Source organism: Mesorhizobium sp. M0854 (assembly GCF_040319815.1).
Taxonomy (GTDB): domain Bacteria; phylum Pseudomonadota; class Alphaproteobacteria; order Rhizobiales; family Rhizobiaceae; genus Mesorhizobium.
The window spans coordinates 1-56406 of sequence record NZ_JAMYOL010000009.1 but is presented as its reverse complement, the minus strand read 5'-3'; the positions used below and the strand labels follow the sequence as shown (position 1 = coordinate 56406).

Annotated in this window: 52 protein-coding genes, 1 tRNA gene, 2 pseudogenes and 1 riboswitch; of the genes and pseudogenes, 22 read left to right on the top strand and 33 right to left on the bottom strand. The window is 62.2% G+C overall.

Features of this window, described 5'->3' with window-relative positions; translation table 11 throughout:
• Positions 1 to 110: 110 nt before the first annotated feature.
• From NKH99_RS16185 to NKH99_RS16175, 3 genes are all read left to right on the top strand, one after another.
• Positions 111 to 464, top strand: coding sequence for a c-type cytochrome (locus NKH99_RS16185; protein ID WP_502893720.1), 354 nt, complete (start codon positions 111 to 113; stop codon positions 462 to 464).
• 147 nt (positions 465 to 611) lie between these two features.
• Complete coding sequence (locus NKH99_RS16180; protein WP_352470441.1) at positions 612 to 1544, top strand: heme o synthase; 933 nt, start codon at positions 612 to 614, stop codon at positions 1542 to 1544.
• 316 nt (positions 1545 to 1860) lie between these two features.
• Positions 1861 to 2673 carry a DUF2189 domain-containing protein gene (locus NKH99_RS16175; protein ID WP_353014700.1) on the top strand — a complete coding sequence of 271 codons (813 nt, stop codon included), beginning with the start codon at positions 1861 to 1863 and terminating at the stop codon, positions 2671 to 2673.
• 64 nt (positions 2674 to 2737) lie between these two features.
• Here the strand turns inward: NKH99_RS16175 and NKH99_RS16170 are convergent, their stop codons facing one another.
• The 10 genes from NKH99_RS16170 to NKH99_RS16125 all read right to left on the bottom strand — a co-directional run bounded on the left by NKH99_RS16170 (position 2738) and on the right by NKH99_RS16125 (position 10509).
• Positions 2738 to 3211 carry an aminoacyl-tRNA deacylase gene (locus NKH99_RS16170; RefSeq protein WP_352470443.1) on the bottom strand — a complete coding sequence of 158 codons (474 nt, stop codon included), beginning with the start codon at positions 3209 to 3211 and terminating at the stop codon, positions 2738 to 2740.
• A gap of 144 nt (positions 3212 to 3355) precedes the next feature.
• The gene (locus tag NKH99_RS16165; RefSeq protein ID WP_352470444.1) at positions 3356 to 3760 is read right to left on the bottom strand and encodes a cytochrome C oxidase subunit IV family protein; all 405 of its coding nucleotides are present in this window, start codon (positions 3758 to 3760) and stop codon (positions 3356 to 3358) included.
• A gap of 10 nt (positions 3761 to 3770) precedes the next feature.
• Positions 3771 to 4493: a heme-copper oxidase subunit III family protein gene (locus NKH99_RS16160; protein WP_023678903.1), complete on the bottom strand. Its 723-nt coding sequence runs from the start codon at positions 4491 to 4493 to the stop codon at positions 3771 to 3773.
• Between the two features lie 13 nt (positions 4494 to 4506).
• Complete coding sequence (locus tag NKH99_RS16155; RefSeq protein WP_352539753.1) at positions 4507 to 5211, bottom strand: cytochrome c oxidase subunit 3; 705 nt, start codon at positions 5209 to 5211, stop codon at positions 4507 to 4509.
• Positions 5208 to 6977 carry a cytochrome c oxidase subunit I gene (gene ctaD / locus NKH99_RS16150; RefSeq protein ID WP_352470447.1) on the bottom strand — a complete coding sequence of 590 codons (1770 nt, stop codon included), beginning with the start codon at positions 6975 to 6977 and terminating at the stop codon, positions 5208 to 5210. Before ctaD ends, NKH99_RS16155 begins: the two co-directional genes overlap by 4 nt.
• A 91-nt stretch (positions 6978 to 7068) precedes the next feature.
• Positions 7069 to 7884 (bottom strand): cytochrome c oxidase subunit II, encoded by an 816-nt coding sequence (gene coxB, locus NKH99_RS16145; protein ID WP_352500857.1) that lies wholly within the window; start codon positions 7882 to 7884, stop codon positions 7069 to 7071.
• Between the two features lie 59 nt (positions 7885 to 7943).
• Entirely contained in the window at positions 7944 to 8132 is a 189-nt protein-coding gene (locus NKH99_RS16140; RefSeq protein ID WP_352567649.1) for a hypothetical protein, read from the bottom strand.
• Positions 8133 to 8225: 93 nt separating this feature from the next.
• Positions 8226 to 9572, bottom strand: coding sequence for a PQQ-dependent sugar dehydrogenase (locus NKH99_RS16135; protein WP_352500855.1), 1347 nt, complete (start codon positions 9570 to 9572; stop codon positions 8226 to 8228).
• On the bottom strand, positions 9572 to 10021 hold the full coding sequence (locus tag NKH99_RS16130) for a DUF2231 domain-containing protein (RefSeq protein WP_353014698.1): 450 nt from the start codon (positions 10019 to 10021) through the stop codon (positions 9572 to 9574). Before NKH99_RS16130 ends, NKH99_RS16135 begins: the two co-directional genes overlap by 1 nt.
• Before the next feature lie 131 nt (positions 10022 to 10152).
• Positions 10153 to 10509 carry an SPW repeat protein gene (locus NKH99_RS16125; protein ID WP_352451366.1) on the bottom strand — a complete coding sequence of 119 codons (357 nt, stop codon included), beginning with the start codon at positions 10507 to 10509 and terminating at the stop codon, positions 10153 to 10155.
• Between the two features lie 493 nt (positions 10510 to 11002).
• Between NKH99_RS16125 and NKH99_RS16120 the strand changes: the two genes are divergently transcribed.
• The 3 genes from NKH99_RS16120 to NKH99_RS16110 all read left to right on the top strand — a co-directional run bounded on the left by NKH99_RS16120 (position 11003) and on the right by NKH99_RS16110 (position 16228).
• Positions 11003 to 12097, top strand: coding sequence for a glycosyltransferase family 4 protein (locus NKH99_RS16120; protein ID WP_352614039.1), 1095 nt, complete (start codon positions 11003 to 11005; stop codon positions 12095 to 12097).
• Between the two features lie 237 nt (positions 12098 to 12334).
• Entirely contained in the window at positions 12335 to 13201 is an 867-nt protein-coding gene (locus NKH99_RS16115; RefSeq protein ID WP_352540670.1) for a class I SAM-dependent methyltransferase, read from the top strand.
• Between the two features lie 447 nt (positions 13202 to 13648).
• Complete coding sequence (locus NKH99_RS16110) at positions 13649 to 16228, top strand: bifunctional diguanylate cyclase/phosphodiesterase (RefSeq protein WP_352473926.1); 2580 nt, start codon at positions 13649 to 13651, stop codon at positions 16226 to 16228.
• An 88-nt stretch (positions 16229 to 16316) separates the two neighbouring features.
• On the opposite strand, the gene radC is transcribed toward NKH99_RS16110, so the two are convergent.
• Together radC and map are read right to left on the bottom strand one after the other, a co-directional pair.
• Complete coding sequence (radC, locus tag NKH99_RS16105; protein WP_353014697.1) at positions 16317 to 17063, bottom strand: RadC family protein; 747 nt, start codon at positions 17061 to 17063, stop codon at positions 16317 to 16319.
• 52 nt (positions 17064 to 17115) lie between these two features.
• On the bottom strand, positions 17116 to 17943 hold the full coding sequence (gene map / locus NKH99_RS16100; protein ID WP_352451363.1) for a type I methionyl aminopeptidase: 828 nt from the start codon (positions 17941 to 17943) through the stop codon (positions 17116 to 17118).
• A gap of 296 nt (positions 17944 to 18239) precedes the next feature.
• Between map and NKH99_RS16095 the strand changes: the two genes are divergently transcribed.
• The gene (locus NKH99_RS16095) at positions 18240 to 18536 is read left to right on the top strand and encodes a DUF982 domain-containing protein (RefSeq protein ID WP_023678889.1); all 297 of its coding nucleotides are present in this window, start codon (positions 18240 to 18242) and stop codon (positions 18534 to 18536) included.
• A 124-nt stretch (positions 18537 to 18660) separates the two neighbouring features.
• Here NKH99_RS16095 and NKH99_RS16090 read toward each other — a convergent pair.
• The 3 genes from NKH99_RS16090 to phaC form a co-directional block, all read right to left on the bottom strand.
• Positions 18661 to 18735: transfer RNA gene (locus tag NKH99_RS16090), tRNA-Glu, on the bottom strand.
• A 173-nt stretch (positions 18736 to 18908) separates the two neighbouring features.
• On the bottom strand, positions 18909 to 20084 hold the full coding sequence (locus NKH99_RS16085; RefSeq protein ID WP_353014695.1) for a YcbK family protein: 1176 nt from the start codon (positions 20082 to 20084) through the stop codon (positions 18909 to 18911).
• 270 nt (positions 20085 to 20354) lie between these two features.
• Positions 20355 to 22190 (bottom strand): class I poly(R)-hydroxyalkanoic acid synthase, encoded by a 1836-nt coding sequence (phaC, locus tag NKH99_RS16080; RefSeq protein ID WP_353014694.1) that lies wholly within the window; start codon positions 22188 to 22190, stop codon positions 20355 to 20357.
• A gap of 151 nt (positions 22191 to 22341) precedes the next feature.
• Between phaC and NKH99_RS16075 the strand changes: the two genes are divergently transcribed.
• From NKH99_RS16075 to recJ, 5 genes are all read left to right on the top strand, one after another.
• A complete protein-coding gene (locus tag NKH99_RS16075) occupies positions 22342 to 22674 on the top strand; it encodes a hypothetical protein (RefSeq protein WP_353014692.1) in 333 nt (110 codons plus the stop codon).
• Positions 22675 to 22714: 40 nt separating this feature from the next.
• A complete protein-coding gene (locus NKH99_RS16070) occupies positions 22715 to 23932 on the top strand; it encodes an LL-diaminopimelate aminotransferase (RefSeq protein WP_023678886.1) in 1218 nt (405 codons plus the stop codon).
• Between the two features lie 40 nt (positions 23933 to 23972).
• Entirely contained in the window at positions 23973 to 25286 is a 1314-nt protein-coding gene (locus NKH99_RS16065) for a homoserine dehydrogenase (protein WP_352500850.1), read from the top strand.
• Between the two features lie 144 nt (positions 25287 to 25430).
• Positions 25431 to 26414: a class II fructose-bisphosphatase gene (gene glpX / locus NKH99_RS16060; RefSeq protein WP_353014691.1), complete on the top strand. Its 984-nt coding sequence runs from the start codon at positions 25431 to 25433 to the stop codon at positions 26412 to 26414.
• Between the two features lie 60 nt (positions 26415 to 26474).
• Positions 26475 to 28259 carry a single-stranded-DNA-specific exonuclease RecJ gene (gene recJ, locus NKH99_RS16055; RefSeq protein WP_352451358.1) on the top strand — a complete coding sequence of 595 codons (1785 nt, stop codon included), beginning with the start codon at positions 26475 to 26477 and terminating at the stop codon, positions 28257 to 28259.
• Positions 28260 to 28278: 19 nt separating this feature from the next.
• Here the strand turns inward: recJ and NKH99_RS16050 are convergent, their stop codons facing one another.
• From NKH99_RS16050 to folE, 3 genes are all read right to left on the bottom strand, one after another.
• On the bottom strand, positions 28279 to 29250 hold the full coding sequence (locus NKH99_RS16050) for a patatin family protein (RefSeq protein WP_023678882.1): 972 nt from the start codon (positions 29248 to 29250) through the stop codon (positions 28279 to 28281).
• 84 nt (positions 29251 to 29334) lie between these two features.
• Positions 29335 to 29805: a phosphoribosyl-AMP cyclohydrolase gene (hisI, locus tag NKH99_RS16045; RefSeq protein ID WP_352923026.1), complete on the bottom strand. Its 471-nt coding sequence runs from the start codon at positions 29803 to 29805 to the stop codon at positions 29335 to 29337.
• A 35-nt stretch (positions 29806 to 29840) separates the two neighbouring features.
• On the bottom strand, positions 29841 to 30476 hold the full coding sequence (folE, locus tag NKH99_RS16040; RefSeq protein WP_352466975.1) for a GTP cyclohydrolase I FolE: 636 nt from the start codon (positions 30474 to 30476) through the stop codon (positions 29841 to 29843).
• Between the two features lie 240 nt (positions 30477 to 30716).
• Between folE and NKH99_RS16035 the strand changes: the two genes are divergently transcribed.
• Positions 30717 to 31163: an iron-sulfur cluster assembly scaffold protein gene (locus tag NKH99_RS16035; protein WP_023678879.1), complete on the top strand. Its 447-nt coding sequence runs from the start codon at positions 30717 to 30719 to the stop codon at positions 31161 to 31163.
• On the opposite strand, the gene NKH99_RS16030 is transcribed toward NKH99_RS16035, so the two are convergent.
• A complete protein-coding gene (locus tag NKH99_RS16030) occupies positions 31160 to 32074 on the bottom strand; it encodes a LysR substrate-binding domain-containing protein (protein ID WP_352500847.1) in 915 nt (304 codons plus the stop codon). The genes NKH99_RS16035 and NKH99_RS16030 overlap by 4 nt on opposite strands.
• Positions 32075 to 32165: 91 nt before the next feature.
• On the opposite strand from NKH99_RS16030, the gene NKH99_RS16025 reads away from it, so the two are divergent.
• The 4 genes and pseudogenes from NKH99_RS16025 (at position 32166) to thrS (ending at position 35805) form a co-directional block, all read left to right on the top strand.
• Positions 32166 to 32333, top strand: a complete 168-nt coding sequence (locus NKH99_RS16025) for a hypothetical protein (protein WP_352473909.1) — start codon at positions 32166 to 32168, stop codon at positions 32331 to 32333.
• A gap of 79 nt (positions 32334 to 32412) precedes the next feature.
• Positions 32413 to 32787 carry a membrane protein insertion efficiency factor YidD gene (gene yidD, locus NKH99_RS16020; RefSeq protein WP_352451412.1) on the top strand — a complete coding sequence of 125 codons (375 nt, stop codon included), beginning with the start codon at positions 32413 to 32415 and terminating at the stop codon, positions 32785 to 32787.
• A gap of 146 nt (positions 32788 to 32933) precedes the next feature.
• Positions 32934 to 33664: pseudogene (locus NKH99_RS16015) on the top strand (penicillin-binding transpeptidase domain-containing protein).
• A 167-nt stretch (positions 33665 to 33831) separates the two neighbouring features.
• Positions 33832 to 35805, top strand: coding sequence for a threonine--tRNA ligase (thrS, locus tag NKH99_RS16010; RefSeq protein ID WP_353014690.1), 1974 nt, complete (start codon positions 33832 to 33834; stop codon positions 35803 to 35805).
• Positions 35806 to 35962: 157 nt separating this feature from the next.
• On the opposite strand, the gene NKH99_RS16005 is transcribed toward thrS, so the two are convergent.
• Positions 35963 to 36928, bottom strand: a complete 966-nt coding sequence (locus tag NKH99_RS16005; protein WP_352540660.1) for an RgsD C-terminal domain-containing protein — start codon at positions 36926 to 36928, stop codon at positions 35963 to 35965.
• A 156-nt stretch (positions 36929 to 37084) separates the two neighbouring features.
• Here NKH99_RS16005 and NKH99_RS16000 point away from each other — a divergent pair, with 156 nt between their 5' ends.
• Positions 37085 to 37669 carry a nitroreductase family protein gene (locus tag NKH99_RS16000; protein WP_352500844.1) on the top strand — a complete coding sequence of 195 codons (585 nt, stop codon included), beginning with the start codon at positions 37085 to 37087 and terminating at the stop codon, positions 37667 to 37669.
• Positions 37670 to 37689: 20 nt separating this feature from the next.
• On the opposite strand, the gene NKH99_RS15995 is transcribed toward NKH99_RS16000, so the two are convergent.
• Positions 37690 to 38571, bottom strand: a complete 882-nt coding sequence (locus tag NKH99_RS15995) for an HpcH/HpaI aldolase/citrate lyase family protein (protein ID WP_353014689.1) — start codon at positions 38569 to 38571, stop codon at positions 37690 to 37692.
• A 3-nt stretch (positions 38572 to 38574) separates the two neighbouring features.
• Positions 38575 to 39066 (bottom strand): MaoC family dehydratase, encoded by a 492-nt coding sequence (locus NKH99_RS15990; RefSeq protein ID WP_502900065.1) that lies wholly within the window; start codon positions 39064 to 39066, stop codon positions 38575 to 38577.
• A 110-nt stretch (positions 39067 to 39176) separates the two neighbouring features.
• Between NKH99_RS15990 and NKH99_RS15985 the strand changes: the two genes are divergently transcribed.
• A complete protein-coding gene (locus NKH99_RS15985; protein WP_353014686.1) occupies positions 39177 to 40298 on the top strand; it encodes a DUF2336 domain-containing protein in 1122 nt (373 codons plus the stop codon).
• Here the strand turns inward: NKH99_RS15985 and NKH99_RS15980 are convergent.
• Complete coding sequence (locus NKH99_RS15980; protein WP_353014685.1) at positions 40295 to 42361, bottom strand: FUSC family protein; 2067 nt, start codon at positions 42359 to 42361, stop codon at positions 40295 to 40297. The genes NKH99_RS15985 and NKH99_RS15980 overlap by 4 nt on opposite strands.
• Positions 42362 to 42403: 42 nt before the next feature.
• The gene (gene parE, locus NKH99_RS15975; protein ID WP_352647821.1) at positions 42404 to 44455 is read right to left on the bottom strand and encodes a DNA topoisomerase IV subunit B; all 2052 of its coding nucleotides are present in this window, start codon (positions 44453 to 44455) and stop codon (positions 42404 to 42406) included.
• Between the two features lie 273 nt (positions 44456 to 44728).
• Here parE and NKH99_RS15970 point away from each other — a divergent pair, with 273 nt between their 5' ends.
• Positions 44729 to 45898: a GGDEF domain-containing protein gene (locus tag NKH99_RS15970; RefSeq protein ID WP_353014684.1), complete on the top strand. Its 1170-nt coding sequence runs from the start codon at positions 44729 to 44731 to the stop codon at positions 45896 to 45898.
• A gap of 72 nt (positions 45899 to 45970) precedes the next feature.
• On the opposite strand, the gene gcvP is transcribed toward NKH99_RS15970, so the two are convergent.
• From gcvP to gcvT, 3 genes are read right to left on the bottom strand one after another with little or no spacing between them, the layout of a single operon-like run.
• Positions 45971 to 48781 (bottom strand): aminomethyl-transferring glycine dehydrogenase, encoded by a 2811-nt coding sequence (gcvP, locus tag NKH99_RS15965; RefSeq protein ID WP_353014683.1) that lies wholly within the window; start codon positions 48779 to 48781, stop codon positions 45971 to 45973.
• 16 nt (positions 48782 to 48797) lie between these two features.
• Positions 48798 to 49166, bottom strand: coding sequence for a glycine cleavage system protein GcvH (gcvH, locus tag NKH99_RS15960; RefSeq protein ID WP_352451343.1), 369 nt, complete (start codon positions 49164 to 49166; stop codon positions 48798 to 48800).
• Between the two features lie 5 nt (positions 49167 to 49171).
• Positions 49172 to 50290, bottom strand: coding sequence for a glycine cleavage system aminomethyltransferase GcvT (gene gcvT / locus NKH99_RS15955; RefSeq protein WP_353014682.1), 1119 nt, complete (start codon positions 50288 to 50290; stop codon positions 49172 to 49174).
• A 148-nt stretch (positions 50291 to 50438) separates the two neighbouring features.
• Positions 50439 to 50525, bottom strand: a riboswitch (glycine riboswitch).
• Positions 50526 to 50728: 203 nt separating this feature from the next.
• On the opposite strand from gcvT, the gene NKH99_RS15950 reads away from it, so the two are divergent.
• Positions 50729 to 51727, top strand: coding sequence for a hypothetical protein (locus NKH99_RS15950; protein ID WP_353014680.1), 999 nt, complete (start codon positions 50729 to 50731; stop codon positions 51725 to 51727).
• 14 nt (positions 51728 to 51741) lie between these two features.
• Here NKH99_RS15950 and NKH99_RS15945 read toward each other — a convergent pair whose 3' ends face one another.
• Positions 51742 to 52572, bottom strand: coding sequence for a transporter substrate-binding domain-containing protein (locus NKH99_RS15945; protein WP_353014678.1), 831 nt, complete (start codon positions 52570 to 52572; stop codon positions 51742 to 51744).
• A gap of 86 nt (positions 52573 to 52658) precedes the next feature.
• Here NKH99_RS15945 and NKH99_RS15940 point away from each other — a divergent pair, with 86 nt between their 5' ends.
• Positions 52659 to 53261 carry a DUF3011 domain-containing protein gene (locus NKH99_RS15940; protein ID WP_352816753.1) on the top strand — a complete coding sequence of 201 codons (603 nt, stop codon included), beginning with the start codon at positions 52659 to 52661 and terminating at the stop codon, positions 53259 to 53261.
• Positions 53262 to 53284: 23 nt separating this feature from the next.
• On the opposite strand, the gene NKH99_RS15935 is transcribed toward NKH99_RS15940, so the two are convergent.
• From NKH99_RS15935 to NKH99_RS15915, 5 genes and pseudogenes are all read right to left on the bottom strand, one after another.
• A complete protein-coding gene (locus NKH99_RS15935; RefSeq protein ID WP_352614056.1) occupies positions 53285 to 54094 on the bottom strand; it encodes a molybdopterin-binding protein in 810 nt (269 codons plus the stop codon).
• Position 54095: 1 nt separating this feature from the next.
• Positions 54096 to 54977, bottom strand: coding sequence for a cytochrome b/b6 domain-containing protein (locus NKH99_RS15930; RefSeq protein WP_353014677.1), 882 nt, complete (start codon positions 54975 to 54977; stop codon positions 54096 to 54098).
• A gap of 103 nt (positions 54978 to 55080) precedes the next feature.
• Positions 55081 to 55758 (bottom strand): DUF1345 domain-containing protein, encoded by a 678-nt coding sequence (locus NKH99_RS15925; RefSeq protein WP_352473888.1) that lies wholly within the window; start codon positions 55756 to 55758, stop codon positions 55081 to 55083.
• Between the two features lie 5 nt (positions 55759 to 55763).
• A complete protein-coding gene (locus NKH99_RS15920) occupies positions 55764 to 56231 on the bottom strand; it encodes a YaiI/YqxD family protein (RefSeq protein ID WP_353014676.1) in 468 nt (155 codons plus the stop codon).
• Positions 56232 to 56297: 66 nt separating this feature from the next.
• A pseudogene (locus NKH99_RS15915) lies at positions 56298 to 56406 on the bottom strand (S-(hydroxymethyl)glutathione synthase); the annotation flags it as partial.

Below are 56406 nucleotides of genomic sequence, written 5' to 3'. Positions count from 1 at the left end.
CCATTCAAGAGCGCATGCCAGCGGACTAAATGTCGGCCTGTGCAGGTCAGCCAGGGCAAATTGGCGATCAGGGAGGAAATGCCATGCGTGCCTTTGTGTTTTTTGTCATCATGTCCGTCGCCACCGTCATTGCCGGCCCCTCGCGGGCACAGGATGCCGCGGCGGGTGAGAAGGTCTTCGCCAAATGCAAGGTCTGCCATATCGCGGACAAGGATCAGAACAAGGTCGGCCCGTCCTTGAACGGCGTCATCGGCCGAACGGCCGGCACGCATCCAGGGTTCAGCTATTCCAAGGCCATGACCGAGGCCGGCAAGTCCGGCGTCAAATGGGATGAGGCCACGCTGACGACCTACCTTCACGATCCCAAGGCGATGGTCAAAGGAACCAAGATGGCATTCCCCGGCCTCAAGAAGGACGAGGACGTCGCCAATGTCATTGCTTATCTAAAGCAATTCTCCAAATAGCCCGGCTCTTCCGCCGGATCTTGGTATAGCAAACAGGTCGAGGCATAGCCTCGGCCGCAATCTGCCGGCAGTGTCGGTGGGGAGGGCGACTCGTTGCAAAAAAGACATTGGCCGGCTAGGCTGCCATTCCCATCGGTGGTCGTCTGAATGTCGACTGAAGAAAGCCGTCTCAAGGATACCGGCATCCGCCTCTCGGAGGCGACGGCGGGTGATTTCTTTGCGCTTTTGAAACCACGCGTCATGGCACTTGCCGTGTTTACGGCCTTCGTCGGCCTGATGATGGCGCCCGGCGTGATGAATCCAGTTATCGCCTTAATTGCCATCGGCGCAATCGCGGTTGGAGCGGGAGCCGCCGGCGCGCTCAATATGTGGTACGACGCAGACATAGACGCCTTGATGTCTCGCACGTCCAAGCGACCAATTCCGTCCGGTCGCGTCACGCCTGGCGAAGCTCTCAGCTTCGGTCTGGTGCTTTCCGCACTGTCGGTCATGACGCTCGGCGTGCTGGTGGGGTGGCTCGCTGCATCGTTGTTGGCGTTCACCATCTTTTTCTATGTCGTTATCTACACGATGTGGCTGAAGCGCTCGACGCCACAGAATATCGTCATAGGCGGCGCGGCAGGCGCCCTTCCTCCGGTGATCGGGTGGGTTGCTGCAACCGGCGCAATCGGCATTGAAAGTCTCATCCTGTTTCTGATCATTTTCCTCTGGACGCCGCCTCATTTCTGGGCGCTGGCCCTTTTCAAGGTCGGTGACTATGCCGCGGCTGGGGTCCCGATGATGCCGAATGTGGCCGGCCAGCACTCGACCAGAAAACAAATCTTCGCCTATTCACTGCTCTTGGCGCCAATCGGCGTGCTCCCTTGGGGTTTCGGCTTCGCGAGCGGATATTACGGCACTGCTTCAGCCGCGTTGGGTGCAGGTTTCATTTGGCAGGCCTGGAAGGTTCTCGTCGCCGACAAGGAGATGAAGCCGGCAAAGGCGCTGTTTGCGTATTCGATTGTCTATCTTTTCGCAATATTTGCAGCGTTGCTTGCCGACACCATTGTAATGCGAGTGATCGCTTCAGCCGACTATTGACCCCGGCTCAAAACATCACATTGGCAGAGCACAAAATCCCAGCAACAGCAGAATAACGACGCCAAGGCCGAGTATGAGAACTGTCCTTCCGTTCATGACCTTCACCTTCGACTAGAAGAGCATATCGGAGAACGGCGTCCGTAGCTAGTCAGGCTACCCGGGACCTCTTACTCCCGGGCCTTCCTACAAAGCGCGACAAGTCCCCCGCATGAGAGTATATTGATCATGGTGCAGGTCGCGGTTTGCGTGGGCCAATCATGCGGAACGGCAGCACCGTAAAACGCGACCTTACCGGACCTGGTCTGGAGGAATGGTCATGGCAAGCTTTCACGTAATAGCAGGCGCCAGCGAGACGCTGGAACACACCAGAATTCGAAAAATCGGTGTCTCCGATCTTTTTGATGCGCTCAGGCGTGGCGTCGATGATTTCATGGTCAAGCCGTCGCACATCGTTTTTCTCTGCCTGATCTATCCGATTGCGGGTGTCGTGCTTGCTGTCTGGACATCAGGTAACAACACGCTGCCATTGCTGTTTCCGCTTGTGTCCGGCTTTGCACTGATTGGTCCGTTCGCGGCGATCGGCCTCTATGAGATCAGCCGGCGACGGGAAGCCGGGCTCGACGCCTCGTGGAGGCACGCCTTTGAGGTCAGGAGTTCTCCAGCACTGCCGGCTATTGCAGCGGTCGGCGTCATGCTGCTTGCGATCTTCATCGCCTGGCTTTTGACGGCCCAGATATTCTACCAGACCCTGTTCGGCCCGGCGCCGCCGCAATCGCTGTCCAGTTTCATCAGTGAAATATTTGCCACGGGACGCGGCTGGACGCTCATCATCCTGGGTCACGCCATCGGCTTCGTGTTCGCCGCGGTTGTGTTGTGCACCACGGTCGTCGCATTCCCGTTGTTGCTCGACCGCGATGTCGGCGCCTACGAAGCCATCCACACCTCGGTGCGCGTTGTCCTGGCCAACCCGATCGTGATGGCCGTGTGGGGCCTTATCGTCGCCGTCGCCCTGATCGTCGGCTCGCTGCCAGTGTTCGCCGGGTTGGCAGTCGTGCTGCCGATCCTTGGTCATGCGACCTGGCATGTCTATCGGAAAGTTGTGGAATCGCCGCCGGCCTCCAGACCGTGAGCTGAAAAAACCAGCCCTGCGCGCACCGGTGAAAGTGCCGGTGCGGGCAGGTGGGGCAGAGCTTTCAATAGGCCGGGTGGCTGAAACGGGCCTGGCGCGCGTCCTTTGTCAGGTCGCGAAAATCTCTGCCGCTCACATGCACCAGCGTCCTATGATCACCGCCCTCGAAATAGATTTCGGGAGCGTCGCCGAGGCTTTCATCGAGGACCACTGGCACATCATAGGCAGCGCCGATCGGTGGCACAGCGCCGACATCGCAATCGCCGAACAACGAGACCACCTCGTCTTCGGAGGCAAGTCCAAGAGGCTTCTCCATGACATCCTGCAATGTCGCGAGTTCTATCCTGTGCGTGCTTGGAACCACGGCGAGCGCGTAGCCACGGTCGTGGTGAACGACCACCGATTTGGCCATTATGCTGCCAGGCACATGTGCCGCAATGGCGGATTGTCTGCTTGTCGCCGTGCGGTGATGCTCGACGGTGTCGTAGGAAATTCCCTTCCTATCGATGAAGTCTTTCAGTCTGGTTGCGATGGTCATCTTGGGCGCCCCTTGCTGGTGTTCGCGACGCATGTGGAAACGCCGGCATCGCCTGTCGTTTCCGATACCAACAGAAATGGACCAGTCGTGGATTGTTTCAAGGCGAAGGCTCCAGGACCGGACGGCCCGGATCCGGATTGCATGTCAGGGCCCAGCCCCGAAAAACGCCATTCGGGTGAGAAGCGTGTAGTCCGCTTCGAAGACCATCATCGTCACGAACACCAGAACCAGCACCGGCGGCAGGATAATTGCATATGCCAGTGCCAGCCGTTCCCAGGCCATGTGCATGAAGATGGCGACGATCAGTCCTGCCTTGAGGATCATGAAGATCAGGATCAGCGACCATCTGAGATAGCCGTGGAGACCGAAATAGTCGACCAGATAGGAGCAGGTGCTGAGGATGAACAACCACGCCCAGACCACCAGATAGAGCTTGATCGGGTGCTCCTGATGAACCTCCGCCGGGGTAACGCCGGTCGTCGTCGCATCATGGGTACGGGCGCTGTCCAGTGCGTGTTGTCCCAGGCCGTTTGCGGTTGCTTCAGCCATGTCCTGCCTCTCACCAAAGATAGAAAAATGCGAAAATGAACACCCAGACCAGGTCGACGAAATGCCAGTAAAGCCCCATGATTTCGACGTTCTCGTAGCGGCCCCTTCGGCTGGTGAAGAAGCCGGGCCGTCCGACATCGTAATCCCCGCGCCAGACCTTTCGCGCCACGATGATCAGGAAGATCACCCCGATCGTCACGTGCGTGCCGTGGAAGCCGGTGATCATGAAAAAGGATGCGCCGAACTGGGCAGCGCCCCAGGGATTGCCCCAAGGCCGCACGCCCTCGGTGATCAGCTTGGTCCATTCGAAGGCCTGCATGCCGACAAAGGTCGCGCCGAGTGCTGCGGTCAAGAGCATCAGCACTGCCGTTTTGCGGCGGTCGCGGCGGTAGCCGAAATTGACCGCCATGGCCATCGTTCCGCTGCTCGAGATCAGCACGAAGGTCATGATGGCGATAAGGATCAGTGGAATGTCGGAGCCACCGATGCGCAGGGCGAAGACCTCGCTCGGATTGGGCCACGGCACACGTGTTGAGATACGCGCGGTCATGTAGGAGAGCAGGAAGCAGCCGAAGATGAACGTGTCGCTGAGCAGGAAGATCCACATCATGGCCTTGCCCCAGGACACGTTTTTGAACGCCCGCTGATCCGAGGACCAGTCGGCGGCGATGCCTTGCCAGCCTGCGGGCCGCGGCTCTGTTCGGCCGATGTGGGCCAGTGTCGTCTCTGCCATCCGCCCGTTCCTCCTAGGTCAGCAACCCTCGGCAAATGTCGATTAAAGTCGAAGCCCAGCCGGCCAGAAGCGCAAAGATGGCGAGCCAGACGAAAAGCAGGAAATGCCAGTACATGGCGCACAGCTCGACACTGAGGCGAAGCCGCTGCGGCTGCGCTCCGTTCCAGGCGCCGACGCTCGTTCTGCCCAGCCCGACCAGTCCTCCCAGTATATGCAGGCCATGCATTCCCGTTAGCAGGTAGAAGAAGCTGTTGGCCGGATTGGATGCCAGAAAATAGCCATCCGCACTCAGTTCCCGCCATGCCACAAGCTGTCCAATCAGGAAGACGAGTGCCGTGAGTCCAGCGGTGGCGAGGCCGAGCCTGACCATGTCCACTTGACCCTTGCGCGCCGCGAGCGAAGCGCACTGTATCGCGATGCTGCTCAAGACCAGTACGCCGGTGTTAAGCCAGAGCAGGGGCGGGATGGGCAGCGGCCGCCAATCCGACAGCGCCATGCGCATGAAGTAAGCACTGGTGAACAGCGCGAACAGGCAGCCGACGACGGCAAGGAAGACGCCGAGACCGATCTTTGCGGTCGGCAGCGCCGATCGGTCCAGAGCGACAAAATCCCCGGTCATACCTTGCTCGAGCCACGGCTTCGTCATTAGCCGCTGATGGGAAAGCCACCACCCGGCAATACCGGCGATCACGAGCAGGAAGACCAGGATTACGCTCATGCCGGCTCCCTGGAGGGCGCGAAGGAGCCCGGAACGTTTTGCGGTATGAAGTCCTCCTTGGCTCCCGGTACGCTGTAGTCATAGGCCCAGCGATAGACGATCGGCAGATCCTTGCCGAAATTGCCGTGGGCGGGCGGTGTTTCGGGCGTCTGCCACTCGAGCGTCGTTGCCCGCCACGGATTGCCGCCAGCCTCACGGCCATGGCGGATGCTCCAGATGAGATTGAACAGAAACACAATCTGAGCAAAACCGACTATAAAAGCCATGATGCTGATAAACGAGTTCAGGTGGTGGGCCGATTCCGTCATGATCGTCATGTCGGTCAATTCGTTGTACCGCCGCGGCACGCCCATCAAGCCGAGATAGTGCATGGGAAAGAAGATCAGATAGGCGCCGAGGAAGGTGACCCAGAAATGGAACCGGCCCAGTGTCTCGTTCAGCATCCGGCCGGTGACCTTCGGATACCAGTGATAGATCGCGCCGAAGATTACGATGATCGGGGCAACCCCCATGACCATATGGAAATGGGCGACGACGAACATCGTGTCCGACAGCGGAACGTCGACGACGACATTGCCAAGAAATAGCCCAGTCAACCCGCCATTGACGAAGGTGACGATGAAGGCCAAGGCAAAAAGCATCGGTATGGTGAGGTGGATGTCGCCGCGCCACAACGTCAGCACCCAATTGTAGACCTTGATGGCTGTTGGGACAGCGATGATCAATGTCGTTGTGGCGAAGAAAAAGCCGAAATAGGGATGCATGCCACTGACATACATGTGGTGCGCCCAGACCACGAAGCTCAGCGCGCCGATGCCGACGATGGCCCAGACCATCATGCGGTAGCCGAAGATGTTCTTGCGCGCATGGGTGCTGATCAGGTCGGATACGATGCCGAAGGCCGGAAGCGCCACGATGTAGACTTCCGGATGGCCGAAGAACCAGAACAGATGCTGGAACAGGATCGGGCTGCCGCCGCCGTGCTGCAACTGTTCGCCCATCTCGACAATCGCCGGCATGAAGAAGCTGGTGCCGAGCGCCCGGTCGAGCAGCATCATCACGCAAGCAACGAACAGCGCCGGGAAGGCGAGCAGCGCCATGACGGTGGCGGTGAAAATACCCCAGACAGTAAGCGGAAGGCGCATCAGCGTCATGCCGCGCGTGCGCCCCTGCAGCACCGTCACGACATAGTTCAAGCCGCCCATGGTAAAGCCGACGATGAACAGGATCAGCGAGACAAGCATCAGGATGATGCCCCAGTCCTGGCCGCCTGGCGTACCGGTCATGATCGCCTGCGGCGGATAGAGCGTCCAGCCGGCACCCGTCGGTCCGCCGGGCGCAAAGAAGCTCGACACCAGGACCAGCACGGCGAGCAGATAGATCCAGTAGCTCAGCATGTTGACATAGGGAAAGACCATGTCGCGAGCACCAACCATCAACGGGATCAGATAGTTGCCGAAGCCGCCCAGGAAGAGTGCCGTGAGCAGGTAGATCACCATGATCATGCCGTGCATGGTGATGAACTGGTAGTAGGCTTCCGGGGTGATGAAGTCGAATGTGCCGGGGAAGCCGAGTTGCAGCCGCATCAGCCAGGATAGCACCAGCGCGACCATGCCGATCGCTGTCGCCGTCGCCGAATACTGGATGGCGATGACCTTGGCGTCCTGCGAGAAAACGTATTTCGTCCACCAGCTGTGCGGATGGTAGAGTTCCATTTCCGCGACTTCGGCCGGCGGTACCGCATCTGCAGGTGTGATATCGACCATAGGAACACCTCCGTGCCCTTCTCGGCCAGCCCGACAGTTCGGACTTGCCGCATTAACTTCAATCCCGACGGCGGGCCGTCGTTCCGGTTTCCTACTCTGCCGAGCCCATCTGCTGGGGCGCGGACAGCTGCGCAAAAGTCTGCTGCTGGCCAAGCCACGCCAGATAGTCTTCCTGAGTATCGACCATGACCACGCCATGCATCATCGGATGTCCCTGGCCGCAGAGTTCGGCACACAGGACCTGGAAGGTTCCGGTCTTGGTCGGAGTGAACCAGAAATAGGTGACCGAGCCCGGGATCATGTCCATCTTGGCGCGGAATTCCGGCACGTAGAAATCGTGCAGCACATCGATCGAGCGGAGCAGCATCTTGACCGGTTTGCCTACCGGGAGGTGCAGGTCGGCCGCTTCCACTACGACATCGTCCTGACCGTTGGCATCGGTGGCGATGACGCCGAGTGGATTTTCAGCGTTGACGTCGCGAGTGTCGGATGTGCCGAGCTTGCCGTCCTTGCCGGGGAGGCGGAAACTCCATTGCCACTGCTGGCCGACGACTTCGACCTCGGTTGCGTCGCTTGGAACGGTAACGAACCGGCTCCAGACGAACAGGCCTGGAACGAGCAAAGCGGTGACACCAACCGCGGTGACGACCGTCAGCCAGGATTCGAGCCGCCTGTTCTCAGGTTCGTATGCCGCCTGATTGCCTTCCCGATGACGGAAGCGGAAGACGCAATAGGCCATGAAAAGAACCACGGCGGCGAAGACGACACCGGTGATCCAGAAAGTTATGATGATGGTGTTGTCGATATAGTCCCAGTTCGAGGCAATCGGCGTCCACCACCATGGGCTCAGGAAGTGGAACAACACCGAGCCCACGACTATCAGAACGAGTACAAGCGCAACGGCCATGCCCCGGTTCCTCCCGGTATTCCAAGCGGCGCAAGCCGTCCCGGGAAATACCAAGTGCATCATAACTTGATTTGCGATGAAAATTCTAGAGCCGGCTGTGGGAAGGGCAAAAATACCATTTCGCGGCGCTGGCGGTCCTTCGGTTCGGCGGTGATCAGCGGCAGGCCCTCATCTATTTCCAGCTCACCCGCCCGATGCGGCCACGCGGCAAACATCGTCAGCGTGGAGTAGCCGGCAATGGCGGGCACGCCGAATGCGCCTAGCAGAACCACCGGAACGGCGATCGTCGGGGATCCCTCCACCTGCTCGACCGACAGCTCGACGAAGGGAGTGGAGCCACTTTATTGGCCGGCAGATGTCACCCGCCAAACTGTGTTGCCGACGTCGTCGGCGATGAGCAGGGCCCCGGTTTTGTCGACAGCCAGGCCGACAGGCCGGCCGCGCGCCTTGTTGTCCTTGTCCAGGAAGTCAGTCACCACGTCGGTAGCGACGCCGCTCGGACGGCCGCCGCTGAATGGTACGAAAACTACCTTGTAGCCATTGAAGCGCGTGCGGTTCCAGCTGCCATGCTCGCCAACGAAGGCGCCGCCGCGATATGCCTCGGGAAGGCTGGTTGCCGCATAGAAGGCCAGCCCCAGAGGGGCGACGTGGGAACTCAGTGCATAATCCGGAACGATCGCTTTTGCGACCAGGTCCGGACGTTGGGGCATGACGCGGGGATCGAGATGCTGGCCGTAATAGCTGTATGGCCATCCGTAGAAGCCGCCATCCTTTACCGAGGTCAGATAATCCGGCACGAGATTGGGGCCGAGCTCGTCGCGTTCATTGATCACTGCCCAGAGCGCCCCGGTCTGCGGCTCCCAGCTCAGGCCGTTTGGATTGCGCAAACCGCTGGCGAAAATGCGCGACCGGCCGGTGGCCCTGTCTACCTGCCAGATGGCGGCGCGGTTCTTCTCCGCCTCGATGCCGTTTTCGGCGACGTTGCTGTTCGAGCCGATGCCGACATAGAGCAGCGAGCCGTCGGGGCTTGCCACCAGGCTCTTCGTCCAATGGTGGTCGATCGGGCCGCCGGGCAGGGCGGTTAGCGGCGTCCCGGGCGCGGTGATCTTTGTGTCACCGGTGTTGTAGGGATAGCGGACGATGGAGTCGGTATTGGCGACGTAGAGATCGCTTCCCACCAGCGCCACGCCAAAGGGGGAGTTCAGGTGGTCGAGGAATACGCTGGTCAGCTCCGGCTTGCCATCGCCATCGGCGTCGCGCAACAGCGTAATGCGGTTGCTTGGGCCGCTGTCGCCGCCCGAGGTGACCCAGGATTCGATCCAGCCCATCACCAAATCCTTGGGCCGTTTGATCGGTTCGCCACCCGGCGCCTTGGACTCGACCACCAGCACGTCGCCATTGGGCAGCACATAAAGCGACCGCGGATGCTGCAAGCCGTGGGCAAAAGCCTGGATCTGCAGCCCCTGCGCGACTGTCGGCTTCTCGTCGCTATTCCATCCGACCACGGAAGCGAGATGCATGGGCGGGAAGAAATATTGGATCGGGTCCGGCAGTTTTGGATTCGGCCCTATCTGACTGCTGGGGTCCGGGTCGTTGCCGCTGCACGCTGCAAGAGTGATCGCCGCAGTGCAAACGAGGACGGACACCGCGATGCGCCTGGTCTGACCGATGGAGCTTGCTATGCGCATCAATCCGCCACTCCGACGTGATGCCGGTACACCATGGACCAGCCCAGCCAACCAGTGAAGATGAGGACGAGCACGACAACCGCCGAGAGGATCAAGCCTGTAGGAACGATGGAGGTCCATGCATCGCGGGTGTGCACGAGCATGTTGATGATGGATAACGCCAGCGCCAGAAGATTGCCGAGCACGTGCGGCCAGGCGGGGGGCTGTGCCCTTATCAGCGGATTGGCCAGGAAATCGATCAGCCCCGCGATCGTTGCTAGGCAGCCCATGATCACGCCGACGGTAACCAGCCAAGCGGAGAAGTCAGCCCACATCATCTCCGCTGTTCGCCAATAGGCTAGATCCGTCAGCAGGGTGCCGACGAAGCAGGCGATCGGAAATGGCACGAGCATCGGATGAATAGGATGTCCCGCAATCCTGGCCGTCGAACGCGGATTGTCACCGACCATAATGCGCCATCCTTCCTATTCTCGTCCAAACAAACGCCGCCTACCCGGCCTCCGGCGGCTGTTGCCGAGAGACCGGCAGACGACCGATAGATCCGTCAGGCCCAAAAAAGGGCGCTGGCTGGCTGCGCCTGTTAGGCGGCGGACTGGGTCGGCGGGTTCTGATACATCATCCAGAGCTCGATCGCCGCCAGCACGGCGACCAGAATGCCGATCACGACATGCACGGTCATCGCCGTGGTCGCCTGGAATCCAAGCACCCAGGGCGATGCGAGAACCCACAGTCCGACGACCAGGTTCACCCACTCTTCCCACACGGCAAATGCTGCGAGGGCGGCAACCGAAAGCACGACAATCAAGATTCCGCTGCCGAGGGCGTTCTGCGTCTGCGGGCCTGCCGCAAAGGTGAAGATCCAGGGGGAGAAGAACAGAATTGCCCCAAGGATCAGGTTGGCTACGTCACAGAGCCTGGCGTTTGTCCACTGGTTCATGGCATCCTCCATAGGGAGCGTTTATGGCTCCCGAGTTCGGCAAGGTGGTGCCTGAGTTCGGCGAGATGCGCCCGAAGCCGCTCACTCCGTGTCACGGTAGTGCCCTGCCCGGCTGGAATTCCGCATCTGGCGGTACTCCAGCCAAATCCGGCTATCTAACTGAATTCCGGGCTTTATGTTCCATTCGGCACCGGCACGCCTGGATCACTTGGTGGTGATCGAGCGATCCAAAGCTGCCTGTCAGGGGGCGGCGGGGCGGCGGCGCGTAGCTCATTCTGTCTTTTTATCGAGCCGGTGAAACATTTCTCATGGATCGCAGTTCTTGGATGCAGAGGAGTTGAATAAGGGCAACCTGATTGCACGGGAGGAGCACGGACGGCACAACTATAAATACGCTCTGCATAGAATACTTCGCAACTGGAAGCTCTCGCTTGTCTTGGTTGCCGCCGAAGCTTGTTTGAAAGACGGCGATCGCCGCCGAAAAGATTTCTAAATGAAAATAGCCCAGATCGCACCGCTAACCGAATCCGTGCCGCCCCGAACCTACGGTGGAACGGAGCGAATTGTTTCGTATCTGACCGAAGAACTTGTCCGACAGGGCCACGAGGTGACGCTGTTCGCCAGCGCCGATTCTCGTACCTCAGCCGAGCTGGTGCGGTGTTGCGACGTCGCGCTGCGCCTGAACCCCAGGGTCCAGGACGGTGGTCCGCACCATGTTATGATGCTTGAACGGGTGCGCCGGCGAGCCGGTGAATTCGACGTTTTGCATTTCCACGTCGATGTTCTGCACTTCCCCATAATTCGGGATTTTGCCAGACGAACGGTTACCACGCTTCACGGCAGGCTCGACCTGCCCGATCTGGCGCAGCTTTATGCGATGTTCGACGACGTTCCCCTGGTCTCGATTTCCTTCGACCAGCGCCGGCCCATGCCGCCCGTCAATTGGGTTGGAACCGTGCATCATGGCCTACCCCGCGATCTTCTGCCATTTCACCCGAACACCTCCGGCTATCTTGCGTTTCTCGGTCGGATCTCGCCTGAAAAGGGGCCGGAAGCGGCCATACAAATAGCAGCGCGGGCCGGGTTTCCCCTGAAGATCGCCGCCAAAATCGACAAGGTGGACCAGTCGTTCTGGAAGGAAAGGGTCGAGCCGCAAGTGCTGCGGCATTCGAACGTGGAGTTCATTGGCGAGATCGATGAGCGGCAAAAGGCGGATTTTCTGGGCAATGCGAAAGCGCTTTTGTTTCCGATCGACTGGCCGGAACCCTTCGGTCTGGTAACGATCGAAGCAATGGCCTGCGGTACGCCGGTGGTTGCGTTCCGGCGTGGCGCCGTCCCGGAGATCATCGATGACGGTGTGTCCGGATGGATCGTGGATACGGTGGAGGAAGCCGTAGGCGCGCTCCGGCGCATAGACAGCCTCGATCGCGCACGAGTGCGGCAGACGTTCGAGAAGCGGTTCACGGTCGAGCGCATGTGCAGCGATTATCTGGCACTCTACCGAGCACTCACGAGCGGCACGGCAGACGCAGTTGCCCCCACAAACGAGCTCTCCAGAAATATCGCGATGGTGGCTGTGCCGGGCTGAGGAACCGACTGATCCACATACAGACCACGACGGCGGAGTCCGGGAGCGCCTGCGGGGTCTTGTCGCCGGGCGCGGCGATCGCGCCAGAAGCCTGTGATCAGCAGCAAGCCTTCCCGGGGCTGATGCTTTCGCGAGCGGCGGCGCACTGCCGCCCGGTCCGGATTGACGCGCGCTACTTTCGCTGCAAAGGTGCTTTAACGACTTGTTTACCATGCGTCGGTCAGGGGTGGGGGGAATTTGGAACGCTTTCTGGGCGCGAACCGCCTTAATTGGGATGATCGGGCCGAACTGCACTCGACCGACACGACGGGCAGCTACCACATCGAGAATGTGCTGGCCGGCGGATCCAATCTCTATGAGCTGGAAACACGCGAGCTCGGCGATATCGCCGGCAAGGATATCGTCCACCTGCAGTGTCACATCGGTCTTGACACGATCAGCCTGAAGAATCTCGGCGCAGGCAGCGTGACCGGGCTCGACTTTTCACCGACGGCGATCGTGGCAGCGCGGGATTTTGCTGCGAAGGCAGGCACCGAAGTGCGCTTCGTGGAAGCGCCACTGTTCGAGGCGGTGGAAGCGCTCGGCCGGACCTTTGATATCGCTTACGTTACCTGGGGTTCGGTAAACTGGCTGGACGACGTGTTCCGTTGGGCGCGGGTGGTTGCCGATCTTCTGCGACCCGGCGGCCGCCTCTACATGGCCGAGGGCCATCCATTGCTGTTTCAGTGCGATCGAAAGGCCGCGGCCCTGGAATTGAAGCACGACTGGCGAACGCCGATAGCTCGGCCGCTCGCCTGGAACGAGGAACTGACCTACACCGGCGATGATCGCATCTTGAAGCATCCTCGCTATTATGAATGGATCCACCCGATCAGTGACGTGGTGAATGCGCTGATTTCAGCTGGTCTGACGCTCGATTTTCTCAATGAGCATGACACGGTTTCGTGGCAGCACTTTTCATTTGCCGTGCGGGCCGGCAAGGATATGTACGGCTTGCCGGAGAACTCTCCCAAGATACCGATGGCTTATTCCATTGGCGCGACGAAGCGCAGCGTCGGCAAGATACCATACCTTGTGTCTCCCAAGGCGATTGAGGGGCACTAGTCCAGGTCAACGCTCCAGAGTACTCGGGTCGGAGCGTCGACTTGTGCAATCGCGCTCGCGCTCCTCGATCTTCCGAGCAAGCCAGGTCTAGCCGGCCTCTCTCTCGGTCCGCTTCCACAGACGAGCGCCTTGAGATGAGCAGATCTCCTCGCGAATGGTCGACAGACGCTGGATCGCCGGCGCCAGCGCATCTCAATCAGTGGGACCATGGCAGTGGAAGTCGGCAGCTGGCTCCAACCGCTCGGGCCTGCAACATCAGCAACGGTCGGAAGTGCAAAAGCTCTAAGGAGCGTGAAGGTCAAATTAAACATTGAAAGCTAATGTTCCTCATCGGGTCGACCCGAAAACCTGAAATGGCACTTGAGGAATCGCCTATTGGCTTTTTTCCGCGCTAGGTTCGGCGGCATCAAGGAGGTCGTCTTTTCGTCGGCAAATATTCCGGCGGCGATCGCGCTTGTCGTCATACTTATCAGCGCTGCGTTCGCGGAGCACCAGAACAAAATCGTCTCGGACCAGGCCGTCCGTGCGGACGTGCTGACCAAGGTCAACCTCATCCGCGCCAAGCTCGAAGGCAATATCAACGGAAACCTTCAACTCGTGCGTGGATTGGTCGCCGCGGTCGTGACCGAGCCCTATATGGGTCAGCAACGCTTCGCCTCGCTCGCGAGCAATCTGTTTGGCGCCGACTCGCAATTGAACAATATTGCCGGCGCGCCCGATCTGGTCGTTTCCCTGATGTACCCGATGGAGGGTAACGAGCAGGCGATGGGCCTGGATTACCGCAAGAACGAGCGACAGCGTGCGGCTGCGCTAAGGGCGCGAGACGAACGCAAGCTGGTGCTTGCCGGTCCCGTCGAGCTGAAGCAGGGAGGACAAGGCTTCATCGGCCGCTTTCCGGTTTTCGTGCGGAGCGCGGGCAATACGGAAAGATTCTGGGGCATCATTTCCGCCGTTGTCGACGTGCAGCGTCTTTATCGGGCGAGCGGGCTGCTTGACGACGATCTCGGGATTGACATAGCGCTGATCGGCAGGGACGCTCTCGGCCAAAATGGAGACCAATTCTACGGTAATGAGCGGATCAGCAAAAGCGATCCGGTGACAGCCGACGTTGTGCTCCCGTCCGGTTCGTGGCAAATCGCGGCCATTCCCAAAAATGGCTGGCCTTCGACGCCAAGCAACGCATGGTTGTTGCGCGCTATCATGGCGACGGCCGGAGCCTTGGTTGTGTTCCCTTTCCTGGTCACAGGCCGCCTGATTGGCGAAAGACAGCGCAATTATGCGGAATTGCGTCGATTGTCACGACGCTTGGAACTCGCCCTGGAAGCGTCGGCTATTGGGGTTTGGGAACACGATCTAGCGACCAACGAGCTTACGTGGGATGATCGCGTCAACGAAATATATGGCAAACCAACCGGCGAGCACCGGGGCTATCCAGACTGGGCGGGAGCAATACACCCAGATGATTTGGCTGGCGCCAACGCGGACTTCGACAGGGCGGTGGCCAGCGGACGACCATATTTGTCGGAGTACCGGATTGTGCGTCAGGATGGCGAGATCCGTCATGTCCGGTCCAAGGCGATCGTTTACCGGGTCGCAAACGACACCCCAAAAATGATCGGCGCGGAATGGGACGTGACTTCCGACGTCCTGCTGAACAAGGATCTGGTTCGTGCAAAACAGCTGTCCGAGTCGAAAAATGCAGAACTCGAGTCAGCCAAAGCGCGCATAGAGCACATCGCGCTTCATGATTCGCTGACCGGCTTGCCCAACCGGCGTTACCTCGACCAGGTACTGGAACATTACGCGGCAAACGCCAGGCGCTCAGGCGGGCACGCGGCACTGCTTCACATAGATCTGGATCGGTTCAAGCACATCAACGATACGCTGGGCCACGCCGCCGGTGACGCGATGTTGGTTCACGCGTCAACCGTGCTCAGGTCGAAGGTCGGCGACGAGGGATTCGTCGCCCGTATCGGGGGAGACGAATTCATCGTTCTGTGCGTGGTGCGCGACGATACCAAGCAGCTGGCGCTGCTCGCCGACCGCGTCATCAGCCAGATGCGCGAACCGGTCTACTATCAGGGTCATCGATGCCGTTTTGGTGTCAGCGTGGGAATCGCTGTCGACAACGGAAAAGATGTCGAAGCCAAACACCTGCTGGTGAACGCCGATATCGCGCTTTACCGAGCAAAGGGGCGGGGGCGCAATCGATACGAATTCTTCACAGACGCGATGCAAAGCGAAATCGTCGATACCAAGCGGATTGCCGACGAAATTCTCGGCGGCCTCGAGCGCAACGAGTTCATCCCGTTCTACCAGCCCCAATTTGACGCAAAGACGCTCGAAATCGTTGGGGTTGAGGCGCTGGCGAGGTGGAAACATCCAATAAAGGGTATTTTGGCGCCCGACGTCTTCCTGAGGATTGCAGAAGAACTGAACGTTGTCTCGATCATCGACCAAGCCATATTGAAGCAATCGCTTTCGGATTTCGAAGCGTGGTCCGCTGCAAAACTTCACATTCCGCGGGTGTCGGTCAATGTCTCGGCCAGGCGCCTTCAGGATGAGGAGCTCATCAAGAGCCTGCGAGAGCAAAATATCAAGAAGGGAACAGTTTCGTTTGAGCTTGTTGAGTCGATTTTCCTGGACGAGAACGACGACCTTGTCACGTGGAACATCGAGCAGATAAAAGAACTGGGGATTGACATCGAAATAGACGATTTTGGTACCGGTTACGCTTCGATGGTCAGTTTGCTGAAGTTGCAGCCGCGCCGGCTGAAGATAGATCGGCAGCTGGTCACCCCAATCGTCAAATCGCCGCAGAGAAGGCAGGTTGTCTCGTCGATCATTGAAATCGGCAAGTCGCTGGGTATCGAGGTCGTGGCGGAAGGCGTCGAGACGATGCAGCATGCACGGCTACTCAAGGGCCTGGGCTGCGACATATTGCAGGGTTATGCCTTCGGCCACGCGTTCGATTCCGAGGGACTTAAGACCTTTGTCCGATCGCGACGCCTGCGCACGGCCAGCTGAGCCTCGGCGCCAGAATTTATCGAGCCGACCGCCTTCACGTTGCGGTACATAGGCGCACAGCGGACAAAGCTGAAGACAACGCCAAACCTCAGATCAGCAGCAGGCCCTTCATGCTGGAGTGGCCTTTCCTGCCGATGATGATGTGGTCGTGAACGGCAATGCCAAGCGGTTTGGCCGTCTCGATGATCAGCTTGGTCATCTCGATGTCGGCGCGCGACGGCGTCGGGTCTCCCGACGGATGGTTATGCGCCAGAATGATCGCCGTGGCGGAGAGCTCCAAGGCGCGCCTGACCACCTCGCGCGGATAGACCGGTGTGTGGTCGACGGTGCCGACCTGCTGGACTTCGTCTGCGATCAGCGCGTTTTTCTTGTCGAGGAACAGGATGCGGAACTGCTCGCGCTCCTCGAAGGCCATCACCGACCGGCAGTATTCGAGAACCTGCGTCCACGTCGACAACAGCTCGCGGCCGGCGATCTCGCCGCGCGCCATGCGCTGCGCCGTTGCCGCAACCACCTTGAGGTCGAGCGCCACCGCCGGGCCGATGCCCTTCACCTCCTGCAGGCGCTCGACGGACGCACCGAGGACCTCGGCCAATGTACCGAAGCGTGCCAGCAATGCCTTGGCGACCGGCTTGGTGTCGGCGCGCGGGATCAGCCGGAACAAAAGAAGCTCGAGCAGTTCGTAGTCGGGGAGGGTGTTGGCACCGGCGGCGAAGCGCTCGCGCAGGCGGTCGCGATGGCCGAGATAATGCGGCTTGTCGGCGGCCACCGCCTTCGCGGGCGATCGCACTGGCCTTTCGGGAAAGAAGGCCCGCTCGTCGTCGTTGCCGTTCATGGCTGCCCCACCCAGCATTTGCCGGGCAAGGTAACGCCCGATCTGCCAGACACTAGGCCCGCAGGCCGGGGCGGTCGAGGTTTTTTGGCGACAGCGTGAAGATCTCGCAGCCGGTCTCGGTGACGCCGATCGTGTGCTCGTACTGCGCCGACAGCGAACGGTCGCGCGTCACCGCGGTCCAGCCGTCCGACAGCACTTTCACATGCGGCCGGCCGAGATTGATCATCGGCTCGACGGTGAAGATCATGCCCGGCCGCATCTCGACGCCTTCGCTGGCGCTGCCGTAATGCAGGATATTCGGCGCGTCATGAAACAGCCGGCCAACCCCGTGGCCGCAGAAATCGCGCACCACCGAGCAACGCTCGGCTTCGGCATAGGTCTGGATGGCGGCGCCGATGGCGCCGGTTCGGGCGCCCGGCTTGATTGCCGCGATGCCGCGCATCAGGCACTCATACGTGACTTCGAGCAGCCGCTCCGCGGCACGCTTGATCGTGCCCACCGGATACATGCGCGAGGAGTCGCCATGCCAGCCGTCGAGGATATAGGTGACGTCGATATTGACGATGTCGCCATCCTTCAACGGCTTGTTGTCGGGTATGCCGTGACAGACGACGTGGTTGATCGAGGTGCAGGATGATTTCGTATAGCCACGGTAGTTGAGCGTCGCCGGAAGCGCGCCATGGTCCATCCCGAACTCGAAGACGAAGCGATCAATCGCTTCGGTGGTGACGCCGGGCGCCACAATCGGTACCAGTTCGTCGAGGCAGCGCGCGGTGAGATCGCAAGCCTTGCGCATGCCGACAAAACCTTCCTCGTCGTAAAGACGGATCTGGCCGGTGTTTCTGAGCGGTGCCGTGGCGGCGTCGAGATAGGTGACCATTTTATCCGTCTTGCAGGGATGCGGGGCTGGATGAGCCTCCGCGAGAGAAACCTTCCCAGATTTGGCACTGGAAAGCGCAAGGTTCAAGGACGAACTGCCGGCGACCGCCGAAGACCGGCGATATTCACGCCTGGGGGCATTCTCTTTGCCTCTAACGGCCCATGCTTCGCTAGGTTCATTGACCACCGTAGTGACGACACATTTCTAGGTGAGAAGCGGCCCAAGCATTAAGCCGCCACGGCAATTTTTTGCGACGAACGGCGTTGCTGCGGGGGTATCAGTTCGGGAGAGATCGAATGGACAGACTGCAATTCGAGGTGCCGGTGCGGATCGCGCCTGTGCCCGGCCAGCCGGTCGAGGAAATCTACAGTGTCGAGCAGGCGCTCGATTTCCTGCAAACGTGGCCGGTTCGCCGGAAGGGACCAACCTACCAGGCCGCGTTCAATGCCTGTTTTGGCGCCACCGTGGACATCGTCGAGACCGAAGACGCATGGCGGGCCTTCATGGCCTTTTGCCGGGTGAGCGGCCTGCTTGCCAGGGACATGATGGTTCCGCGCAAGCGCGGCGGCGAGGCGAGGGGACTGCGGGCGTAGGGAGCCTTCGACGTAGTCCTCAGTCGTCTTCGTCTCTTCTTGCCGACATCCCTATCAGAGTGGCGGGCCCAGCAGAGCTGGCGCAGCATCACGCTGGCGATAGACATATGCCAAGTTGAAATGCTGGTACGCCCAAGGGGAATCGAACCCCTGTTACCGCCGTGAAAGGGCGGTGTCCTGACCGCTAGACGATGGGCGCGCTCAGATGTGAGCGCTTATAGTTGCGTCGCGACAAACCGGCAACCCGTCCGCCGCCGGCTGCGACAACTTTTTTCCTTTGGCTCCAAACCGCGTCTTTCCGACAGCCAAGCTGGTTTTGCGGCATGATGCAACGTCGCCGACGGAACTTCGCAGTGCCCGAAGAACCTCGCCCTAGCCGCGCCTGCGGCAGCGCCAGTTCCAGTCGCGCTCGGGGCCGACATCGACATGGACGGATTCGGTGTGGCAGTAGGTGCCGACGCCGCCGCGGCCCGGCATGGTGCGGATGTAGCTCGCCAGTTCCCACTTCGAGACGCCGGGGACCTGGATGTCGGCGGCAGCGCAGTACATGTGCAGCGAATTCTTGGCGCCGTTGGCGCGGCGGTTGCGGGCCGGATCGCGATAGCCGGAGGTGACCGTCATCTTGCGGCCGTAGTGGCCTTCGATCGTCTTCAGCACGCGAACCAGCGACGGCTTCAAGCAGGCGACATCGACGCTTTCGTTCTGTTTCAGGAGGCCGTTGGGCGCCAGCCGGGCAAGGCCGGCGGCGGAGGCGACCTGGTAGGCGCCACCCGAACCTTCGTCTTCGTTGAGATCGACGTCACTCTCATCGTCGAGGCCGGATTTGCGCTTGATCTCGAACAGCGCCGTCTGTCGCACGCCGGGCAGCGCATCGGCCGTGAAGTGGCTGGTATCGCCCGTCGACACCAGCTGCACCGGCTTTTCAGCCGGATCGGCCGAAGCCAGGGTGACGGTGGGTTTTGCCGCAGGCGTCGCCTTGGCCTGCATGACCGTTGGCTGCCCGCCCGATCTGCTGTTGGCCGGCGAAGAAGGTGCCGCCGAAGCAGGCGTGGCGCTGAACAGTGAGGCCAGGAAGTTTTTCTTCGGTGCGTAGGCCTGTGGCTGCGGCATCTCGCCGGCGGTCACATAGACCGGGTTGTTCATCGCCGGCTCGGCGGCCTTGGCGTCGGGCTTCGATGCATCAGCACTGTTCTGCGCCACGGCCTGTTCAGCCGTCTGGGCGTTTGGTTGCAGCGGTTGCGGCGTGTGTCCCGCGATCGTCTCGGCTGCCGTGGGAACGGCGATCGGGAAGCCGGCGTCGAGCTTGGCCCCTGGCTTGGCCACCGGCACATAGGCGACCTGCTCGGGAAGGTTGGCGTCGCCGTCGGCATTCATCGTCATTTGTGTGCTTGTCATCTGCGACGATGATGCGGCCGTGCTGGCCTGGGGCGCACCGGCGGCCGTGCTGATTTCGGTAGCCGAGGTATTGTAGCCTGGCATGCCGACCGACATGGTCGGGTCGCCGGCCGAGGTGCAGGACGCCAGGAGCACCGAGAAAAGCGCCGCCACAATGGCGCGGCTTTCTCCCTTCGCGAGGCGCGATCCTGCTGATCTCAAAACAAAATTCCCCCTCGATATCCGACCGGTTCGTCATTGGCGCGGCGTCGAAACGTCTCGTCGAAATGACCCTTGTTCCCCGAACCGGAAACAAGACCTGTGTCAAATCTGCAAGCCTCAAAGTAATTTGGCGGCTAGAGGATGAATCAAGGCTGCTCAGGGTTGACGGCACCATTTCGCCCGCTTTTGGCGGCGCGTCAACTCACCACACATTACAGATGGTTACACGCGCACCTTGACATAGGTGCCGGGGGCTTCGCCTAGAACTTGCATATGCTCGCCCGGTTTGCGGGCCGGTACGCGGGTATTGTCCTTGGCTTCGATCCAGCGTTGCCAGTGCGGCCACCAGGAACCGGGATGGTCGGTGGCCCCGGCGAGCCACTGGTCGAAGTCGCCGGCCGGCTTGCCGCCGGTCCAGTAGTGATATTTCTGCGCCGCCGGCGGATTGACGACCCCGGCGATGTGGCCGGAGCCGGCCATGACGTAATCGACCTCGCCGCCGAAATATTTCGAGCCGAGGAAGACCGAAAGCGCCGGCGCGATATGGTCCTCCTTAGAGGCGAGGTTGTAGACCGGAATGGTAACGTCCTTCAGCGAAACCGTGCGGCCCGCCAGTTCCATCATGCCTTGCGAAAGCCTGTTCTCGAGATAGCAATTGCGCAAATAGAACGAATGGTTGGCAGCGCCCATGCGGGTCGAATCGGCATTCCAGTACAGCAGGTCGAAAGGCAGGGGATCCTTGCCGCGCATGTAGTTGTTGACGACATAGGGCCAGATCAGGTCGCCCGAGCGCAGCATGTTGAAGGCGGTCGCCATCTTGGTGCCGTCGAGATAGCCTTTCTCGTTCATCGCCTTTTCGACGGCCGCGACCTGCTCCTCGTCGACGAACACTTTTAGATCGCCGGCATAGGTGAAATCGACCTGGGTGGTGAAGAAGGTCGCCGATTTGATGCGGTGGTCGCCTTCCTGCGCCATCAAGGCCAGCGCTGCCGCCAACAGCGTGCCGCCGACGCAATAGCCGATGGCGTTGACTTGCCTTTCGCCGGTGGCCTTCTCGATCGTGTCGAGGCCGTATTGCAGGCCCTCCCTGATATAGGCCTCCCAGCTCTTGGCGCCGTGCCGCTCGTCCGGGTTGATCCAGGAGATGACGAAGACGGTGTGGCCTTGCTCGACCGCCCAGCGAATGAAGGATTTTTGCGGGTTGAGGTCGAGGATGTAGTATTTGTTGATCCATGGCGGGCAGATCAGCAGCGGCCGCTTGAGCACGGTGTCGGTAGTCGGTTCGTATTGCAGGATTTCGGCGACGTCGCTGCGGCCGACCACCTTGCCGGGAGTGGTGGCGAGATTCTTACCGATCTGGAAAAGCGAATAATCGGCCTGCCGCAGCTTCAGGTCGCCCTTGCCGGCGGCAATGTCCTCGGCCAGCATCTTCATGCCGCGCACCAGGTTTTCGCCGTTGGAGGCGACAGTCTCGCGAAACAATTCCGGATTGGTCAGGATGAAATTCGACGGCGAGATGGCATTGGACACCTGCTTGACATAAAAGCCGGCCTTGTGGCGGGTGTGCTCGTCCAGGCCATCGGCGTGCTCGACCAGTTCGGCCGCCCAGCGCGAGGTGACCAGATACGCCTGTTTGAGGAAATCGAAGAAGGCGTTGCGGCCCCATTCCGGGTCCTGGAAACGCTTATCACCGCGCTCGGGCTTGACCGTGTCCTCGGCGTCCTCGGCGCCGGCGCCGATGCGCTGGACGGCGTTGGCCCAGACGGTCATGTAGCCGGAAAACAGCCGCGTTTGCGCCTCCAGCGCGCGCTGCGGGTCGGAGAGCCAGTACTCGGTGAGCTTGGAGAACGTCTTCACCATGTCGACGACCGGCTCGGCGACGTGATCGCGCACCTCGCCCTTTTCCCGCGGCTCGGCCCATGCCGAGGCGGCCTTGCCGGCCTGCTCGATCATGCGAGCCATGTTCAGAGCGAAGCGTTCCGGGTCCTTCACCAGATATTGCTCGACGGTCGAAGGTTGGTCATCTTCCGCTTTGCCCGAATCGGGTGTTTTGGACATGGTTCGCGGGGTTCCTCCCGAAGCGTTTTGTTGACATATTACCATGGGATATCGAACAGGGTCCAATGTGCTCTAACCCGGCCGCCAGGAAAACAATATGACGATTAATATTGGCAAGGACGTTTTTTCCGGCACTGGTCGTTTTTGCCGCATGGCGCTCGTCCTGTTGGCGATGGCCGGTTGCACGAGCAGCAACATGGAAGGTGCGGCGCCCGCCACCGGCCTTGTCGGCGCGAAGGACACCGGTTCCTATCCGAACCTGAACATCCGGCCGCAGGTGGCGGCCGAGCAATTCACCGACGAGGAAAAGAACGCCAAGCTCGCCCAACTGAAGGCCGAGGAGCAGAGCCAGGCCGCCAAGGGCGGCGGCGTCAAGGTTGCGGACCAGGCAACGCTGGACCAGCTGGCAAAAAAACACGGCGCCGAGGCGCTGAAGCAGATCGAAGGCAAATGCGACCCCGCTCTCGACCCTAGTTGCAAATAGGCTTATACGCGCGACCGCAACCTCACTGTCTGGAACTGCCATGGAAGAATTTCACAAGGTCCGCCGGCTTCCGCCCTATGTCTTCGAACAGGTCAACCGGCTGAAGGCCAGCGCGCGTTCGCGCGGCGCCGACATCATCGACCTTGGCATGGGCAATCCGGACCTGCCGACGCCCAAGGCCATCGTCGACAAACTCTGCGAGGTGGTACGCGATCCGCGCACGCACCGCTATTCGTCGTCGCGCGGCATTCCGGGCCTGCGTCGTGCCCAGGCCAACTACTATGCCCGCCGCTTCGGCGTGAAGCTCGACCCGGACAGCCAGGTGGTGGCGACGCTCGGCTCGAAGGAGGGCTTCGCCAATATGGCGCAGGCGATCACCGCCCCCGGCGATGTGATCCTGTGCCCCAATCCGACCTATCCGATCCACGCCTTCGGCTTCATTATGTCAGGCGGCGTCATCCGCTCGCTGCAGGTCGAGCCGGACGACGGCTTTATCCCGGCCCTGGAGCGCGGCATCCGCCATTCGATCCCGAAGCCGCTGGCACTGATCCTCAATTATCCGTCCAACCCGACGGCACTGGTCGCTTCGCTCGATTTCTACAAGGAGGTGGTGGCCTTCGCCAGGAAGAACGACATCATCATCCTGTCGGATCTTGCCTATTCGGAGATCTATTTCGACGGCAATCCGCCGCCTTCGGTGCTACAGGTGCCGGGCGCCATAGACGTCGCCGTCGAGTTCACCTCGATGTCGAAGACCTTTTCGATGCCGGGCTGGCGCATGGGTTTTGCGGTCGGCAATGAACGGCTGATCTCGGCGCTGACGCGAGTGAAATCCTATCTCGACTACGGCGCCTTCACGCCAATCCAGGTGGCGGCGGCGCATGCACTCAACGGCGACGGCGCCGACATCGCCGAAGTGCGCGACGTCTACCGCAAACGCCGCGATGTCATGGTCGACGCTTTCAGCCGCGCCGGCTGGACCATTCCCGCACCGGCGGCATCGATGTTCGCCTGGGCGCCGATCCCGGAGCCGTTCAAGCACCTTGGCTCGCTTGAATTCTCCAAGCTCCTGATCGAGCACGCCGACGTCGCGGTGGCGCCGGGCGTCGGCTTCGGCGAGCATGGCGACGATCACGTGCGCATCGCGCTGGTCGAAAACGAGCACCGGATCCGGCAAGCGGCGCGCAACATCAAGCGCTTCCTCGCATCCAGCGCCAAGCAGCCGAATAACGTCGTACCGCTCGCCGCGCATCGCTGATTTTCTACACATCGACCGACTGAATGGGGCGTCGCCGGACATGGCTGAAGCGTTGCGTGTTGGAATTGCCGGGCTCGGCACCGTCGGTGCGTCGGTGGCCCGCGTGCTGCGCGACAAGGCGGCTGAACTGACGCGACAGTGCGGACGCGACATCGTCGTGTCGGCGGTTTCGGCCCGCGATCCCAAACGCGACCGCGGCGTTGATCTTGGCACAGCACAGTGGTTCGACGATGCCGTCAAGATGGCGCAGACCGCCGAGATCGATGTCTTCGTCGAGCTGATCGGCGGCGACGAAGGCCCGTCACGCTCGTCCGTCAAAGCGGCGCTCGAGGCCGGCCGCCACGTCGTCACCGCCAACAAGGCACTGCTTGCCAAGCACGGGGTGGCATTGGCCGAGATCGCCGAGAGGAAAGGCGTGCTGCTCAATTACGAGGCGGCGGTGGCCGGCGGCATTCCGGTCATCAAGACGATGCGCGAGGCGATGGCCGGCAATTCGGTGACCCGCGTTTTCGGCATCCTCAACGGTACCTGCAATTATATTTTGACGCGCATGGAAGCCGAGGGCCTGTCCTTTGATGCCTGCCTGAAGGATGCGCAACGGCTGGGCTATGCCGAAGCCGACCCGACCTTCGACATCGAGGGTCACGACACCGCGCACAAGCTGTCGATCCTGACCAGCCTTGCCTTCGGCACGAGGATCGCCGCCAACGATATCTACATGGAAGGCATCTCCAACATCAGCCAGGCCGACATCCGCGCGGCCGGCGATCTCGGCTACCGGATCAAGCTGCTTGGCGTCGCCCAACGCACCGAAAGCGGCATCGAGCAGCGCGTGCACCCGACCATGGTGCCGACGGCCTCGGTCATCGCGCAGGTGCACGGCGTCACCAACGCGGTGGCGATAGAAACCGACATCCTCGGCGAATTGCTGCTTTCCGGCCCTGGCGCCGGCGGCAACGCCACCGCGTCGGCGGTGATCGGCGACATTGCCGACATCGCCAAGAGCCGGCCTGGCTTCCAGCATGGTCCGGTCTTCGGCCGGCCGGCGAAGGAATTGAAGCCTTACAAGAAAGCGCAGATGCGCAGCCATGCCGGCGGCTATTTCATCCGGCTGACCGTGCACGACCGCCTCGGCGTCTTCGCGGCAATAGCCAAGCGCATGGCCGACAACGACATTTCGCTGGAATCGATTGTCCAGCATGCCGCCGGGCCGGAAACCGAGGCACAGAAGACGGTCATCCTGGTGACCCACGAGACGACCGAGGCGGCGGTGCGCAAGGCCGTCGACGGCATCACCAGGGACAGCCTTCTGACCGACAAGCCGCAAGTCATCCGCATCGAGCGGGCTGGATAGCAGTCTCACATTTTGCGTTTAATCGATTGATATTGCTGCGCTTTCAAAAAGGTCCAACGCAGGTCTTGCTGTTGTCACGGGGCTTTGACACAAGAAGCGCGTCTCTGGCGGAGAGGCTAAACTGCCAACGAGGATTGTCCATCGATGAATGTGGCCCAGAACATTGTCGCCGGCCTCGACCGGATACTGACCATGGAATTGGTGCGCGTCACCGAACGCGCCGCGGTCGCGGCCGCCAGATTGCGCGGACGCGGCGACGAGAAAGCCGCCGACCAGGTCGCGGTCGATGCCATGCGGCAGGAGCTCAACCGTCTTGCCATCAACGGCACGGTGGTGATCGGCGAAGGCGAGCGCGACGAGGCGCCGATGCTTTATATCGGCGAAGAGGTCGGTACCGGCCAAGGCCCGGCTGTCGACATCGCGCTTGATCCGCTCGAAGGCACGACGATCTGCGCCAAGAACCTGCCCAACGCACTGGCCGTTATCGCCATTGCCGAAAAAGGCAGCCTTTTGTTCGCGCCGGACGTCTATATGGACAAGATCGCGATCGGTCCGGGTTATGCCGACGGCATCATCGACATCGATGCCTCGCCGGCCGAAAACATCGCCAGCCTCGCCAGGGCCAAGGGCGTGCCGGTGGCGGAGATTACCGCCTGTATTCTCGACCGGCCACGCCATGGCGCGTTGATCGAAGCCGTGCGGGCGACCGGAGCCGCGATCCGTCTGATCGGCGACGGTGATGTCGCCGGGGTCATCCATACCACCGACCCGGACGAGACCGGCATCGACATCTATCTCGGCACCGGAGGCGCGCCCGAAGGCGTGCTCGCAGCTGCCGCCTTGCGCTGCACCGGTGGCCAGATGCAGGGCAGGTTGATCTTCGATACGCCGGAAAAGCTGGCGCGCGCCGCGAAGATGCGGATCTCCGACCCAAAACGGATCTACCACACGCAAGACATGGCACGCGGCGACGTGCTGTTTGCCGCGACCGGCGTCACCGACGGCAATATGCTGGCCGGCGTCAAGTTCGGCCGCAATTTCATCACCACGCACACGATCGTGCTGCGCTCGTCATCGCGGACCGTGCGCGAAATCAAAGCCAGGCATCAGGATCTGGAAAAGTTTTGATTTCGACTCAGTTAGCCGTTGCATATTGTGCGCAATGACAAATTGCAGACGGCGCGTCACGTGACGGGGGAAAGACGCTTTTTCCTCGATGTCAGGCAGTCGGCCACCGGCGTTTCCTGGGAACACCGGCTGACCGAGCGTCAGGACATGGCCGCGCTCGCCATCGCGCAAGGGTATGGCGTGCCTGACATCGTGGCACGTGTGCTGGCCGGGCGTGGTGTCACCGCCGAGCAGACCGAGCGGTTTCTGGATCCGACCATCCGCAATCTGCTGCCCGACCCGGCATCGCTGACCGACATGGACAGGGCCGCCGCTCGCATCGCCCAGGCGGTGATGGCCAGGGAAAAAGTGGCGATCTTTGGCGACTACGATGTCGACGGCGCCGCCTCGTCGGCGCTGCTCAAGCGCTTTCTCGCATATTTCTCGGTGGCGTCGGAGATCTACATACCGGACCGCATCTTCGAGGGTTACGGCCCCAATCCGGAAGCGATGCGCGAACTCGTCTCGCGCGGCGCGACGCTGATCGTCACCGTCGATTGCGGCACCAACAGTGCTGCTTCCATCGACGCCGCAAAGGCCGCCGGCGCCGACGTCGTGGTGCTCGATCACCATCAGGTCGGCGGGCCGCTGCCGGCGGCGGCTGCGGTCGTCAACCCAAATCGCGAGGACGACCTTTCCGGCCAAGGTCATCTTTGTGCCGCCGGCGTCGTCTTCCTTTGCCTGGTGCAGACCGCGAAGATCCTGCGCGGCCGCTTGCCGGATGCCGCACCGCCGGACCTGCTTGGCCTGCTCGACCTGGTGGCGCTGGGCACAGTCTGCGACGTGGTGCCGCTCACCGGCGTCAACCGCGCCTTCGTGGTCAAGGGGCTGCAGGTGGCGCGGCAGCAGAGAAACGAAGGGCTGGCGGCGTTGGCGCGGGTCTCGCGTATAGGCGAGCCGATCAGCACGTTCCATCTGGCCTTTCTGATCGGTCCGCGCATCAACGCCGGCGGGCGCATCGGCGACGCAGCACTTGGCAGCCGCCTGCTTGCAACCGACGACCCCGTCGAGGCCCGCACCATCGCCGAGACGCTGGATCGGCTCAACCAGGAACGGCAGTCGATGGAGCAGGAGATGCTGGCCGCCGCGCGCTCAGAGGCCGATGCCGAGCTTGCCGGCGGCAATGGTCCGGCCATCGTGGTGACAGCCAGCAGCAACTGGCATCCTGGCATTGTCGGCCTGCTTGCCTCGCGGCTCAAGGACCATGCAAGACGGCCGGCCTTTGCCATCGCCTTCAACGCCAATGGTGTCGGTACGGGGTCAGGCCGTTCGGTGTCGGGCTTCGACCTCGGCCGGCTGGTGCGCGAGGCTGCCGATGCCGGGCTTATCGTCAAGGGCGGCGGCCACGGAATGGCGGCCGGCATCACTGTCGAGCGGGCGAAGCTCGGCGAACTCAGGGCTTTCTTCGAAGAGCGCGCGGCGGTGGATGTGTTCCGCCTGCAAGGCGAGGAGAGCCTGGCGATCGACGGCGCGCTTGCCGCCGAGGGCGCGACGCTTGCGCTGCTCGATGCGCTTGAGAGGGCAGGGCCGTTCGGCGCCGGGCATGTTGCGCCGGTGTTCGCGCTTCCGCGCCACCGGCTTGTCGATGCGCGGGCGGTCGGCAGCAACCACATCCGCGCCGACCTGCAGTCGGAAAGCGGCGGCCGCATCCAGGCGATCGCCTTTCGCGCGGTCGACACGGCTCTTGGCGAATTCCTGTTCAAGAACAGGGGTAAGCCGGTGCATGTCGCCGGCTCGCTGTCGGGCAACCACTGGAACGGCAACCGCACGGTGCAGTTCCGCATCGTCGACGCGGCGCTTGCCTGAGAGCTCGCTGCCGCCCTGCCTAAGCGAGGACGGTCTGCAGCCGGGTCAGGTCGCCGATCTGCGCCATCGTTGCCTGGTAGCCGATACGGATCGCTTCGTCGGCGCGGTGGAATTCGGTCAGGCCGATATGGCTGAGCTTCGGCTGCAGCGATATGTCCGGCGGGTCGCCGGCCAGCCTGGCGCGCGAAATGCGGTCCTGGATGATGTTAAAGGCCTCGACCATGACGCCGGTAATGCCGAGCCGCGTCTCGCGCGACTGGCGTTCGGGATCGGCGTGGCCGGCCCTCGGCGCGTCTTTCTCGATGACCAGCTCGCCGGCATTGTGCTTGATCACCGCGGCGCGGCCGAACAGATCGTAGTGAAGGTTCACCGCAACCACGAGCGGCTGCTCGTAGGCACGGCAGACCGAGACCGGCACCGGATTGACCAGTGCGCCGTCAACCAGCACACGCCCATTGCAGGCGACCGGCTCGAACACGCCGGGCAGCGCGTAGGAGGCGCGCATTGCGGTGCTCAACGAGCCGCTCGACAGCCAGATCTCATGGCCGGTGCGGATTTCCGAAGCGACGCAGACGAATGGTTTTGGCAGGTCCTCGAAGCGGATGCCGGCTATGTGCTCGCGCAGCCGCGCATCGAGCTTCATGCCACCGAACAGGCCGCTGCCGCGTAGATTGAGGTCGAGAAGGCCAAAAATGCGCCGCCTGGTCAGGCTGCGCGCGAATTCTTCCAACTCGTCGAGCTTGCCGGCAACATAGCAGCCGCCGACCAGCGCGCCGATCGAGGTGCCGGCGATCATCGACACTTCGATGCCGGCTTCGTCAAGCGCGCGCAGCACGCCGATATGCGCCCAGCCGCGCGCACAGCCGCCACCCAATGCCAGCGAAATCCCTGTTTTGCCCGGAGATTTGGTTTCGGATGCGCCCGCGGCCGAGGAGAGGCCATTGGCCTCCCGAACGTCAGGTCTGTTGCGCAATGACGCCCAGTCGAGCATCACAATCTCCCTTGTCCCACGGTCATCCTACAGGCGGGCCGTATCGAAATCATGAATATACGTGGCTGAAGTGCTGCGAATGGTTCATATTGATGGTGTATTGGGCTTTCGATAGGTTTTTTCCGCATCGAACAGCGGCTTGCTGCCGTCGCTGGCAAGCGTCCCTTTGCCATCGCTCAGCCCCACCGTCCGATAAAAGCATGAACGTCGGCCGGTGTGACAAGTTGCTTCGTGACCCAGCACTTTGACGCGCAACCATATCGCGTCCTGGTCACAATCCGTGAGCATCTCGACGACCTGCTGGACATTGCCCGAGGTTTCGCCCTTCTTCCACAGCGCGTTGCGCGAACGCGACCAGTAGTGCGCGATGCCGGTCTCGAGCGTCAGCGCCAGCGCCTCGGCATTCATATGCGCGACCATCAGCAGCACGCCGTCTTCGGCATCGGTGACCACGACAGTGACGAGGCCGGCAGCATCGAAGCGCGGTGAAAGGACCGCGCCTTCCTCGAGTGCCTTCTTGTCTGTTGGAGCTTTCGGGAATTCCAATGCCGACATTCGCCGGTCCTTATCTAGCGAAGCCGGCAGGCCGATCAGATCCTGCCGCCGCGCACCATGGTGACGAAGCGGACCTGCTCTTCGGGTGTGTCCTTGAAGACGCCGGTGAAGGTTGAGGTCAGCGTGGTGGAGCCCTGCTTGCGGATGCCGCGCATGGCCATGCACATATGCTCGGCCTCAAGCATAACGGCCACACCGCGCGGATTGAGCACGTCCTGGATGACGCCGGCAATCTGCGCGGTCATCGCTTCCTGGGTCTGCAAGCGATGGGCGAAGATGTCGACGACACGGGCTATCTTGGACAGGCCGACAACCTTGCCGTCAGGCAGATAGCCGACATGCGCCTTGCCGATGATCGGCACCATGTGATGCTCGCAATGCGAGTGGAAGGATATGTCCTTGACGAGAACGAGGTCGTCATAGCCGGCAACTTCCTCAAAGGTGCGGCCAAGTTCCTCGGCTGGGCACATATCATAACCGTTGAACATTTCGCTGAACGCCTTGGTGACGCGCTTCGGCGTGTCGATCAGGCCCTCGCGGTCAGGGTTGTCGCCGGTCCAGCGCAACAAGGTGCGCACAGCGGCTTCGACTTCGGCCTCGCTCGGCCGGTCGGTGACCGGCTTTTCCATATAGGCAGACCGCGGCATGAGTTTCTTGATAACGGCGTCCATAAAGGCGTCTCCCGTAGTTCCTCTCTCAGGAGGAACGAGTTGAACGGACCACGACCTTTCGGGTGTCAGAAACTCGCCCGGTTTCCAGCCCGTAAGTGGCGTGAACAGAATTGGGTATGACGAGGTTTGTGGTCGCCTTGTCGATACCCGACTACCGCCATTATATATGTTCGTGCCGAGCGAAAGGAAGACGCCAGAGCGGCAATGACTGTTCGCTGGGCGGCGACGGATTGGAAAAATATGATCGACGATGTCTACAATGCGAAAATTCTGGGTTTTGCCGGAAACATCGCACGGATCGGCCGGCTCGACCGGCCCGACGCAACCGCACGAGCACATTCCAAGCTGTGCGGATCGACGGTGACCGTCGATCTGAAGATGGATGATGGCGTCGTCAGCGATTTCGCGCATGACGTGAAGGCCTGTGCGCTTGGCCAGGCGTCGTCGTCGATCATGGCGCAGCATGTCGTCGGCGCCAGCGCCGAAGAATTGCGCAGCGTGCGCGAGACGATGCTGAAGATGCTGAAGGAAAACGGCCCGCCGCCCGAAGGCCGCTTCGCCGACCTGAAATACCTGGAACCGGTGCGCGACTACAAGGCGCGCCACGCCTCGACCATGCTGACCTTCGACGCAGTGGTCGACGCCATCGGCCAGATCGAGAAGAAGCGGGCGGAAGAGGCGGCTTAAACCTTGGCGAGAAAACGCCGGCTTTCGGCGAATTCCGCCCGGACCCAGTCGGCAAAAGCCCTGGCTGGTTCGGAAAGGTCATTCAGCCTTCTGGCTACTAGCCAATAGGCGCCCGACGCGACGTCGATGTCGAAAGGCTTGATAAGCGCGCCGGACGCAAGTTCTTCGCCGATCTGCAAAAGATCGCCCAGCGCGACACCATGTCCAAGCAAGGCTGCCTGCTTCGAAAGCGAAGCATCGGCCAGCATCGGACCGCGCGCAGGCACGGCATCAGCCGTCACGCCCGCCGCTTCGAACCAGCGTGCCCAAGCCTGACGGTTTTCTTCGTGCAGCAACGTATAGCGACCAAGGTCGATCGGCTTTTCCAGAGCTGGGCCGGATGCAAGAAGTGCCGGCGACAGAACTGGGGAATCGACGACCGCGGCAAGCTGTTCGGCTTCGCTGCGTGGCCATGAGGTGGCGTGCGCACTGAAACGCAGGGCAAGTTCGGGCTGATCGCTGCGAAACTCTATCAATCTCGGGTCGACCTCAAGGGAAACGTCGATGTCGGGTCGCAACTCGCGAAAGCGGTTGAGCCGCGGCACCAGCCATACGGATGCAAGCGATGGCTCGACGCTGACACGCACCACGGACTGCGTCGGGGCCGCCGTCAATTCCGAAAGCAGCCTGTCGATGCCCTCGAAACTTCTGACCAACTGGTCGAGCAGCCGCTGGCCGGTGTCGGTCAACTCGACGCGGCGATGATGGCGGAAGAACAAAGGTTGGCGCAGGAAGGTTTCGAGCTCGCGGATCTGTCGGCTGATCGCCGCCTGCGAAACATAAAGCTCCTCGGCCGCACGGCTGAAGCTCAGGTGACGACCGGCTGCTTCGAAGCTTCTCAGAGCCGTCAGGGGGAGGTGTCCGCGCTTCATTCGCATAACTCAGAGTTATCTGACGTGGACGTTATACTCGTTTGAAGAGCAAGGCCAGCGGCGCTCTAATCGGTGCTCAAGGAGTGCCGCCATGATCCAGTTTCTCAACATTCTGGGCGATGTGATGCGGATCGCGACGTTTCAATGGTACGACGAGAAACCGCATAGGGATTGGTGCGAGGAGAGGCCGCCGACCAGCGTCGCCGTATGCCGAAGGCCGACGCCCGACCGCTATCCGGTTCGCCCTACCAGGCCATGACGGGATTGCCGGAACGGCATTGCGTTCCTGGCCCGATGCGCACATCTATCGCGTAGGGAAACGCGATGTGGAGACTGCGGTGGTCGGCCAACATCGGCATGCGCACGGCGCCAGGCCGATTCGACAAGGACGCAACTGGTCCGGCCCGTGGCGCAAGACGCCGGGCCGCGTCTTCGGCACGTCGCTTGTCCGACTTTACCAGCTGACGCTGTCCGGCTTCGTCGGCAATTCCTGCCGGCATCTGCCGACCTGTTCCGAATACGCGTACGAAGCGATCGCCCGCCACGGGCTGTGGGCCGGCGGCTGGATGGGGTTTTTCCGGGTGCTGCGCTGCGGACCGTTCGGCACGCACGGCATCGACCGGGTGCCTGAGGCACTGGCTGATCGCTACCTCTGGTTCACGCCATGGCGGTACTGGCGGATCGGGAAAAAACGTGGCGACCTGGACAGTTGACCGCAACTGTGCGGTGCACAGAGGGGTCGCTTTTTACGATCTGGTAGGGTTAACCGCAACTTGCGCTGACATAGTGCATTTGAGACAAAATCGAGACAAGACACCTCGCTAAGCCGCTCCTGACACCCTTCAGGAGAGATTGCCAAATGCGCCGGATAGATCGTCTTCCCTTCGTTTTCGCCGTTGTTCTCTATGTCCTGGCGTGGCTGATGGGTTTTCCGATCCGTGCGCAATCAGCGCCGCTCGGGGACATCGAATGCACGCTGATCGTCGACGCCGCAAGCGGCGAGACGCTGTATCGCCAAGGGACCTGCGATCAGCGCTTCAGCCCGCCTCGACATTCCGCTGGCACTGATCGGCTATGATGCTGGAATCCTGGGCGACGAGCATACGCCAAGCTCGGAGTACAAGGCAGAGTTCAATGCCCGGAAACGGGACCGCAAGACCGTCGACCCGACGATCTGGGAAAGAGATTCGGTCCGGTGGTTCTCACGCGAGATCACGCGCCGGCTCGGCAGCAAACAGTTTGCCGGCTATGGGTCCAGATTGGACTATGGTGACACCGAAGTCTCCGGCACTGCCGGCAAGAATGACGGCCTCACCCATTCCTGAGTGAATTCTTCGCTCGAGATATCGCCGGTCGAGCAGGTCGATTTCCTGCGCAAGCGGCTGGACGGTGCAGGGCAAGACCGGAACGACCAGGCTCGGCGACAGCGCCGACAAGCGCTCGCTTGGCTGGTTTGTCGGCTGGGCGAAGACCGATGCTCGCAAGATCGTCTTTGCCCGCCTGGTAGTCGATACGAAACGTTCCGACACGCCAAAGGGGCTCAAGACGCGGGCGATGTTCCTGAAAGATCTGCCGAATCTCCTCAGGTGACCTACATCCAGCTTTACGGCACCGAAAACTGCCCATAAAAGACCGCTCGCCGCCGGACGCATCCGGCTCTTACTGATGCATCTCGTAGCCCCAAAACCGCTAAGCAGTCTTGGGCGACATGCATTTCACCACCCGCGCTCGTTTGCGGGACTGGATAGGAGAATCTTATGCTGAATTCCGTTTCCCTGACATTTCCCGATGGTTCCGTTCGCGATTACGACGCGGCGATGACCGGCGCCGGCCTGGCGGAATCGATCTCGAAGTCGCTGGCCAAGAAGGCCGTTGCCTATTCGATCGACGGCACGCTGCGCGATCTTTCCGACCCGATCGGCAAGTCCGGCAAGGTCGAGATCATCACCCGCGAGGACCCGCGTGCGCTGGAGCTCATCCGCCACGATGCAGCCCATGTGCTGGCCGAAGCCGTGCAGGAACTTTGGCCGGGAACGCAGGTGACCATCGGGCCGGTGATCGAAAACGGGTTCTACTACGATTTTGCCCGCAACGAGCCGTTCACGCCCGACGATTTCCCGGTGATCGAGAAGAAGATGCGCGAGATCATTGCGCGCAACAAGCCGTTCACCAAAGAGGTCTGGTCGCGCGAAAAGGCGAGAAGGATCTTTGCCGACAAGGGCGAGCGCTACAAGCTCGAGTTGATCGACGCCATCCCCGAGGATCAGGATCTCAAGATCTATGCACAGGGCGACTGGTTCGACCTCTGCCGTGGCCCGCATATGGCCGCGACCGGCCAGATCGGCAGCGCCTTCAAGCTGATGAAGGTCGCCGGCGCCTATTGGCGCGGCGACAGCAACAATCCGATGCTGACCCGCATCTACGGCACGGCCTGGGCCGACCAGGCGCAGCTCGAAGCCTATCAGACGATGCTGGAGGAGGCCGAGAAGCGCGACCACAGGAAGCTCGGCCGTGAGATGGACCTGTTCCACTTCCAGGAGGAGGGCCCCGGGGTCGTGTTCTGGCACGCCAAGGGCTGGAGGATGTTCCAGAACCTGGTCAATTACATGCGTCGCCGCCTCGACGAGCAGGGCTATCAGGAGGTCAACGCGCCGCAGGTGCTCGACAAGAGCCTGTGGCAGACGTCAGGCCACTGGGGCTGGTACCGGGACAACATGTTCAAGGTGACCGTTGCTGGCGACGACACCGACGACGACCGGGTGTTTGCGCTGAAGCCGATGAACTGCCCCGGTCACGTCCAAATCTTCAAGCACGGGCTGAAATCCTACCGCGATCTGCCGGTAAAACTTGCGGAATTCGGCAATGTGCATCGCTATGAGCCGTCCGGCGCGCTGCACGGGCTGATGCGCGTGCGCGGCTTTACCCAGGACGATGCGCACATCTTCTGCACCGAGGAACAGCTCGCCGACGAGTGCATCAAGATCAACGATCTGATCCTCTCGACCTATGCCGATTTCGGCTTCGACGAAATCACCGTCAAGCTGGCGACCCGCCCCGAAAAACGGGTCGGCACCGACGCGATGTGGGATCATGCCGAGGGCGTGCTGCAGGACGTGCTCGACAAGATCGCGGCGCGGTCGGGCAACCGGATCAAGACGGGCGTCAATCCGGGCGAGGGCACGTTCTACGGGCCGAAGTTCGAATATGTGCTGAAGGACGCCATCGGCCGCGACTGGCAATGCGGCACCACGCAGGTTGATTTCAACCTGCCTGAACGGTTCGGCGCCTTCTACATCGGCTCGGATTCGGAAAAGAAGCAGCCGGTGATGGTGCATCGCGCCATCTGCGGCTCGATGGAGCGGTTTCTCGGCATCCTGATCGAGAATTATTCCGGCCATTTCCCGCTCTGGTTCGCGCCGCTGCAGGTGGTGGTGGCGACGATCACTTCCGATGCCGACGATTACGCCCAGAAGGTCGTTGCGCAGCTGAAGGCGGCGGGGCTGATCGCCGAAGCCGATCTGCGCAACGAGAAGATCAACTACAAGGTCCGCGAGCATTCGCTGGCCAAGGTGCCGGTCATCCTCGTCTGCGGCAAGCGCGAGGCCGAGGAAGAAACGGTCAATATCCGTCGTCTCGGGTCGCGTGACCAGGAATCACTCGGCCTCGCAGCCGCCGTGAGGCTGCTTGCCGACGAGGCGGTGACACCCGACCGCAAGCGCCACGCGGCCTGAACCAGTCGACGAGCAATGAATGGCGGTGGAGCGATCCACCGCCATTTTTATATTTGTATGCCTGTCACGCCGCACGCCTATCTGGCAAATCGATCGACGTGCGCGTCGGCGACGCGCTGGCGCGACCCATGCACAAGGCAGCTTAGAGGGGCGCGTCTCAGTCGGCGCCTTCCTCGGAATCGATGGCCGAAGCCTCGGTGGCCAGAACCTCGATGTCCTGGTTGTGCCCAGCCACCACCGTAAAATCCTTCTGGTAGATGCGGTCGCGGTTCTTGGCGATGATGGTGTAGTCGCCCTCGGCCAGCACCATCGAGGCAAAGGCGCCGACGGTTTCCTTGATCGGATCGCCGGATTCGTTGAGCAGGGACCAGGAGGTGTCGGCGATCGCCTCGCCGCCTGGTTCGCGCACCAGCTTCATGGTCATCTCCGCGGCACGGTGCTCGACGGTCGCTTCAGTCAGCTTGCCGGCCTCGACGCGGATGTCGGAGCGGATGACCGCGTTCACCGCGCCATAGGTCGACACGACGTGGTAGGTGCCGGCATTGAGCCGCACGACGCTGTTCGGCTCGACATCGGGTATGATCAGGGCGCGATCGCCATCGGCCGCGGCGTGGCTCTCATAGATCGAGAAGCGCAGCTTCTTCGGCGGTATGCGTACCCCGCCGGACAGCACTGCATCGAGCTTGAGGCCACCGGCATCGAGCACGAGGCTCTCGCGCTTGGCTTCCTTGCCGACGGTGATGCGCTTGGTGGCGCCGGCCCGCCCGTAGGAGGCGTGGACCAGATACGAACCCGGCTCGAGCTGGAATATGGCGGTGCCGCCATGAGAGGAGGCGACCATCGTCAGCTTGCCGTCGCTGGCCGATTCGGGTTTGAAGACGCGCCAGACTATGCCGCGCGTGATGTCGGCGCCCTTGTCGGTCAATTGCGCCGACAGCGTGATCGCCCCGCTGCTGCCCAATGCCAGCGATGTCTCGCTTTTCGGAGGTGCATAGCCCGAAATTCCGGGAAGCTTCAGCTCGCCAAGGCCGTCCACATCCTGGGCGACGGCAAGCGAAACCGGCACCATCAACAGTGCGGCAGCGAGCCATATCAGGAAAAGACGCAATGTCCCCTCAAACATGCCGTGCGTTGAAGCCCAAGGCGGTGGCAATTTCAAGGCTTAAGAGTCCGGTCGGCTTCTGCTACAGGGCTCTTTGTCCGGCGCGCCGCGCCAATGCCCAAGCCGCCCGATGTCCCGATGGTGCGCTTCAGCTCAAATTCCAGGAGACTTGCGCCCATGGCGTCGCCGATCATCGATTTTCTGCTGACCCGAAATTCCGCGCCGATCCCGGATTTGAAAGAACCGGCACCGGGCGATGCGGAGATCGCGACGATGATCGCCGCCGCCTCGCGGGTGCCGGACCACGGCCGGCTGGAGCCTTGGCGTTTCATCCTCTATCGCGGCGAGGCTCGCGTCGATATCGGCAAGAAGCTGGCAGCACTTGCCGAACAGCGCGAAGGGCCGCTGCCGGAAGGCCGCCGCAACCAGGAACTGGCGCGCTTTTCGCGCGCGCCGCTGGTCATCGGCGTGATTTCTATCCCCAGGGAAAACCCAAAGATCCCGCAATGGGAGATGTTCCTGTCCGGCGGCATGGCGGCGATGAACCTGATGCTTGCCGCCAATGCGCTGGGCTACGGCACCAACATGATCAGCAACTGGTATTCCGACGTGCCCGAGGGCAGGGCGATCCTCGGCCTGGCGCCGCATGAGCGGGTCGTCGGCTTCGTCCATATCGGCTCCTACCAGGGGCCAGCGCCGGAACGACCGCGGCCCGATCCGGCAAAACTCTATGCCGACTATTCGGGGCCGTGGGTGGGATAATTTCGGCGCGGAACAGCCCCCTAAGGATCAAGCTCCGATGCCTTGGCTCGCGCCAGGAGCCGCTCTGCGAGCTTGAGATGCGGCCGGTCGTACATCTTGCCATCCATGCCAACGACCCCGGGATTTCCTGCCGCCTCGAACGCCTCGACGATCGCCAGGGCGCTTTTCACCGCTTGCGCCGAAGGCGTGAAGGCGGCGTTGATAACCGGCACCTGCGCCGGATGGATCGCCATCTTGCCTGTGAAACCGTTGCGCTCGGCCTCGGCGCATTCGGCCTCGAAGCCGGCCATGTCGCGAAAATCCGGAAAGACGGTGTCGATTGCCGCGACTTCCGCGGCACTTGCGGCAAGCATGGTCATGGTGCGGGCGAGGCGGAACACATCCGTGTAGCGGCCATTCGCGTCGCGCGTCGCGCGCGCGCCAATCGCCGCCGACAAATCTTCCGCCCCCCAGGTGACGCCGACAAGCCGCGCGCTTGCACGGGCGTAGGTCGCTGCGGCCAAGACGCCTGCAGCCGTTTCTGTGATGATCGGCAGGATCCTTATCGCTCCATCCGGCAGGCCGCTTTCGGCTTCGTGCACCCTGAGCTTGGCCGAGAGATGCTGGACATCCAGTCCGCTGTTCGACTTAGGCAGCATGATGCCGTCTGGTTTTGCTGGCACGAGCGCCGCCAGATCGTCGTCGGTCAGTCCGGTCGAAAGGTCATTGACGCGCACATAGATCGCGGAGCTGGTCCGGTGCCTGTGCTCGGCGATGAAACGCGCCGCTGTGTCGCGCGCCAACCCCTTGTTCTGCGCAGCAATCGAATCCTCAAGGTCGACGATGACCACGTCGGCGCCTACGCCAAAGCCCTTCTCCAGCTTCTTTTCCGAATCGCCGGGAACGAAGAGCAGAGAACGCATCGGCTATGCCTTTTTCATCATCATGGCTTGCCTCGTGCATTTGGCAACCAGCACGTCGTTCTGGTTATAGGCGCGGTGCTCGAACTCGACGATGCCGCGGTCCGGCTTCGACCTGGATTCACGCACCGAAACCACCGTGGTCTCGACGCGAATGGTGTCGCCATGGAAGACGGGATGTGGAAACACCGTCTCCTTCATGCCGAGATTGGCGATGGTGGTGCCGACGGTGATGTCGTTGACTGAAATGCCAATCATCAGGCCCAGCGTGAACAGCGAATTGACCAGCGGTTTGCCCCATTCGCTCTTCGCCGCGAAGTCGAAATCGATGTGCAGCGGTTGCGGGTTCAGCGTCATCACCGAAAACAGCATGTTGTCGCCTTCGGTCACGGTCTTGCGCAGCGTGTGCTTGAACACATGGCCGACAACGAACTCCTCAAGGTAAAGTCCGGCCATGGTCGATCTCCTCCGCTGCTTAAGGGTTGATAGGCGTTGCATACCGGGCTCGCAAGCCAGTTAACGAACATGGTGAACCGTTCATAAACCATTTGTGCCTACGGTCTCGACAGGGACCAGAAACCTTCTGGCAAAGGGCGTAAGCAGGCGACATGGTCGTTTCGCATTTCCTGAAATGGATCCACACGGCGAAGGTGTCGGAGCGCGCTGCGGCGGCAAGCGCGCTGGCTCGCACCTATGTCGACTCGGACCTGCCTTTCGAGGACCGCTGCGCTGCGGAGGCGGCGCTGACGCTGCTGCTCGACGACGCATCGTCGAAGGTGCGACTGGCAATCGCCGACGCGCTTTCCATGAGCCACCACGCGCCGCCGCAGATCGTCAGCGCGCTGGCGTCGGACCAGCCCGAGGTGGCCGCTTTGGTACTGGCGCGCTCGCCGCTGCTTACCGATGCCGACCTGATCGATCGGGTTGCCGGCGGCCAGAAAGCGACGCAGAAGGTGATCGCCGACCGGCCGCGTGTCTCGATGTCGGTTGCGGCGGCGATCGCCGAGATCGGCGAGCCGGAGGCTTGCACCACGCTGCTCGCCAACAGCGGCGCCGACATCGCATCCGTCAGCTTTCGGCGCATGGCCGAGCGGCACGGCCATCTGCCTCTGGTGCGCGAGGCGTTGATCGCCGACACCCGGCTGCCCGCCGACTGCCGGCATATGCTGTTGGTCAAGCTCGGGGAGATGCTCAAGGGGTCGCCGCTGGTGCTGGCGCTGATGGGCGCGGCCAGGGCCGAGCGCGTTACGCGCGATGCTTGCGTCAAGGCTTCGGTGACGCTGATCGAAGGCACGCGGACAGAGGAACATACCGCACTTGTCGAACATCTGCGCCTGCGCGGCGACCTGACCGCAAGCTTCGTCATCCGCACCATTGCGCACGGCAAGGTCGACTTCTTTGGTTCGGCGCTGGTCGCGCTCAGCCAACAGTCCGAACAACGGGTGAGAGCACTGCTGGCCGGCGGGCATGACATAGCGTTGCAGGCACTGTTCCGCAGCGCCGGGCTTGCCGCCGCCACCCACGCCATCATTCTGCGCGCGCTGAAGGTCTGGCGCGAGGTCGCCAATGGCAAACGCCTCGCCGGCGTCCAGGAAGTCAGCTGGCTGATGCTGAAGGAATTGGGCGGACAGTCCGCCGAAGGCGATCTCGCCGGGCTGGTCAAATCGATCCATCTCGACGCGCTGCGCGAGAACGCACGCGGGCACGCGCTGGCGATCGCCGCTGCTTAAACCCGGTCCTTCGCGAAAAAATCCGGAAAATCCTCGATCGCGGCGGCAATGATGCGCAGCGAGGCGGCGATCTGCAGCATTTCGGCTGCTTCGCTTCGCTCTGCGATGCCAGCCGCATATTGCCTGGCGACGGCGACGGTCGTCGTCTGCGGCTCGCCGGGCCGCCTGAACAGCAGTTCGCGTGCCAGACCGTGCAGGAAATTGGCGATGGAAAGTGCTGTTTCAGGCGGGATCGCGGAACTTTGCTGCGCGTTGCGCAGCCGTAGGATTTCGAGGCCGACGGTAACCGCAGCTATGCCGCCGCCGAGAACCGCGTCGCCTTTCTTGCCGGCGTTCTGCAGCAGTGGCATCAACTGGTTGATCCGGTCGTAGGCAAGGCTTTCGAAGGCCGATCGCCGCGGCAGGCGGTCGTGCAGGCAAAGGCGTGCAAGATCTTCGCGCATGGTTTGCAGGATGCGGTTGACTGTAACCCAAGGGTCGGCGGGCAGCACGATGGCGAAGACGCCGATCGCCAGAAGAATGCCGACCAGGACCGATGCCGAATTCGCGAGGAACGGAAACGGATCGTAGGTCATCGCCTGATGTGGGCTGAGGAAGGCGAGGAAATTGATGGCAAAGGCCGTTGCCACGCCGACATACCGCGGATTGGCCATGCCCAGTGCTGCTGGTACCAGGATCGGCACGACAAAGACCATGAACCATCCGAAGCCTGGCAAAGCCGGAAGCGCCAACTGGCCGATGAGAAACGCAAAGGGCAGGGCGAGCAACGTGCCCTCGAAGAAGTTCCATGCCGACCGGATCGGATCGGGGCGAGCGGCGAACAGGCTGGAGACGACGGCGACCAGAATGACCGTGCCCGTCGCGTCCGACCATTTCGTCGCCAGCCAGAAGCCGGCGACCAGAAGCGTGGCGATAGCTGCGCGCACGGCATTGCGCGATGCCGCACGGTAATCGCGGTGCACCACCAGCGCCGGCTGCGGCCGTTCGCGACTGGCACGAGACGGGGGATAGCGGAGTGCATCCAGGCCGCGCAGCACTTGCTGCATGGCCTCGGCGAAGTCGGCGGCAATGGTTAGGCGGGTGACGGTGCCAGCCCAGTCAATGTCTTGCCCGGCCGCGATGTCAGGCATCTGCCGTGCCTTGCCGGCGATTGCGTCGAGCCGCGCCACCCAGGGCGCCGTATCGTCCAGCGCGCCCGGCTTGGCTACCAGTTCGCCGACAACGGCCTGCAACTCGGCGCGAACGGGGATGAGGGCTGCATTCTTCGGCGCGGCGTGGGCATGCAGCGCACGCGCCGCCGACAGGGCCGACAGAAGCTGGCCGATGGTACGCCGGACCGGATAGGCGCGGGTGGCGAGGCTCGGCCCCTCCAGCCTTGCGTAGGTGCGCATCTCGCCGAGCGTCTGGACGTCGCCGATCAGCTTGCGGTGCAGCCCGGCAAGCTTTTCCGCATCGCCGCCGGAAAAAGCGCCGTCCGCATAGGCCGCCAGGTCGAGAATGCTGCGTTTCAGTCTTGAGATGATGGCGTCGGCGGCCAGTTTCGGCAGGATCAGCCGGCTGGTCAGCGCAGCGCAGACGATACCAAGCACGATTTCTGCGCAGCGCGCCACGGCGAGATCGATGACGAGGTGCGGCTGGCCGAAAGCCGGCAGGCCGATGATCATCGCGGTGTAGCCGGCAAGCGCCGCGCCATAGGCTTCCGGATTGCGTAGCAGCGACGAGACCAGCGAGCAGATGCCGATCCAGACGGCAAGAACTGCAACGAGCAACCAGGGGTTGGCATCGAAAACAGTGGTAATCCCGATCGCCGCCAGCGCGCCGGCAAGCGTGCCGAGGAGACGATAAAACCCCTTCGCCAGCACCATGCCGGCGACCGGCTGTGCGACGATGAACACCGTCATCATCGCCCATTGCGGGTGGTCGAGCTTCAGCGCATAGGCGGCCAAAATCGCGATGAGGCCGGCCGAAACGGTGCGCAGGGCAAAGATCCAGTCCGAGCGCGTCGGCCGTGTCAGGCCAGCGATCCGCGTGCCGATATCGTCCTTCAGCCGCGCCCAGGTCAAGTGCTCGTCTCCAGCTCAGAAGGTCAAGCTAGCGGCGGGAGCTCAGATATCCAGCACTTCCGTCTCGGCGAATTCCGCGCGTTCCTGGATGAAGCGGAAACGGGCCTCGGGCTTGGTCCCCATCAATGCGTCGACCGCATCCTTGGTCGCCGCCTCGGCATCGATAACGTCGACCCTGAGCAGCGTGCGCTTTTTCGGGTCCATGGTGGTTTCCTTGAGCTGGGCAGCCATCATTTCGCCCAGCCCCTTGAAGCGGCCGATTTCGACCTTGCCGCGCCCGGTGAATTCGGTGCGCAGGAGTTCGTCCTTGTGCGCATCGTTGCGGGCATAGGCGACCTTGCCGCCTTGCCGGATCGAATAAAGCGGCGGCACCGCCAGATAGAGATGGCCGCCGCGGACCAGGCTCGGCATCTCCTGGTAGAAAAAGGTGATCAGCAACGAGGCGATATGGGCGCCGTCGACGTCGGCATCGGTCATGATGATGACCCGGTCGTAACGCAGGTCCTCGTCGCGATATCTCGAGCGCGTGCCGCAACCAAGCGCCTGGATGAGGTCGGATATCTGCTGGTTGGCGGCAAGCTTGTCGTTGCCGGCGCTGGCGACGTTGAGGATCTTGCCGCGCAGCGGCAGCACCGCCTGGCTGGCGCGGTCGCGCGCCTGCTTTGCCGAACCGCCGGCCGAATCGCCCTCGACGATGAACAACTCGGCACCGGCGGCGGCATTCTGCGTGCAGTCGGCGAGCTTGCCGGGCAGGCGCAGCTTGCGCACCGCACTCTTGCGCGACACTTCCTTTTCCTGGCGGCGGCGCACCCGCTCGTCGGCGCGCGCGATCACCCATTCGAGCAGTTTCGAAGCCTCCTGCGGATTGTCGGCCAGCCAGTGGTCGAACGGGTCGCGGATGGCGCTTTCGACGATGCGGATCGCCTCGATCGTCGCCAGCCTGTCCTTGGTCTGGCCGACGAATTCCGGTTCGCGGATGAACACCGACAGCATGCCCGCCGCCGAGATCATCACATCCTCGGAAGTGACGATCGAGGCGCGCTTGTTGCCGACCAGGTCGGCATAAGCGCGCAAGCCGCGCGTCAGGACGTTGCGGAAGCCGGCCTCATGCGTGCCGCCCTCCGCGGTCGGGATGGTGTTGCAATAGGAATTGATAAAACCGTCGCCGCCGAACCAGGTCACCGCCCATTCGAGCGAACCGTGGCCGCCCTGCTTCTCGCTCTTGCCGGCAAACATTTCACGGGTGACCTGGAATTCGTCGCCGAGCGAGGCTTTCAGATAGTCCTTGAGGCCGCCCGGAAAATGGAATTCTGCCTTGGCCGGCGTCGTGTCCTTTTCCTTGATCAGCGACGGATCGCAGGTCCAGCGGATTTCGACACCGCCGAACAGATAGGCCTTTGACCGCGCCATGCGGTAGAGCCGCGCCGGCTCGAAAGCAGCACCCTTGCCGAAAATCTGCTCGTCTGGATGGAAGCGGATCTTCGTGCCGCGGCGGTTGTGCACCTCGCCGAGCTGCTCCAGGCCGGTCACCGGAACGCCTCGCGAGAAGCGCTGGCGATAGAGCTTGCGCCCAATCGCGACCTCGACCTCGAGATGGTCGGACAGCGCGTTGACCACGGAAACGCCGACACCGTGCAGGCCGCCGGACGTTTCGTAAACCTTGCTGTCGAACTTGCCGCCTGAATGCAGCGTCGTCATGATGAGTTCGAGAGCCGGCTTCTTGAATTTCGGGTGCGGATCGACCGGAATGCCGCGGCCGTTGTCGGTTACGGACAGGTATCCGTCGGCGGAAAGCTCGACATCGATGAAGGTCGCATGGCCGGCGACCGCCTCGTCCATCGAATTGTCGATAACCTCGGCAAACAGATGGTGCATCGCCTTGTCGTCGGTGCCGCCAATGTACATGCCCGGGCGGCGGCGCACCGGCTCCAGCCCCTCCAGCACTTCGATGTCGGCGGCACTATAGCTCTCGCTGGCGTCGCGGGGCGCCGGCCGCTTCGCCGCCTGCACCAGCGGGTCGGCCGGGCGCGCGGCGGCGCGAGCCGGTTGCGGCTGCTTGTCGAATTTGGCGAAAAGATCGTTATTGTCGTCCATGCCGGTCCTGGATTCCGATGCTGCGAATCACCACCCGATACTGCCACGCTTTTGGCGGGCAGGCGACGGAGGTTCCTGTTACGTTCGAGGATAGGGCCTCTTACTGCAAAACCATTCGACAACCAAGCGGCGGAAATGGGGTCGAGGGTGGAGCATCGACGCTTTGTAAACCCTGTCCGAAGGTTACGCCGCAAGATTGGCTGAAAAAACGGTATTTGCGGACTGTCGCTGACCTATAATGCAGCGAAACCCTCAAGAGGCTGTCGCTTAAGCATGTTGGATTACAGTTCGCTCCTGCTCGCGGCGGCGCTGTCGGGCATGTGCCTTAGCATCACCATGTTTGCGATCTGGTTCAGCGCGCCAAAGGCACGCTTTGTGCTGACGGTGGCCTGCGGCATTCTCGTGCTGGTCGCACATGTCGTGTTGTTCTGGCATTACACCAGGGATCCAAGCCCCTGGCTTTGCCAGATCGTGCTTGTGCTTCTCAGCCTCGGCTTCCTGATCATCTGCCTGTCGGCCATGCAATATCTCGGCACAGGCGACTACAGGCGAGCCATCTTGCCGACCTTGGTTGCGATGGCTGTTTGCGCGGGCGCGACGTATCTCGGGTTTGATGGTGTCGGCTTTATTGTCACCTACGCGACGGTAACGGCGCTGCTCTCGCTCATCGGGGCGATGTTCTGGATTGAGGGTGGTCACGATCGCCGGATATTGCTGGTCGTCTCGTTCCTGAGCGGCGTCTGTGCGCTGTCGTTCGGACTTTGCGGCGCGGTCCTGCTGGTCACGGGCCAATGGGTGCTGGGTGTAGCACCGGACAATTGGGCCGAGCGGGTGAATTCCGTCGTGGCCGTCGCCTGCATGACCGGGCTCGGCGCATTGACGCTCTCCCTGCACCATTTGCAGGCGCAGATCGAATTGAAGGCCGAGACGATGACCGATCCATTGACCGGGCTGATGAATCGGCGGGCGTTGACGGCACTCTACGGCGAGCGGGTCTTCGGTCCGTTCATGTCCGTTGCCATGTTCGACCTTGACCATTTCAAGAGGACGAACGACGTATTCGGTCACCCGGTCGGCGACCAGGTTCTGTGCCGCTTTGCCGCCGTCATCAGGAAATACGCCCGGACCGGCGTCGACGCCTTCCGGTTGGGCGGCGAGGAATTCGTGCTCGTCATGTCGCGGATGACGGAAGAGAAGGCCTATGACATTGCGAGCAAGATCAGCGTCGCCTTCGGCACGGAAGTCGTGGCCACCCAACTCGGTCCGTTGCGAAGCACAGTCAGCGGCGGCATCGGCTTTGGCGGAACAAACGGCACCGGTCTCGACGATGTGCTGGCCGAAGCCGACGCAGCACTCTATGCGGCAAAGCGCGCCGGGCGAAATCGCGTCGTCGTCCGGGACCGGGCGAGCAAGGCCGACGGGCCGGCCTTGCGTTCTGCCTGATTGAGGTTTCTATCTGCTTGTTAGACCCATGATCTTGTCCGAAAACCGGATTCCACTTTTCGGGATCATGATCTATTCCGCCGCACCCAGATATTCCGACAGCGGCGGGCAGGAGCAGACAAGGTTGCGGTCGCCGGCGACATTGTCGATGCGTGACACCGGCGGCCAGTATTTTGCCGCCGTGTCGGCATCGCCGGCTGGATAGGCTGCCTCCAGACGCGAATAGGGATGGGTCCACTGGCCGGCCAATGCCTCGGCGGCGGTGTGCGGCGCATTGACTAGAGGATTGTCGGCCAACGGCCATTCGCCCTTCGCCACCTTGGCTGCCTCGCCGGCTATGGCGATCATGGCCTCGCAGAAACGATCCAGCTCGCGCTTGGGCTCGGACTCGGTCGGCTCGACCATCAGCGTGCCGGCGACCGGGAACGACATGGTCGGCGCGTGGAAGCCATAGTCGATCAGCCGCTTGGCGATATCGTCGACGCTGATGCCGGCGCTGTCCTTGAGCACGCGGGTGTCGAGGATGCATTCATGCGCGACGCGTCCGTTGCGCCCTTTGTAAAGCAGGGGGAAATGCTCGCCAAGCCGCGTCGCCACATAGTTGGCGGAGATGATCGCCGTCTCGGTCGCCTGCTTCAGGCCGGAAGCGCCCATCATGCGAATATACATCCAGGTGATCGGCAGGATGGAGGCACTGCCGAACGGTGCCGCCGCCACGGCATGGGCCGAGCCTTCGGTGACGTGGCCGGGCAGATATGGCTTCAGATGCGCCTTGACGCCGATCGGGCCGACGCCGGGGCCGCCGCCGCCATGCGGGATGCAGAAGGTCTTGTGCAGGTTCATGTGGCAGACATCGGCGCCGATATCGCCGGGACGGGCGAGGCCGACCAGCGCGTTGAGATTGGCGCCGTCGAAATAGACCTGGCCGCCATGGCTGTGGACGAGGGCACAAAGGTCGCGCGCGCCCTCCTCGAATACGCCATGCGTCGAAGGATAGGTGAACATCAGCGCCGCAAGGTTGTGCGCATGCTCGGCCGCCTTGGCTTGCAGGTCGACCATGTCGATATTGCCGTCCTCGGTGCAGCGCACGACGACGACGCTCATGCCGGCCATGGCCGCGCTTGCCGGATTGGTGCCATGCGCCGAGGACGGGATCAGGCAGACGGTGCGATGGCCTTCGCCGCGTGAGCGGTGGTAGCCGCGAATGGCGAGCAGGCCGGCATATTCGCCCTGGCTGCCGGCATTGGGCTGCAGGGTCACCGCGTCGAAGCCGGTGATCTCCGCCAGCCAGCCTTCCAGCTCGTCGATCATGGCGCGATAGCCGGTCGAATGGTCAGCCGGGGCGAAGGGATGCAGGTTGGCGACATCAGGCCAGCTCACCGGCATCATTTCGGCGGCGGCGTTGAGCTTCATGGTGCAAGAGCCGAGCGGGATCATGGCGCGGTCAAGCGCCAGGTCCTTGTCGGACAGCCGGCGCAGGAAGCGCATCATGTCGGTTTCCGAGTGGTTTTCGCGGAAGACGGGCTGGGTGAGGAACTCGTTGGCGCGCGGTTTTCCTGGCATGGAACTGCCGGCGGCAACGCCGGCCTTGGCGCCGAAAAGTGCTGCGATCGCCTCCAGATCGGCTTCGGTGGAGGTCTCGTCGAAGCTGATGCCGACATGGTCGGCGTCGATGACGCGCAGCAGCCGGCCGGTCTTCTCGGCGGCGGCGGCGATGGCGCCGGCTTTGCCTTTCACTTCCACGGTCACAGTGTCGAAGCGGCTTTCGCCGACCACCGAAACGCCTGCTGCCTTGAGGCCGGCAGCCAGGCGGTTGGCCAGCGTGTGGACACGGCCGGCAATCGCCTGCAGCCCGGCAGGGCCATGCCAGATCGCATAGGCCGTCGCCATGTTGGCGAGCAGCGCCTGCGCGGTGCAGATGTTGGACGTCGCCTTGTCGCGGCGGATATGCTGCTCGCGTGTCTGCAAAGCGAGGCGATAACCGGGACGGCCCTTGCTATCCGTCGACTGGCCAACGAGCCGGCCGGGCATCAGCCGTGTCAGCCTGTCGGAGACGGCGCAATAGGCGGCGTGCGGCCCGCCAAAGCCCATCGGCACACCAAAACGCTGCATCGGGCCGACGGCGATGTCGGCGCCAAGCCTGGCCGGCGCATCGGTCAGCGTCAGGCCAAGCGGGTCGGCGATGAAGACGACCAGCGCGCCGGCCGCGCGGGCCTTGTCGATTGCTGCCTTGTGATTGCCGTAGACGCCGAACGTATCGGGCCAGGAGACCAGCAGGGCGGCGGTGTTGTCGTCGATCACCTCGCCGTCCACCTCGATGCCGAGCGGCTCGGCACGGGTGCGCACGACGTCCAGCGTCTGCGGGTGCGGCGTGCCGGCCAGTGCCACCTTGGTGCGCTTGTCGCGATGATGGCGCAGCGCGATGCCAACCGCTTCGGCCACCGCCGTCGCCTCGTCGAGCAGCGAGGCCGATGCCACCGGCAGGCCGGTCAGTTCCGTCACCAGTGTCTGGAAGTTGAACAGCATTTCCAGCCGGCCCTGACTGATCTCGGCTTGGTAAGGCGTGTAAGCCGTATACCAGGCCGGGTTCTCGAACAGGTTGCGCTGGATCACCGGCGGCACGTGGACGCCATGATACCCGGCACCGATGAAGCTCTTCAGCACCGTGTTCTTTGCCATCGTCGCCGCGAGCTCGGTCAGCGCTTCCGCTTCGCTTGCGGGGGCGGGCAGGGCCAGCGGCCGGTCGAGCCGGATCGACTTCGGCACTGCCTGGCTGATCAGGGTCTCGACCGAAGGAACGCCGATCGTCGCCAGCATGGCTCTGACGTCATGGAGGCCCGGGCCGATATGGCGAGCCGAGAAGGGGTAGGGTGCTGCGGTCATCTTCCTGGTCCTGCTATCAACCAATATGGGCTTTGTAAGCGGCTTCATCGAGGAGTCCGTCGAGTTGGCGCTCATTGGCCAGCTTCATCTTCCACAACCAGCCGTCGCCGGTTGCCGCCGAATTGACGAGTGAAGGATCCGATGACAGCGAGGTGTTGGCCTCGGTGATCTCGCCGTCGACCGGCGCGTAGACGTCCGATGCGGCCTTGACCGATTCGACCACCACGGCGGTGTCGCCCTTGGCCAGCTTCTTCCCCGGCTCCGGCAGTTCGACGAAGACGAGATCGCCGAGCTGCTGCTGCGCGTAATCGGTGATGCCGACCGTGGCGATGCCGCCCTCGACGCGCAGCCATTCGTGATCTTCGGTGAAATAGGTCTTTGCCATTGAAATCATCCTTTGCGGTAGCGATGGGGCGTGAAGGGCAAGGGGTGGATGTCGACCGGGATTTTCGTCCCGCGGACATCGGCGAACAGTTTTGCGCCGGATTTGGCAAGCGGCGTCTGGACGTAGCCCATGGCGACCGGATGACCGGCCGAGGGGCCGAAGCCGCCTGAGGTGACATGGCCGGCAGGGTTGCCGTCAGCATCGAAAAGGGCAGCACCGGCGCGCACCGGCTGGCGGCCTTCCGGCTTCAGGCCGACGCGTTTTTGCGCCGGACCACGCTCCAGGATGGCGCGCAGCGCATCGGCGCCGATGAAGGCGCCAGAGGCGCGAACCTCCTTGGGGATGGCCCACATCAGCCCGGCGCTGGCCGGATCGATCTCCGGCGTGATGTCCAGCCCGTGCAGGCACAGTCCGGCTTCGAGCCGCAGGCTGTCGCGGGCGGCAAGGCCGACCCACATCACCCGCTCGTCCTCGAGCAGCCTGGCGACGAGGTTTCTTGCATCCGCTTCCGGCAGGCCGATCTCGAAGCCGTCTTCGCCGGTATAGCCGGACCGGCTCATGAACCATTTTTCGCGCGGCTCGATGCCGTGCATGAACACCAGCGAACCGGTCTCGATGCCGGCGCGGGAAAGGGCAGCCCACGCCTCGGGGCCCTGTATGGCCAGGAAGACGCGGTCGAGCGCATCCACTTTTACATCGAAATCGCCCTCTGCATCGAAATTTTTGGCCAGTGCGCGCAGATGCTTTTCGTCGGCGGCGGCGGTGCCGGCATTGGCGACCATCATGAAGCGCTCGGCGCCGAGCCTGGTGACGATCAGATCGTCCAGAATGCCGGCCGCCTCATTGAGGAAGAACGTGTATTTGGACTGGGAAACCTCAAGTGCGCCGGCATCGAACGGGCAGGCGCGGTTCAGAAGCGCTGCTGCCCCCGTACCGCTGATTTCGAACAGCTTCATGTGCGAGATGTCGAACAGGCCGGCATGCTCACGGCTGTGCAGGTGCTCCTTCATCACGCCGGCCGGATAGGTCAGCGGCATCGACCAGCCGGCGAAGGCGCCAAAGCGCGCACCAGCTGCCATGTGCAGATCTTCGAGGGGAAGGTGTTTGGTATCGTCGCCCGTCATGTCATCTCCAGAGTCGCACGCAAGCGGCCGCGAATGGCGACCAGTCCGTGCCCCTCTGTCTGAAGCCTGAGAGACTCGCGCCCCGTAACTCTGTCGGCAGCGCTTACACCTTCGGCGCGGGGGCAAGCCCCGACTTTCCAGAGTGTCTTTCCCGTCTACGGTTCTTTTGCCTGAGAGATTTCGGGCGATTTCCCCTTCGGCGGCAGCTCTCGCTGCTCTCTCCCACAAACAGGTAGGACTCGGTCAGGAGCCCTCGACTCGTCATCCATAGCCCGTGGACGACACCTTGTCACCTGCCGGCGACATTTTTACGCCAAGTCTTCTGCGGGCCTTCTTTACAGGCAAGCCTTCGCTAACCACGCCGCTTGCCGGTTTCTCAAGACCTTGCCGATATACCGCATAAGGGCCGGCAATTACCGGCGGCGGGCGGGGAACAAAATGGGCGAATTGATCATGAGCGCGCCGGTGGCCGGGCTGACCTCGAAAAATCGGATCACGGCGGAAGACGTGGTCATGCTGCGCGGCGAAGTGTTCGGCGACGGCGTGGTAACGCGCGGCGAGGCCGAGGCGCTGTTTGCGCTGGATGCAACGGCGAGGGACAAATGCGCAGAATGGCTTGAGTTTTTCGTCGAGGCCGTCACCGATTTCATCGTCCACCAGGAAAAGCCGGCGGGCTATGTTTCGCAGGACAATGCCGACTGGCTGATCCGGACGATTTCGCGCGACGGCATGGTCGACAGCCAGACCGAACTCGAGCTGCTGGTGCATGTGCTGGAAGTTGCCAAATCATCGCCGAGCACGCTTTCCAGCTATGCGCTGGAGCAGGTCGCTCATGCGGTCGTGGACGGCAAGGGGCCGCTGATGACCGGCGGCAGGCTTATCCCTGGGTCGATTGCCAAGGCTGAGGTCGAGCTGTTGCGCCGCATCCTTTACGCCTACGGCGGCGATGGCAACATCGCCATCAGCCGCGCCGAGGCCGAGGTGCTGTTCGAGATCAACGAGCGGACAGCGGCGGCCGACAACGATCCGTCGTGGAACGATCTGTTCGTCAAGGCGATCGCCAATTTCGTCATGTGTTCGGGCGGCTACGAACCGCCGGTGCGCGATGTGGCGCTGCGCCGGGATTCGTTCTTCGAACAGGCCGATCCGGAAATCGGCGGGTTCTTCAGCCGCATGGTATCGGGCGGCCTGTCCGGCATCATGGAAGCCTATCGCTCACCCGGCGATATCGAAGCCGAGTGGGAGTCCAAGAACAAGGCAGCCGAGGCTCTGGCCCGCCGCGCCGAGACGGTCGATGCCGGCGAGGCCAAATGGCTCGCTGAACACATAGGCGACCGGCCGCTGCAGGAGAACGAGCGCGCGCTGCTGACGCTAATCAAGCACGCCTCGCCGGAAATCCACCCGGCGCTGAAGCCGCTGATCGACAAGGTCGCATAAGCAGTCGCGCGACGCTATTGTTTGGCGGGCTCCGGCTTGGCACTGGTGTCGAAGCGCAACATCCATTTGAAGCTGCCGAACCAGTAGCGGCGCACGCCGCCTATGGTGCCGTCGGCGGTGCGCGCGCCGATCCAGTTGTTGACGTATTGGATGAGGCGGACATCGTCCGGGCGCATCGCAAACGCTTCCGGCGTCCGCAACAGCGGGCCGCCCACCATCGTCAACTTCGCGTCATAGAGCCTGGCGGCCATCTGCGGCGTCGGCGACGTCGCGACCATCGCCTGTGCGTCGCCGCCGATGATCGCGGCGAAAACATCTGAGGTATTGTCGAAAGACAGGATGGTCGCCTTGGGAAAGGCTTCCTTCGCGGCGGCTTCATCGGTGGAATTGGACAGCACGGCGATCTTATATCCCGGCGCCGCCACTGCCTTTCCCGGCCTTTTCCCAAGGCTGGCGATCGTCGCAACCATACGGATATCGGCGGTACCGGTCTGGTTGGAGAATACCACCTCGCGTGCGCGTTCCGGCGTGCTGGCGTAGCCCGCCGCGATCATGTCGAAATCACCCTTGAGCAGTCTTGCCTTAAGGTCGTTCCAGGGCACCTCGACCAGCTTCAGGTCGACGCCGAGATCAGACGCCAGCGCACTGGTCAGGTCGACATCATAGCCGGCGAACTTCCCGTCGGCCTTCTTGAGGATCCATGGCGGGTTGAGCGCCACGCCGACCGTCAGTGTCTTCTGGTCGATGATGCGCTTGAGGCTGTCGTCCGCCCGGGCTGGCAGCAGCGACAAAGCCAACCACGCAGAAAGGGCAAGTATAGTTGTGGCGATCATCTTAGCGCGCATTAATATAACCTCGCTGAGCCCGTCCGGTTGTCAGATTTACACAGAGGTGCCATTCTGTCGATAGCGGACCCTGATGGAGAGTTGCGATGTCGGCATGGATGGCGGTTACCGGTTCGATGATGTTCCTGGTTTGCATCCTGGGCAATCCGGCGAAGCTTTCGCTGCTGCCGGCGGCAGCGCAGGCTGCGGGGGCAAAACGCGTGGTCTGCTCCAGCGCCGATTACCGCTATTCCTATTGCGGGATCGATACGCGCCGCGGCGTGCAGTTGACCTCCCGGCTGTCGAAGGCGCGTTGCGTATACGGTAGAAGCTGGGGCTATGACGGCGGCGGCATCTGGGTCGACAATGGTTGCTCGGCCGAATTCGCAGTCGCCAGCCCCAACCGCAATCCCTCTGCTGGCGACGTCGCCGCAGCCATTATCGTCGGCGGCGTGGTAGGCGCCATTCTCGACAACGGCGATTCGCATCGCCATCATTCCGATAATTACTATCCGAAGCCGCGCCCGCGCCGTTACGACCAATGGATCGATCCGACGCCGCAATTCGACAATCAGGGCAACCCCAACTTCGATACCCACGGCAACTACCAGGGACCGCATGGGCTGGGCAAGCTTGTCACCCCTGACGACAATCCTGACCTGAATCCGGCCCTGCGCAGCGACGGCGACGACAGCGACGACGACAGTTAGATGAAGCTCGGGTCAGGTTTCGGTCAGATGCCGCCGTACCAGTCGTAGCCATTGTCCTCCCAATAGCCGCCTCTGCCGCCGCCGATGTTGGCGAAGCCGTCGACCAGCTCGATCTTGTAGAGGTATTTCGGCATCTTGTAGCCGAGCTGGCGCTCGACGCGGACGCGCAGCGGCGCGCCGTTCTCGACCGGCAATGGCTTGCCGTTGAGGCCATAGGCAAGGATCGTCTGCGGATGGCGAGCATCGATCAGGTCGATCGAGCCGTAATATTTGATATCGCCGGCCAGGCTGCGGTCGATCGTATCGAGGCAGTGGAACATGACGTAGCGCGCCTGCGGCTTGACCACTGCCTGGTCGAGCACCAGCGACAGCGGCGTGCCGGTCCATTTGGCAATGCAGCTCCAGCCTTCGACGCAGTCGTGACGGGTGATCTGGGTGCGGCTCGGCATGTTCATCAGCTGCTCGCGGCTCAGCGACAGCGGTTTTTCGACCAGGCCTGAAACCTCCAGCCGCCAGTCGGCGAAATCGCTGGCGAGCAGGCCCTTGTAGAAATCGTCGTCCGGTGCGGTGACACCGTTCGGCCGCTGCGGCTGGCGAATGTCGGCCTCGGTGAACTCCGGCGCCAGCGCATCAGCGCCGGCAAGCAGTCGCTGCGCCCGCCAGGTCAGGCCATTGGCGCTTTCGAGGAAGCTGCGCAGGCTGTCGCCGACGCCAAGCTGGCTGTCGAAGGCGTCGCAGCCCGACAGCATGATGCCGGAAAGGCCGAGGCTGGCCGAGGTCAGGAACTTTCTTCGGCTTATCTGTAGCTTGGGGCTGATCTCGAATTTCGCCATGTCAGGCACTCCTCTCTGGCGCTTTGTCGCCATGCGCCGGCGGGTCGGTTCGGTACCACCCGGTGATGATGGAGCGCAGCTCGTTGATCGGGCCGGCGGCCAGGATCATCAGGATGTGGATAATGAAGAAGGCGACGAGCAGCAGCATCACCGTGAAATGAATGGTGCGTGCCGTCTGTCGGCCGCCGAGCAGATCATTCAGGAACGGCAGCACCGAATCCATGCTCGGCGACATGGCAAGGCCGGTGATGATCATCAGCGGCAGCAGCACGAACAGCACGCCGCCATAGGCCATCTTCTGCAGCGTGTTGTAGTCGCGCGTGTGATGGAACCTGAGCTTGGCGTGCTCGACAATGTCTCGCGGCAGGCGCCTGAAATCATCGAGGCGCGGGGCAAGATCGCGGCGCAAATGGCCGTTGATCAGGCTGGCGACCAGCCAGACCAGCAGCGTGGTGGTCAGCACCCAGGCGAAGAAGAAATGAACAACGCGCGCGGTGCCGAGATCGTAATAGGAAGGGATCGTCGCCCAGGACGGGAAGGCACGGGAGGTCTCCTGGCCGGCCGGACCCGACCAGCCGAGCACGCCAGTGGTATCGAAGCGCTTGCCGAAGATTTCGGTATAGCCGCGCGGGCCAGTCGCCGTATTCTCGGCGCCAATGGCGAAGACGGTGTTGTTGTAGCCAAAACCCGACTCCTTGCCGATATAGAGCTGCGGGCGGGCGTTGAAGATCTGCAGGCCGGAAAGCAGCATGAAGAACAGCGCGATCGCCCACAGCCAATGCGTCAGCCGCGTCCAGCGCGACTGCCGATAGATCAGCGTCGCATCCGTCGAAGCAGCGCTATCTGCCCCGGTGCTGGCTTCGTCTCTGGCAACTGATTCCATATTTTCCGTGCCTCCCTGCCAAGCGGTTCCGCGGCCTCGTCAGATCTCTTCTCCTCCCAATACGTCGCCAGCCTAAGCGATGTTTCACCCGATCACGGATTTATTACGGACTGCCGAGGCTGACGGCGAGGTTGACCGCGGCTGCCACGATGACCGTGTTGAAGAAGAACGACAGGATCGAATGCACAAGCACGACACGGCGCATTTGCGAGGTCGTGATGTTGGTGTCGGCGGTTTGCGCCGTCATGCCGATCACCGTGGCGAAATAGAGGAAATCCGAGCCTTCCGGCCGCTTGCCGCCCGGGAAGTCGAGGCCGCCGACCGGAATTTTCTTTTTTGTGTCGCCATCCATCGCATCGCCATCCAACCAGTAGATATGCGCGTAGTGAAGTGCGGCCATCGCATGGATGGTCAACCAGCCAAGCGGGATAGACAGCAGCGCCACCATAAGCTCGACGGTGTCCGCGCTCTTCTCCCTGTTGATCAATTGAAACAACGACATGATGGCAATAGCGACGACAATCAGCGTGACCGCGAAGATGGCCAGTACCGGCAGGTCCGTGTCGCCTGCATTCTTGCGCAGATAGCTGCCGGTAAGCCGCGGCATATGGGCGATGACAAGGACGAGATAGGCGGCAAAGAACACATTGGCGCCGATCGAATAGGCAAGCGGCGCACGCCAGACCAGCGCGGCGCCAAAGGCTGCCACGCCGATGCAGGCCGACACCGCGAACGGCGTGTGGCGTCGCATGGGCATCTTGGTCGGGGTACCAGTCGCCATGGCCTTCAGTCCGCAGACACGGATTTCAGCGCCCGCCGTAGGATGCGGTCAAGCTCGCCGAGGAACCGCGAGCGGTCCTGCGGCGCGAAGCTCGAATTGTAGCCCTTGCTTTCGCCGGTCTCGCGCAGATGCTGCTTGAGATCGCGCATTGCCACCGCCATGCCGATCGTTTCGGGCGTAAACGGGCGTCCGGTTGGACCAAGTACGTGGGCGCCAAGCGCCACCGCGCGCGCGGCAAGCGGGATATCGGCGGTCACCACGATATCGTTGGACCGGGCATTTTCGACTATCCAGTCGTCGGCGGCATCGGCGCCCTTGGAGACGACGACATTGCGGATCATCGGATCGCGCGACGGACGCAAGCCGCCATTGGAGACGAAGGTGACGACGATGCCGTGCCGCTCGGCGACTTTTTCGACCTCGGCCTTCACTGGGCAAGCGTCGGCATCGACGAGAATAGCAGGTGCGGGCATCGTTGTTCCAAATGTGAAAGAGCCGGGCGGCGTCGCCCGGCTCGATCGATGATAGTCGAGCGGCTACTAGGCCGGCAACGCGCCGGACCGCTTGGCCGTCCAGGTGGCGATATAGTCCATCAGTCCTGGATTGAGGCAATCATAAGGTTCGAGCCCGATCGACTTCAGCTGTGAC

What these genes read in the sequence shown, in the direction of transcription:
- NKH99_RS16185 (WP_502893720.1), top strand. Translation starts at nt 111, where the DNA reads ATGTCCGTCGCCACCGTCATTGCCGGCCCCTCGCGGGCACAGGATGCC.
- NKH99_RS16180 (WP_352470441.1), top strand. Translation starts at nt 612, where the DNA reads ATGTCGACTGAAGAAAGCCGTCTCAAGGATACCGGCATCCGCCTCTCG.
- NKH99_RS16175 (WP_353014700.1), top strand. Translation starts at nt 1,861, where the DNA reads ATGGCAAGCTTTCACGTAATAGCAGGCGCCAGCGAGACGCTGGAACAC.
- NKH99_RS16170 (WP_352470443.1), bottom strand. Translation starts at nt 3,211, where the DNA reads ATGACCATCGCAACCAGACTGAAAGACTTCATCGATAGGAAGGGAATT.
- NKH99_RS16165 (WP_352470444.1), bottom strand. Translation starts at nt 3,760, where the DNA reads ATGGCTGAAGCAACCGCAAACGGCCTGGGACAACACGCACTGGACAGC.
- NKH99_RS16160 (WP_023678903.1), bottom strand. Translation starts at nt 4,493, where the DNA reads ATGGCAGAGACGACACTGGCCCACATCGGCCGAACAGAGCCGCGGCCC.
- NKH99_RS16155 (WP_352539753.1), bottom strand. Translation starts at nt 5,211, where the DNA reads ATGAGCGTAATCCTGGTCTTCCTGCTCGTGATCGCCGGTATTGCCGGG.
- ctaD (WP_352470447.1), bottom strand. Translation starts at nt 6,977, where the DNA reads ATGGTCGATATCACACCTGCAGATGCGGTACCGCCGGCCGAAGTCGCG.
- coxB (WP_352500857.1), bottom strand. Translation starts at nt 7,884, where the DNA reads ATGGCCGTTGCGCTTGTACTCGTTCTGATAGTCGTGGGCTCGGTGTTG.
- NKH99_RS16135 (WP_352500855.1), bottom strand. Translation starts at nt 9,572, where the DNA reads ATGCGCATAGCAAGCTCCATCGGTCAGACCAGGCGCATCGCGGTGTCC.
- NKH99_RS16130 (WP_353014698.1), bottom strand. Translation starts at nt 10,021, where the DNA reads ATGGTCGGTGACAATCCGCGTTCGACGGCCAGGATTGCGGGACATCCT.
- NKH99_RS16125 (WP_352451366.1), bottom strand. Translation starts at nt 10,509, where the DNA reads ATGAACCAGTGGACAAACGCCAGGCTCTGTGACGTAGCCAACCTGATC.
- NKH99_RS16120 (WP_352614039.1), top strand. Translation starts at nt 11,003, where the DNA reads ATGAAAATAGCCCAGATCGCACCGCTAACCGAATCCGTGCCGCCCCGA.
- radC (WP_353014697.1), bottom strand. Translation starts at nt 17,063, where the DNA reads ATGAACGGCAACGACGACGAGCGGGCCTTCTTTCCCGAAAGGCCAGTG.
- map (WP_352451363.1), bottom strand. Translation starts at nt 17,943, where the DNA reads ATGGTCACCTATCTCGACGCCGCCACGGCACCGCTCAGAAACACCGGC.
- NKH99_RS16095 (WP_023678889.1), top strand. Translation starts at nt 18,240, where the DNA reads ATGGACAGACTGCAATTCGAGGTGCCGGTGCGGATCGCGCCTGTGCCC.
- phaC (WP_353014694.1), bottom strand. Translation starts at nt 22,190, where the DNA reads ATGTCCAAAACACCCGATTCGGGCAAAGCGGAAGATGACCAACCTTCG.
- NKH99_RS16075 (WP_353014692.1), top strand. Translation starts at nt 22,342, where the DNA reads ATGGCGCTCGTCCTGTTGGCGATGGCCGGTTGCACGAGCAGCAACATG.
- NKH99_RS16070 (WP_023678886.1), top strand. Translation starts at nt 22,715, where the DNA reads ATGGAAGAATTTCACAAGGTCCGCCGGCTTCCGCCCTATGTCTTCGAA.
- NKH99_RS16065 (WP_352500850.1), top strand. Translation starts at nt 23,973, where the DNA reads ATGGCTGAAGCGTTGCGTGTTGGAATTGCCGGGCTCGGCACCGTCGGT.
- glpX (WP_353014691.1), top strand. Translation starts at nt 25,431, where the DNA reads ATGAATGTGGCCCAGAACATTGTCGCCGGCCTCGACCGGATACTGACC.
- NKH99_RS16050 (WP_023678882.1), bottom strand. Translation starts at nt 29,250, where the DNA reads ATGCTCGACTGGGCGTCATTGCGCAACAGACCTGACGTTCGGGAGGCC.
- hisI (WP_352923026.1), bottom strand. Translation starts at nt 29,805, where the DNA reads ATGTCGGCATTGGAATTCCCGAAAGCTCCAACAGACAAGAAGGCACTC.
- folE (WP_352466975.1), bottom strand. Translation starts at nt 30,476, where the DNA reads ATGGACGCCGTTATCAAGAAACTCATGCCGCGGTCTGCCTATATGGAA.
- NKH99_RS16035 (WP_023678879.1), top strand. Translation starts at nt 30,717, where the DNA reads ATGATCGACGATGTCTACAATGCGAAAATTCTGGGTTTTGCCGGAAAC.
- NKH99_RS16030 (WP_352500847.1), bottom strand. Translation starts at nt 32,074, where the DNA reads ATGAAGCGCGGACACCTCCCCCTGACGGCTCTGAGAAGCTTCGAAGCA.
- NKH99_RS16025 (WP_352473909.1), top strand. Translation starts at nt 32,166, where the DNA reads ATGATCCAGTTTCTCAACATTCTGGGCGATGTGATGCGGATCGCGACG.
- thrS (WP_353014690.1), top strand. Translation starts at nt 33,832, where the DNA reads ATGCTGAATTCCGTTTCCCTGACATTTCCCGATGGTTCCGTTCGCGAT.
- NKH99_RS16005 (WP_352540660.1), bottom strand. Translation starts at nt 36,928, where the DNA reads ATGTTTGAGGGGACATTGCGTCTTTTCCTGATATGGCTCGCTGCCGCA.
- NKH99_RS16000 (WP_352500844.1), top strand. Translation starts at nt 37,085, where the DNA reads ATGGCGTCGCCGATCATCGATTTTCTGCTGACCCGAAATTCCGCGCCG.
- NKH99_RS15995 (WP_353014689.1), bottom strand. Translation starts at nt 38,571, where the DNA reads ATGCGTTCTCTGCTCTTCGTTCCCGGCGATTCGGAAAAGAAGCTGGAG.
- NKH99_RS15990 (WP_502900065.1), bottom strand. Translation starts at nt 39,066, where the DNA reads ATGCAACGCCTATCAACCCTTAAGCAGCGGAGGAGATCGACCATGGCC.
- NKH99_RS15985 (WP_353014686.1), top strand. Translation starts at nt 39,177, where the DNA reads ATGGTCGTTTCGCATTTCCTGAAATGGATCCACACGGCGAAGGTGTCG.
- parE (WP_352647821.1), bottom strand. Translation starts at nt 44,455, where the DNA reads ATGGACGACAATAACGATCTTTTCGCCAAATTCGACAAGCAGCCGCAA.
- NKH99_RS15970 (WP_353014684.1), top strand. Translation starts at nt 44,729, where the DNA reads ATGTTGGATTACAGTTCGCTCCTGCTCGCGGCGGCGCTGTCGGGCATG.
- gcvP (WP_353014683.1), bottom strand. Translation starts at nt 48,781, where the DNA reads ATGACCGCAGCACCCTACCCCTTCTCGGCTCGCCATATCGGCCCGGGC.
- gcvH (WP_352451343.1), bottom strand. Translation starts at nt 49,166, where the DNA reads ATGGCAAAGACCTATTTCACCGAAGATCACGAATGGCTGCGCGTCGAG.
- gcvT (WP_353014682.1), bottom strand. Translation starts at nt 50,290, where the DNA reads ATGACGGGCGACGATACCAAACACCTTCCCCTCGAAGATCTGCACATG.
- NKH99_RS15950 (WP_353014680.1), top strand. Translation starts at nt 50,729, where the DNA reads ATGGGCGAATTGATCATGAGCGCGCCGGTGGCCGGGCTGACCTCGAAA.
- NKH99_RS15945 (WP_353014678.1), bottom strand. Translation starts at nt 52,572, where the DNA reads ATGCGCGCTAAGATGATCGCCACAACTATACTTGCCCTTTCTGCGTGG.
- NKH99_RS15940 (WP_352816753.1), top strand. Translation starts at nt 52,659, where the DNA reads ATGTCGGCATGGATGGCGGTTACCGGTTCGATGATGTTCCTGGTTTGC.
- NKH99_RS15935 (WP_352614056.1), bottom strand. Translation starts at nt 54,094, where the DNA reads ATGGCGAAATTCGAGATCAGCCCCAAGCTACAGATAAGCCGAAGAAAG.
- NKH99_RS15930 (WP_353014677.1), bottom strand. Translation starts at nt 54,977, where the DNA reads ATGGAATCAGTTGCCAGAGACGAAGCCAGCACCGGGGCAGATAGCGCT.
- NKH99_RS15925 (WP_352473888.1), bottom strand. Translation starts at nt 55,758, where the DNA reads ATGGCGACTGGTACCCCGACCAAGATGCCCATGCGACGCCACACGCCG.
- NKH99_RS15920 (WP_353014676.1), bottom strand. Translation starts at nt 56,231, where the DNA reads ATGCCCGCACCTGCTATTCTCGTCGATGCCGACGCTTGCCCAGTGAAG.